This is a genomic window from Modicisalibacter ilicicola DSM 19980, from assembly GCF_900128925.1.
GTDB lineage: Bacteria > Pseudomonadota > Gammaproteobacteria > Pseudomonadales > Halomonadaceae > Modicisalibacter > Modicisalibacter ilicicola.
Genome location: NZ_FQUJ01000012.1, coordinates 1 through 57671, shown reverse-complemented (window position 1 = coordinate 57671; position 57671 = coordinate 1). Strand labels below are relative to the sequence as shown.

At 64.2% G+C, this 57671-nt stretch carries 51 protein-coding genes (1 of these 51 running past the window's edge); 43 read left to right on the top strand and 8 right to left on the bottom strand.

Annotated elements, in window-relative coordinates:
* Together BUA41_RS13455 and BUA41_RS13450 are read right to left on the bottom strand one after the other, a co-directional pair.
* A protein-coding gene (locus BUA41_RS13455; protein ID WP_084671582.1) for a diguanylate cyclase domain-containing protein crosses the window boundary here: on the bottom strand, positions 1-802 show its 5' portion. Its footprint begins 146 nt before the window's first position; only the first 802 of its 948 coding nucleotides appear in the window; the start codon lies at positions 800-802; its stop codon lies off the left edge, out of view.
* Positions 802-1662, bottom strand: a complete 861-nt coding sequence (locus BUA41_RS13450; protein ID WP_072823737.1) for a hypothetical protein — start codon at positions 1660-1662, stop codon at positions 802-804. Before BUA41_RS13450 ends, BUA41_RS13455 begins: the two co-directional genes overlap by 1 nt.
* A 141-nt stretch (positions 1663-1803) precedes the next feature.
* Here BUA41_RS13450 and BUA41_RS13445 point away from each other — a divergent pair, with 141 nt between their 5' ends.
* The 15 genes from BUA41_RS13445 (at position 1804) to BUA41_RS13375 (ending at position 16866) form a co-directional block, all read left to right on the top strand.
* Entirely contained in the window at positions 1804-3087 is a 1284-nt protein-coding gene (locus tag BUA41_RS13445; protein WP_084671579.1) for a glutamate-5-semialdehyde dehydrogenase, read from the top strand.
* Positions 3068-3733 carry a nicotinate-nucleotide adenylyltransferase gene (nadD, locus tag BUA41_RS13440; RefSeq protein WP_072823733.1) on the top strand — a complete coding sequence of 222 codons (666 nt, stop codon included), beginning with the start codon at positions 3068-3070 and terminating at the stop codon, positions 3731-3733. Before BUA41_RS13445 ends, nadD begins: the two co-directional genes overlap by 20 nt.
* A gap of 57 nt (positions 3734-3790) precedes the next feature.
* A complete protein-coding gene (gene rsfS / locus BUA41_RS13435; RefSeq protein WP_072823731.1) occupies positions 3791-4153 on the top strand; it encodes a ribosome silencing factor in 363 nt (120 codons plus the stop codon).
* On the top strand, positions 4150-4617 hold the full coding sequence (rlmH, locus tag BUA41_RS13430; protein ID WP_072823729.1) for a 23S rRNA (pseudouridine(1915)-N(3))-methyltransferase RlmH: 468 nt from the start codon (positions 4150-4152) through the stop codon (positions 4615-4617). The genes rsfS and rlmH overlap by 4 nt, the downstream gene beginning before the upstream one ends.
* 55 nt (positions 4618-4672) lie before the next feature.
* Entirely contained in the window at positions 4673-6550 is a 1878-nt protein-coding gene (mrdA, locus tag BUA41_RS13425) for a penicillin-binding protein 2 (RefSeq protein ID WP_072823727.1), read from the top strand.
* A 4-nt stretch (positions 6551-6554) separates the two neighbouring features.
* Positions 6555-7697, top strand: a complete 1143-nt coding sequence (rodA, locus tag BUA41_RS13420) for a rod shape-determining protein RodA (protein ID WP_072823725.1) — start codon at positions 6555-6557, stop codon at positions 7695-7697.
* Between the two features lie 63 nt (positions 7698-7760).
* Positions 7761-8804: a lytic murein transglycosylase B gene (gene mltB / locus BUA41_RS13415; protein ID WP_072823723.1), complete on the top strand. Its 1044-nt coding sequence runs from the start codon at positions 7761-7763 to the stop codon at positions 8802-8804.
* The gene (locus tag BUA41_RS13410; RefSeq protein WP_072823721.1) at positions 8801-9766 is read left to right on the top strand and encodes a septal ring lytic transglycosylase RlpA family protein; all 966 of its coding nucleotides are present in this window, start codon (positions 8801-8803) and stop codon (positions 9764-9766) included. Before mltB ends, BUA41_RS13410 begins: the two co-directional genes overlap by 4 nt.
* 44 nt (positions 9767-9810) lie before the next feature.
* Positions 9811-11004 carry a D-alanyl-D-alanine carboxypeptidase family protein gene (locus BUA41_RS13405; RefSeq protein ID WP_072823719.1) on the top strand — a complete coding sequence of 398 codons (1194 nt, stop codon included), beginning with the start codon at positions 9811-9813 and terminating at the stop codon, positions 11002-11004.
* 111 nt (positions 11005-11115) lie between these two features.
* Positions 11116-11418, top strand: coding sequence for an HP0495 family protein (locus tag BUA41_RS13400; RefSeq protein ID WP_072823717.1), 303 nt, complete (start codon positions 11116-11118; stop codon positions 11416-11418).
* Positions 11419-12114, top strand: coding sequence for a lipoyl(octanoyl) transferase LipB (gene lipB, locus BUA41_RS13395; protein WP_072823715.1), 696 nt, complete (start codon positions 11419-11421; stop codon positions 12112-12114).
* A 5-nt stretch (positions 12115-12119) separates the two neighbouring features.
* Positions 12120-13118 carry a lipoyl synthase gene (gene lipA, locus BUA41_RS13390; RefSeq protein ID WP_072823713.1) on the top strand — a complete coding sequence of 333 codons (999 nt, stop codon included), beginning with the start codon at positions 12120-12122 and terminating at the stop codon, positions 13116-13118.
* A gap of 135 nt (positions 13119-13253) precedes the next feature.
* Positions 13254-13919 (top strand): tellurite resistance TerB family protein, encoded by a 666-nt coding sequence (locus tag BUA41_RS13385; RefSeq protein ID WP_072823711.1) that lies wholly within the window; start codon positions 13254-13256, stop codon positions 13917-13919.
* A gap of 51 nt (positions 13920-13970) precedes the next feature.
* Positions 13971-14306, top strand: a complete 336-nt coding sequence (locus tag BUA41_RS13380) for a DUF533 domain-containing protein (RefSeq protein WP_072823709.1) — start codon at positions 13971-13973, stop codon at positions 14304-14306.
* Between the two features lie 238 nt (positions 14307-14544).
* Positions 14545-16866, top strand: coding sequence for a DUF3141 domain-containing protein (locus BUA41_RS13375; protein WP_072823707.1), 2322 nt, complete (start codon positions 14545-14547; stop codon positions 16864-16866).
* 53 nt (positions 16867-16919) lie between these two features.
* Here the strand turns inward: BUA41_RS13375 and BUA41_RS13370 are convergent, their stop codons facing one another.
* Positions 16920-17393 (bottom strand): methylglyoxal synthase, encoded by a 474-nt coding sequence (locus BUA41_RS13370; RefSeq protein WP_072823705.1) that lies wholly within the window; start codon positions 17391-17393, stop codon positions 16920-16922.
* Between the two features lie 388 nt (positions 17394-17781).
* Here BUA41_RS13370 and topA point away from each other — a divergent pair, with 388 nt between their 5' ends.
* From topA to BUA41_RS13350, 4 genes are all read left to right on the top strand, one after another.
* On the top strand, positions 17782-20412 hold the full coding sequence (topA, locus tag BUA41_RS13365) for a type I DNA topoisomerase (RefSeq protein ID WP_072823703.1): 2631 nt from the start codon (positions 17782-17784) through the stop codon (positions 20410-20412).
* The gene (locus BUA41_RS13360) at positions 20409-20867 is read left to right on the top strand and encodes a DUF6586 family protein (protein WP_072823701.1); all 459 of its coding nucleotides are present in this window, start codon (positions 20409-20411) and stop codon (positions 20865-20867) included. Before topA ends, BUA41_RS13360 begins: the two co-directional genes overlap by 4 nt.
* Before the next feature lie 127 nt (positions 20868-20994).
* Positions 20995-21237 carry a hypothetical protein gene (locus tag BUA41_RS13355; protein WP_072823699.1) on the top strand — a complete coding sequence of 81 codons (243 nt, stop codon included), beginning with the start codon at positions 20995-20997 and terminating at the stop codon, positions 21235-21237.
* A gap of 26 nt (positions 21238-21263) precedes the next feature.
* A complete protein-coding gene (locus tag BUA41_RS13350) occupies positions 21264-21764 on the top strand; it encodes a LabA-like NYN domain-containing protein (protein ID WP_072823697.1) in 501 nt (166 codons plus the stop codon).
* On the opposite strand, the gene BUA41_RS13345 is transcribed toward BUA41_RS13350, so the two are convergent.
* A complete protein-coding gene (locus BUA41_RS13345; RefSeq protein WP_072823695.1) occupies positions 21749-23683 on the bottom strand; it encodes an aconitate hydratase in 1935 nt (644 codons plus the stop codon). The genes BUA41_RS13350 and BUA41_RS13345 overlap by 16 nt on opposite strands.
* Positions 23684-23955: 272 nt before the next feature.
* Here BUA41_RS13345 and BUA41_RS13340 point away from each other — a divergent pair, with 272 nt between their 5' ends.
* The 14 genes from BUA41_RS13340 to BUA41_RS13275 all read left to right on the top strand — a co-directional run bounded on the left by BUA41_RS13340 (position 23956) and on the right by BUA41_RS13275 (position 39897).
* Entirely contained in the window at positions 23956-25173 is a 1218-nt protein-coding gene (locus tag BUA41_RS13340; RefSeq protein ID WP_072823693.1) for a thiamine pyrophosphate-dependent dehydrogenase E1 component subunit alpha, read from the top strand.
* Entirely contained in the window at positions 25166-26143 is a 978-nt protein-coding gene (locus BUA41_RS13335; RefSeq protein WP_072823859.1) for an alpha-ketoacid dehydrogenase subunit beta, read from the top strand. The genes BUA41_RS13340 and BUA41_RS13335 overlap by 8 nt, the downstream gene beginning before the upstream one ends.
* A gap of 33 nt (positions 26144-26176) precedes the next feature.
* On the top strand, positions 26177-27475 hold the full coding sequence (locus tag BUA41_RS13330) for a 2-oxo acid dehydrogenase subunit E2 (RefSeq protein ID WP_072823691.1): 1299 nt from the start codon (positions 26177-26179) through the stop codon (positions 27473-27475).
* 156 nt (positions 27476-27631) lie between these two features.
* Positions 27632-29512, top strand: coding sequence for a protein kinase domain-containing protein (locus BUA41_RS13325; RefSeq protein ID WP_072823689.1), 1881 nt, complete (start codon positions 27632-27634; stop codon positions 29510-29512).
* Between the two features lie 154 nt (positions 29513-29666).
* On the top strand, positions 29667-30578 hold the full coding sequence (gene thpD, locus BUA41_RS13320; protein WP_072823687.1) for an ectoine hydroxylase: 912 nt from the start codon (positions 29667-29669) through the stop codon (positions 30576-30578).
* Between the two features lie 67 nt (positions 30579-30645).
* Positions 30646-31548, top strand: coding sequence for a DMT family transporter (locus BUA41_RS13315; protein ID WP_072823685.1), 903 nt, complete (start codon positions 30646-30648; stop codon positions 31546-31548).
* A 140-nt stretch (positions 31549-31688) separates the two neighbouring features.
* Complete coding sequence (locus tag BUA41_RS13310; protein WP_072823683.1) at positions 31689-33278, top strand: ABC-F family ATPase; 1590 nt, start codon at positions 31689-31691, stop codon at positions 33276-33278.
* Positions 33279-33340: 62 nt separating this feature from the next.
* Positions 33341-33937: a DUF4202 domain-containing protein gene (locus BUA41_RS13305; RefSeq protein WP_175546977.1), complete on the top strand. Its 597-nt coding sequence runs from the start codon at positions 33341-33343 to the stop codon at positions 33935-33937.
* A 99-nt stretch (positions 33938-34036) separates the two neighbouring features.
* Positions 34037-36625: a DNA ligase D gene (ligD, locus tag BUA41_RS13300; RefSeq protein WP_245791921.1), complete on the top strand. Its 2589-nt coding sequence runs from the start codon at positions 34037-34039 to the stop codon at positions 36623-36625.
* Positions 36626-36658: 33 nt separating this feature from the next.
* On the top strand, positions 36659-36865 hold the full coding sequence (locus BUA41_RS13295) for a hypothetical protein (protein ID WP_072823679.1): 207 nt from the start codon (positions 36659-36661) through the stop codon (positions 36863-36865).
* Positions 36862-37638 carry a non-homologous end joining protein Ku gene (ku, locus tag BUA41_RS13290; RefSeq protein WP_072823677.1) on the top strand — a complete coding sequence of 259 codons (777 nt, stop codon included), beginning with the start codon at positions 36862-36864 and terminating at the stop codon, positions 37636-37638. The genes BUA41_RS13295 and ku (BUA41_RS13290) overlap by 4 nt, the downstream gene beginning before the upstream one ends.
* Positions 37631-38788: a non-homologous end joining protein Ku gene (gene ku, locus BUA41_RS13285; protein WP_072823675.1), complete on the top strand. Its 1158-nt coding sequence runs from the start codon at positions 37631-37633 to the stop codon at positions 38786-38788. Before ku (BUA41_RS13290) ends, ku (BUA41_RS13285) begins: the two co-directional genes overlap by 8 nt.
* A 215-nt stretch (positions 38789-39003) precedes the next feature.
* Positions 39004-39555: a L,D-transpeptidase family protein gene (locus BUA41_RS13280; protein WP_072823855.1), complete on the top strand. Its 552-nt coding sequence runs from the start codon at positions 39004-39006 to the stop codon at positions 39553-39555.
* Between the two features lie 78 nt (positions 39556-39633).
* The gene (locus BUA41_RS13275) at positions 39634-39897 is read left to right on the top strand and encodes an Lpp/OprI family alanine-zipper lipoprotein (protein WP_072823673.1); all 264 of its coding nucleotides are present in this window, start codon (positions 39634-39636) and stop codon (positions 39895-39897) included.
* 135 nt (positions 39898-40032) lie between these two features.
* Here BUA41_RS13275 and BUA41_RS13270 read toward each other — a convergent pair whose 3' ends face one another.
* The gene (locus BUA41_RS13270; protein ID WP_072823671.1) at positions 40033-41112 is read right to left on the bottom strand and encodes a L,D-transpeptidase family protein; all 1080 of its coding nucleotides are present in this window, start codon (positions 41110-41112) and stop codon (positions 40033-40035) included.
* Between the two features lie 279 nt (positions 41113-41391).
* Complete coding sequence (gene mfd / locus BUA41_RS13265; protein ID WP_072823669.1) at positions 41392-44841, bottom strand: transcription-repair coupling factor; 3450 nt, start codon at positions 44839-44841, stop codon at positions 41392-41394.
* Positions 44842-45084: 243 nt separating this feature from the next.
* Between mfd and BUA41_RS13260 the strand changes: the two genes are divergently transcribed.
* From BUA41_RS13260 to sthA, 10 genes are all read left to right on the top strand, one after another.
* Entirely contained in the window at positions 45085-46536 is a 1452-nt protein-coding gene (locus tag BUA41_RS13260) for a glyceraldehyde-3-phosphate dehydrogenase (protein WP_072823667.1), read from the top strand.
* A 293-nt stretch (positions 46537-46829) separates the two neighbouring features.
* Positions 46830-48179, top strand: a complete 1350-nt coding sequence (locus tag BUA41_RS13255) for a Na(+)-translocating NADH-quinone reductase subunit A (protein WP_072823665.1) — start codon at positions 46830-46832, stop codon at positions 48177-48179.
* A gap of 4 nt (positions 48180-48183) precedes the next feature.
* Positions 48184-49419, top strand: a complete 1236-nt coding sequence (locus BUA41_RS13250) for an NADH:ubiquinone reductase (Na(+)-transporting) subunit B (protein WP_072823663.1) — start codon at positions 48184-48186, stop codon at positions 49417-49419.
* Entirely contained in the window at positions 49419-50192 is a 774-nt protein-coding gene (locus tag BUA41_RS13245; RefSeq protein WP_072823661.1) for a Na(+)-translocating NADH-quinone reductase subunit C, read from the top strand. The genes BUA41_RS13250 and BUA41_RS13245 overlap by 1 nt, the downstream gene beginning before the upstream one ends.
* Positions 50193-50194: 2 nt before the next feature.
* The gene (locus BUA41_RS13240) at positions 50195-50872 is read left to right on the top strand and encodes an NADH:ubiquinone reductase (Na(+)-transporting) subunit D (RefSeq protein WP_072823659.1); all 678 of its coding nucleotides are present in this window, start codon (positions 50195-50197) and stop codon (positions 50870-50872) included.
* Complete coding sequence (gene nqrE / locus BUA41_RS13235) at positions 50872-51492, top strand: NADH:ubiquinone reductase (Na(+)-transporting) subunit E (RefSeq protein WP_072823657.1); 621 nt, start codon at positions 50872-50874, stop codon at positions 51490-51492. The genes BUA41_RS13240 and nqrE overlap by 1 nt, the downstream gene beginning before the upstream one ends.
* A gap of 23 nt (positions 51493-51515) precedes the next feature.
* Positions 51516-52748, top strand: coding sequence for an NADH:ubiquinone reductase (Na(+)-transporting) subunit F (gene nqrF / locus BUA41_RS13230; protein WP_072823655.1), 1233 nt, complete (start codon positions 51516-51518; stop codon positions 52746-52748).
* Complete coding sequence (locus tag BUA41_RS13225) at positions 52745-53812, top strand: FAD:protein FMN transferase (protein ID WP_084671576.1); 1068 nt, start codon at positions 52745-52747, stop codon at positions 53810-53812. Before nqrF ends, BUA41_RS13225 begins: the two co-directional genes overlap by 4 nt.
* Positions 53809-54066 (top strand): (Na+)-NQR maturation NqrM, encoded by a 258-nt coding sequence (gene nqrM / locus BUA41_RS13220; RefSeq protein WP_072823653.1) that lies wholly within the window; start codon positions 53809-53811, stop codon positions 54064-54066. Before BUA41_RS13225 ends, nqrM begins: the two co-directional genes overlap by 4 nt.
* 93 nt (positions 54067-54159) lie before the next feature.
* Positions 54160-55551: a Si-specific NAD(P)(+) transhydrogenase gene (gene sthA, locus BUA41_RS13215; protein WP_072823651.1), complete on the top strand. Its 1392-nt coding sequence runs from the start codon at positions 54160-54162 to the stop codon at positions 55549-55551.
* Between the two features lie 16 nt (positions 55552-55567).
* Here the strand turns inward: sthA and BUA41_RS13210 are convergent, their stop codons facing one another.
* Together BUA41_RS13210 and trhO are read right to left on the bottom strand one after the other, a co-directional pair.
* Entirely contained in the window at positions 55568-56431 is an 864-nt protein-coding gene (locus BUA41_RS13210; RefSeq protein WP_072823649.1) for a DNA replication terminus site-binding protein, read from the bottom strand.
* 116 nt (positions 56432-56547) lie between these two features.
* Positions 56548-57492: an oxygen-dependent tRNA uridine(34) hydroxylase TrhO gene (trhO, locus tag BUA41_RS13205; protein WP_072823647.1), complete on the bottom strand. Its 945-nt coding sequence runs from the start codon at positions 57490-57492 to the stop codon at positions 56548-56550.
* Positions 57493-57671 lie beyond the last annotated feature (179 nt).

The window sequence follows — 57671 nt, the reverse complement described above, 5'->3', positions numbered from 1 at the left end:
TCAGCAGGCGCTCCCGGACGATCAGTGCGCCAGCCTCGCCGGTGTCGGGAAGCAGCAACCAGAACAGCGTGGTCTGGTGGCGTCCGAGTGGGTCGTGGTAACGACAGCAACTGCGCACCGTGCGACACAGACGCTCCAGAAGCGTGTGGAGCAGGGCCGTGCCGAATTGCTCGTCGGCCATCTCCAGCTGCGGCAGGTGAATGATCAGAGTCGCCAAGGGCCGCTTCATGACCCTGGCACGTTCGACCTCGGCCTTCAGGCGCTCCAGAAGGGCGTGGCGAGACAGGGCATCGCACTGCCCATCGCGGCTCTCCGTGGTGCTCGACAGCATCTCGCGGCGCTGGCGTAGCCACTGCGGAATCGCCGCCACACTCATCAAGGCCAGATAATAGAGGGCGGTATCGAGGAGGGAGAGGTCGTTGTTCGCCAGCGTGAGCCAGACCGGGGTCATCGTCAGGTTGAGCAGCAAAGCCGAACCCAGCGGGAGCAGCAGCAACGTCAGGGTCGGCGGCAACCCCAGCCAGAAAATCGTCTCGTCACCCAGGGCGGGTAGCTCGATCGCCACCAGCAGGTAGCAACTGATCAAGGCCAGGTAGGCGCAAAGATGGCGGTAATCCTTGTTGATCGAACGCAGGAACAGGGCGCCTGCCAGCAAGAGCGAGAGCAAAGTCGGGAGCAATATGCGGCCATAGGAACCCATCAGGTAGTTCCAGAGGGCATAGCCCGCCAGCAACAGGACGCCAGAGGCATAGGCGGCCATGGCCAGCCGCGAGGGCCAGGAGTTCATCTCGACTCGGGGCATCAGACCTCCCTTCCCTGCACGGCCACGACCTGTTCCTGCTGGGCGAGCGCCTTGAGCTGCGCGTCCAGGCACAAGGAGGGCGCCAGGCCGATGAAGCGGGCCTGGAAGGGCTCCGGCAGCGTGTCGAGCAGAGGGGCGCGTCGCTGAACGGCAGTCTCCTCATTCCGGCTGATCAGCAATGCCGCAAGCGTCTTGTTGTCGATCTGGAAACAGGTTTCGTAATGACAGGTACGGGCCATGAGAGCGTCGAGCATGGCTTGCTGATGGCGGGAAGGGCAACGCAGCAGCAGCAGTTCGCCGTGGCTGCCCTCCCGTGTGCAGCGCGTGGTTTCCAGCAGCATGTCCTGGGCCAGCTGACGCCGGGAATGAAGGGGCCGCTGGGCCAGCAGGCGCGTACGCAGGGCCAGCCCCTGTCGCAGGGGCAGCTCTTCCAAGCCGCGGGCGACGCCCAGCAGCATCAGGGCCGCCAGCAACCCGCCCATGAGCAGCCCCTGTTCGGTACCGACGAAAGGGTAGACCTGCCACCAGCAGAGGGCGGCCAGGAGGCCATGCAGCAACCATAGCCAAGGCGCCTGGGGCAGCACCAGCACGGCTGCCCAGGCCCATAGCCACAAGCCATGGCGCTGCGGGTCCAGCCACAGCAGCAGGGCCAAGGGGAGGCCAAGCAACAGCGGGGCCAGCGTGCCGGGCAGCGCCGGCAGCCGACGCTGCTCCAGAGCAACGGCCCCGAGGCCCAGGCCACCGAGACTCAGCACGAGACGTGACAGGGCGCCTTGAGGCGTCGTCGCCAGTATCAGCAGCATGGCTGCGGCGAACAGCAGGGTGAGGCGATAGTGCCTCTCTTTGAACTTACGCTCCATGGTGCCTTATGATGGGTTCCATTCCTTGTAGTGACAGATACTGTACGACACCTTCCCTCGTCCCGACGATACGTCTCCCTTGTTCGTCCCGACAATAGATCACGCCCGACCTGCGCATGCACCATGGAGAACTTGACCGGCATGTCACGACACCTATCGACCAGTGGCGCGGATATCGACGCCTACATGCACGAACTCGGCACCCAGGCCCGGCAGGCCAGCACAGTGCTTCGCAATCTGGACACGGCGCGCAAGAATGCTGCCCTGCTGGCCATCGCCAGGCACCTCGACACGGCTCGGGATGCGCTGATCGAGGCCAACGCCCAGGATCTCGAACGGGGACACCAGGCTGGGCTCGATGCAGCCTTGCTCGATCGACTGGCCCTCGACGAGACGCGCATCGATGGCATGATCGAGGGACTTGCCCAGGTTGCCGCCTTGCCCGACCCCGTGGGCGAGATCGACGGACTGCGGTCCCGGCCCAGCGGCATCCAGGTCGGCCACATGCGGGTGCCTCTCGGGGTCATCGGGATCATCTACGAGTCGCGTCCCAATGTCACCGTGGAAGCGGCCGGCCTGTGCCTGAAATCGGGCAATGCCTGTATCCTGCGTGGCGGCTCGGAGGCCCGCGACAGCAATGCCGCCATCGCCGCCTGTATCGCACGCGGCCTTGCCGAGGCCGGTCTTCCGGCAGCGGCGGCACAGGTCGTCGCGACCACGGACCGTGCCGCGGTGGGGCGTCTGATCAGTATGCCCGAGCATGTCGACGTGATCATCCCCCGGGGCGGCAAATCATTGATCGAGCGCATTTCCCGGGAAGCCCGGGTGCCGGTGATCAAGCACCTGGACGGTGTCTGTCACGTCTACGTCGATGCCACTGCCGACCTCGACAAGGCCCTGGCCATCGCGGTCAATGCCAAGACGCATCGCTATGGGACCTGCAACACCATGGAGACGCTGCTGCTCGATGCCCCGGTGGCTGCCGAGCTGCTGCCGCGCCTTGCCGAGGCCTACGCACGTCATGGCGTCGAGCTGCGAGGCTGCGAGCGGACCCGCGAGATCGTGGCCGATGCTGCCCCGGCGACCGAGGAAGACTGGCAGGCCGAATACCTGGCCCCGATTCTGGCGATCCGTATCGTCGATGGGATCGAGACGGCCATGGCGCATATCGATCGCTACGGCTCGCAGCACACCGATGCCATCGTCACCGAATCCTACACCCTGGCACGACGGTTCATGACCGAGGTGGATTCCAGCTCGGTGATGGTCAATGCCTCGACCCGTTTCGCCGACGGCTTCGAGTACGGTCTGGGAGCAGAAATCGGCATTTCCACCGACAAGCTCCACGTTCGCGGGCCGGTGGGGCTGGAGGGCCTCACGACGCGCAAGTATGTCGTGCTAGGTGATGGCCATGTCCGTGTCTGAGGACGCACCGGTGCGGGTCGCGATGCTTGGCGGTACCTTCGACCCCGTGCATATCGGACATCTGCGCAGCGCCGTCGAGTTGCACGAAACCCTCGAACTCGAGCGGGTGCACATGGTCCCCGCGCATGTGCCGCCGCATCGCGAGGCGCCGGGAGTGACTGCCGACGAGCGACTGAGGATGCTCGAGCTAGGGATAGGCGACACACCGGGTCTGGTCGCCGATGGGCGCGAACTCGCCCGCTCCGGGCCGTCCTATTCCGTGGACACCCTGACCTCGTTGCGCCGGGAGTTGGGGAGTCAGGCACGGCTGGTGATGGCGCTCGGCCAGGATGCCTTCCTGAAGCTTGCCAGCTGGCACGACCCTGAGCGGCTCTTCGAGCTGGCTCATCTGGTGGTGATCGAGCGCCCCGATCATCCGGCCTCGCCGGACCAGGAGCTCAGGGCTCTGATCGAAGGGCGCGAGGTGGTCGATCGTCGCGACCTGTTCGCCCGGCCGGCCGGGGGGCTCCTGCGCCTGCGCCTGCCCAGTCGCATGGCGATTTCCGCCACCGACCTGCGTCGGCGTCTTTACGCCGGTCGCAGCGTGCGCTATCTGTTGCCTTCATCGGTGGAATCCTACATCGTTTCGCGCAATCTTTATCGCTAAGCGGTGTCTCCAAGGTAGAATGGCAGCTTGGAACGATGGTCTTACTCTCGAGGAGCTATGCAAAACGAATCGCTGAAGACTTTGGCGGTAGAGGCCCTGGAAGAACTCAAGGGTCAGGATATTACCGAACTCGACGTCTCGACGCTGACCAGCGTCACCGACGTCATGGTGATCGCCAGTGGCACGTCGTCACGACACGTGGCCGCGCTGGCCGACAATGTGGTAGAGAAGGCCAAGGAAGCCGGCGTCAGGCCGCTGGGCGTCGAGGGAGAAGCCGGTGCCGATTGGGTGCTGGTGGACCTGGGCGACGTGGTGGTGCATGTCATGATGCCCGATGCGCGTCGCCTGTACGATCTCGAACGGCTGTGGGCCGACCTGCCGAGCGATACCGAGGAGGAGGTGCGCGGGGGCCGGGCGTGAAGGTTCGTGTGCTTGCCGTCGGCCAGCGCATGCCCGACTGGGTGGAGCAGGGCGTCAGCGAGTACCGCAAGCGGTTGCCTCGGGAATTCGCTCTCGAGATCGTCGAGATAGCGCCGGGTCCGCGTGGCAAGAATGCCGACGTGGCCCGAGCCGTGGCTCAGGAAGGCCAGCGTCTGCGTGAACGCTTGCGCGAGAGCGAGCATTGCGTCGCGCTGGAGGTCGGTGGCCAGCCCTGGAGTACCGAGCGATTGGCCCGGGAAGCCGATGCCTGGCGCCATCGCAAGGGTGACGTGGCGCTGCTGGTGGGTGGCCCGGACGGGCTCGATCCCCGACTGTCTGCCCAGGCCGATCAGCGCTGGTCGCTATCGCCGCTGACCCTGCCTCACCCGCTGGTGCGGCTGCTGCTCTGCGAACAGCTCTATCGTGCCTGGACCCTGTTGATCGGTCATCCCTACCATCGCTGATTCCGTGAACGCTTGTTTGCCTCAGTATTCCCCGAGTTCGAGATGAAGCCTTTGCATGCCTAAACGCCGCGATACCCTGAAGGATACCGAGCAGGAAGTTCGCGTCTTTCGCAATCGTTCACTGTTGGCCGTGCTGCTGGTCCTGCTGATGTCCGGCGGCCTGGCAGCCCGGCTTTTCTATCTGCAAGTGGTCCAGCACGACGTCTTCATCACTCGCTCCGACCAGAATCGGGTGCGTGTCGAACCGCTGCCGCCGAACCGCGGCCTGTTGATGGACCGCAATGGCGTGCTGCTGGCCGAGAACCGCCCGACCTACAACCTGACCATCGTGCCCGAGCGGGTCGACGACCTGGAGGCGACCCTCGGGCTGCTGGTCGATATCCTGGGGCTCCCGGAGTCCGATGTCGCCGCCCTCAAGGCGCGTTCGCGCCAGCGCCAGCGCCCCTTTCAGCCCGCATTGCTGCTGAGCGAGCTCGACGAGAGGCAGATCGCGCAACTCGCGGTCAATCGGTATCGCCTGCCCGGCATCGAGGTCGAGGCGCAACTGCTGCGTTACTACCCCGACACCGACATCATGTCCCACGTGCTCGGCTATGTGGGGCGCATCAATGCCGAGGAGGTCAAGACCCTCGACAAGGGCAACTACGCAGGCACCCACTTCATCGGCAAGACCGGTATCGAGCGCGAGTACGAGGCACTGCTGCATGGCACCGCGGGCCTGCGCAAGGTCGAGACCAATGCCCGGGGGCGCGTGCTGCGGGAGCTCGGGCGCACCGATCCGGTGCCGGGGCAGGACATCACCCTCACCATCGATAAGCAGTTGCAGCAGCTGGGCTACGAGTTGCTCGATGGCCGGCGTGGCTCCATCGTCGCCATTGAGCCCGCCACCGGCGAAATACTGGCCATGGTCTCCTCGCCCGGATTCGATGCCAACCTGTTCGTGACGGGTATCAGCCACCGCGACTATCAGGGGCTGCGCAGCAACCCCGACCTGCCGCTCTACAATCGAGCCATTCGCGGGCAATATCCGCCGGCCTCGACGATCAAGCCCTTCGAGGCCCTGGCCGGCCTGGAAAACGGAGTGATCACTCCGAAAAAGACCGTTTACGACCCGGGTTTCTACAAATTGCCCGAGCATTCGCGGCGCTATCATAACTGGCTGCGGTGGGGGCATGGCCGGGTCGACATGCGCCGCGCCATCGTGGTCTCCAACGACACCTATTTCTATAACCTTGCCCACGAGCTGGGCATCGACCGGCTGGCGGACTTCATGCATCGTTTCGGCTTCGGCGAGGTGACCAGTCATGATGTGCATGGCGCCGCCAGCGGCGTGATGCCCTCGAGCGAATGGAAACGGGAGCGCTATGGTCAGGTCTGGTTTCCCGGCGAGACGCTCTCCGTGGGCATCGGTCAAGGCTACTGGCTGTCCACCCCGTTGCAACTGGCCACCGCCACGGCGGTACTGGCCAATCGGGGCGAATGGGTCACGCCGCATCTGGCCAAGCGTATCGGCGATGAGCCGGTGGAACCGCCCCAGGTGAAGGACGACATCGAACTGGCCAACGAGGAGTGGTGGGATCTGGTCTATGGGGCGATGGAAGATGTGATGACAGGGAGCGAGGGCACCGCACGCCGCTCCGGCGAGGATCTCGACTATCGGATGGCCGGCAAGTCGGGCACCGCCCAGGTCTTCACCCTGGCCAACGACGAGCGCTACAACGCCGCGGAACTGGAGGAGCGCCTTCACGACCACGCGCTGTTCACCGCCTTCGCCCCCATCGAGAACCCCGGGATCGCCATTGCGGTGATCGTCGAGAATGCCGGGGGTGGCAGCAGCAATGCGGCCCCACTGGCCCGCAAGATGCTCGATGCCTGGCTTCTGAGAGAAGAGGCCGAGCTCGACGAGGCCCCGATCCGCAGCGAGGAATCATGAATTCATGAGGCTTCAGGAGTCCACGCTACTGCCGAACCGCGGGCGCAGTATCAAGCGGCGGCGCAGCCTGTGGTTGCGCATTCATCTCGACCCCTGGCTGCTGGGCCTGCTGTTCGTGCTGATGCTGGCAGGTCTGCTGGTGCTGTACAGTGCCAGCGGCCAGCGCATGCCGGTGGTCACGGCCCAGCTCACTCGGCTGGGTGTCGCCGTGGTCACCATGCTGGTACTGGCCCAGTTCACGCCGGGCACCCTCTATCGCTGGTCGCTGCCTCTCTATGCCGCCGGCTTTCTGATGCTGATCGCCGTGGAGGTGATGGGCGACGTCGGCATGGGCGCCCAGCGCTGGCTGGTCATCCCCGGGGTGATTCGCTTCCAGCCTTCGGAGCTGATGAAGCTGGTCATGCCCATGATGGTGGCGGCCTACCTGCATCGACGCCCCTTGCCGCCCCGCCTCAAGGACATTCTCGTCTGCGCGTTGATCATCGGCGCACCGGTGGTGCTCATCGCCAGACAGCCGGATCTGGGCACGTCGTTGCTGGTCGGCAGTGCCGCGGTCTTCGTGCTGCTGCTGGCCGGGCTCTCCTGGCGCCTCATCGGCTTTCTGGGGTTGCTGGCCGCTGCGGCCATGCCGCTGCTGTGGCTCAACATGCATGCCTATCAGCGCCAGCGGGTACTGACCTTTCTCAATCCGGAAAGCGACCCGCTGGGCGCGGGGTGGAACATCATCCAGTCCACGACCGCCATCGGCAGTGGCGGGGTGGAGGGCAAGGGCTGGACCCTGGGCACGCAATCCCAGTTGGAGTTTCTGCCCGAGCGTCATACCGACTTCATCGTGGCGGTGCTCGGGGAGGAGTTCGGCCTGATCGGCATGCTGCTGATCCTGATGCTTTATCTGTTGATCGTGGCCCGGGGCCTGGTCATCGCCAACAGCGCTCAGGACACCTTCGGGCGTCTGGTCGCGGGCAGCATCACGCTGACCTTCTTCATCTACGTGTTCGTCAATATCGGCATGGTGAGTGGCATCTTGCCGGTGGTCGGGGTGCCGTTGCCGCTGGTCAGTTTCGCCGGCACCTCCAGCGTGACCTTGCTGGCCGGTTTCGGTATTCTCATGTCCATTCAAAGCCATCGTCGCCTGCTGGCCCGCTAGCGGGAACGGCCCCATGGCGGCTGGCGCCGCCCGGCGCATCTGGCAACAGGGAGTCGCAAGACCATGAAGGGTATTCTTCATCACACCAAGCGGGGAGCGATCGCGCTGCTCGTCACCGGCCTGGTCGCCATTGTCCCTCTCTCTCAGGCGGCAGACCAGGCTGCTGAAACGTTCGATCCTGCCAGCAACGCGAAGACCCGCACGCTGGTCGACGAGCTCGCCGCCCGAGGGCTGGATCGCGACTGGCTGGATTTGGCGATGCGTCAGGCGGAATTCCGGCCCGGCGTGCTCGAGGCCATGACCGGTGCTGCCGAGCGACGCCTGCGCTGGGACGAATATCGCAACATCTTCATCAAGCCCGAACGCATCCGCGAAGGAGCGGCCTTCATCGAGGCGCATCGCGAGGCCTTCGACAGGGCCCAGGCCGAATACGGGGTCGCGCCCGAGATCATCGCCGCCATCATCGGTGTCGAAACCTTCTACGGTCGATATACCGGGAAGCACCGGGTCATCGACTCGCTGGCGACCCTGGCATTCCATCACCCCTCTCGGGGCGATTTCTTTCGCGGCGAACTGGCGGCATTTCTCGAGATCACCAGTCAGCAGAATGTCGATCCGCTGACGCTGGAGGGCTCCTATGCGGGGGCCATGGGCTTCCCGCAATTCATCCCGACCAGCTACCAGGCCTACGCCGTGGACTTCGACGGCGATGGCAAGCGAGATCTGTGGCATAACCCGGTCGATGCGATCGGCAGTGTCGGCAACTACTTCGCGCGCCATGGCTGGCGCGCGGGGGCGGCGATCGTCAGCGAGGCCCAGGGGCCGGCTGCACGTCCCGACGGCGTGGAGTTCAATCGTACCCGCAAGCCCTACGCGAGTGTCGCGGCACTGGCGGACAAGGGCATCCAGCCGGCCGGCGGGGAAGCCCTCGACGGGCAGGCGCAGGTGATTCCCCTGGCGCTGGACTTCGGCGACGGCAGCACACGCTACGCCCTGGGGCATGACAATTTCTACGTGATCACGCGCTACAACCACAGCCACCTGTACGCCATGGCCGTGACCACCCTGGCCGAACGCATCCATGACACCCTGGAGGCAGAAGCATGAGTCGACGCTTGCTCTGTGCGGCGCTCCTGCTCGCCCTGGTGGCGGGGTGCGCCGGCGGTGGGGGCTCCCGGCCCGACAGCGCCCAGGATGGGGGCGCGAAGAGTTCGGGGGGGCGATATGCCATGGAAAGCGATGCCTACCCGGACGAACCGCCGGACGTCTCCGATGTGCCGGATGCGGTGCCCCGGGTCGAGCCCCTGGCACCGAGCGGCAACCGACCTTCCTATCAGGTCTGGGGCGAGACCTATCACGTGATGTCGAGTGCCGAGGGCTACCAGCAGCAGGGCACGGCGTCCTGGTACGGCCAGAAGTTCCAGGGTTATGCCACGGCCAGTGGTGAAATCTACGACATGTACAAGATGTCGGCGGCACATCGCTCGCTGCCCCTGCCGACCTATGCGCGGGTCACCAACCTCGACAATGGCCGCTCGGTGATCGTCAAGGTCAACGATCGCGGCCCTTTCCACGGGGATCGCCTCATCGATCTCTCCTACGCGGCGGCGGCTCGTCTGGACATCCTGGGCAACGGTACCGGGCGGGTGAAGGTCCAGGCCATCGATCCGGTCGCCTGGCAGGCCAGACAGGCATCGCCTCGGTCCCAGGATCAGGCGAGGGGGGATGCATCCGCCACGGGCAGTGTGTCTCCATCGCAGTCCCAGCGCGGGGAGCAGGTTGCCCAGGCGGTGTCTTCACCGGCAACCGGGGTGTCGAGCGGGGCGGCAGGGGGCAACGATCCGCGTCTCTATCTGCAGGTAGCGGCGCTGGGCTCGGCCACCAGCGCCCAGGCGCTTCGCGCACGACTGCAAAGCTCGCTCGACAGTCCGGTGCGTATCGACAGCGACCAGCGCATGCACCGCGTGCAGGTCGGCCCCGTCAGCGATCCTCTCGCCCTGGAGGCCTTGCGCAAGGAACTCCAGCGGGCAGGCTATGCCCAGGCCTTTACGGTCAGAGCTCAAGAGTGAGCGCCGATCATTTTCCCTTGCTACGAACCACGAGAAACACCCTCATGAGATTGTCTGCTTTACCCGCCAAGTTCCGGCAGCTATTGCCTGCCACCCTGACCGCCTGTGTGCTGCTGATTCAACCTGCCCAGGCGCAGGATCAGGCACTGCCGGACTCGATGGTGCCATCGCCCCCTGCGTTGTCGGCGACCTCCTGGCTGTTGATGGATGCCAACAGTGGCGAGGTGCTGGTCGAGAACGACGCCGACAAGCCCCTGCCGCCGGCGAGCCTGACCAAGATGATGACCGCCTATATCGTCGAGCGTGAGATCGACGAGGATCGCGTCTCACCCGACGATCAGGTCAGCGTCAGCGAGAATGCCTGGCGTACCGGTGGCTCGCGCATGTTCATCAAGGAAGGCACCCAGGTCAGCATCGATGACCTGCTCAAGGGGGTCGTGATCCAGTCGGGCAACGATGCCAGTGTGGCCCTGGCCGAATACATCGCCGGTTCCGAATCCGCCTTCGCCGACCTGATGAATCAGCAGGCCAGGCGCTTGGGCATGGAGAATTCCCATTTCGTCAACGCCACCGGCCTGCCCCACGAGAATCATTACGCCTCGGCCAAGGATCTGGCGATCCTTGCCAAGCACATCATCAAGGACTATCCGGACCACTACGACACCTATTCCCAGAAGTACTTCACCTACAACGACATTCGACAGCCCAATCGCAACCGTCTGCTATGGCGCGACCCTTCCGTCGATGGCCTCAAGACCGGCCATACCGAAGCGGCCGGCTACTGTCTGGTGGCGTCGGCCAAGAAGGACGAGACACGCCTGATCGCGGTGGTCATGGGTACCGGTTCCGACGAGGCGCGTGCCCAGGAAACGCAGAAGCTCTTGAGCTACGGATTCCGCTTCTTCGAGACCTTCAAGCTCTACGATGCGGGTGCCGTGCTCAACGAGCCCCGGATCTGGGGGGGCGCCAAGGACACCTTGCGCCTGGGCGTGAGCGAGGACGTCTATCTGACCGCGCCTCAGGGCAAGCGCGAGGAGATGACCGCCAGACTGGATATCCAGGAGACCATCAAGGCGCCCATCGACGCCGGTCAGCGAGTCGGCACACTGAAGGTGCTGCTGCAGGACGACGTGGTCAAGGAGCAGCCACTGATCGCCCTGGAAAGCATCGAGGAAGGCGGCATCTTCAAGCGTATCTGGGACACCGTCCTGCTCTTCGTCACCGGGCTGTTCGACTGAGCAGGAGCCGGCTCGAGGAGGTGGGTTCGAGCCGCTGTTGCGGCGTGCCCCTTGGTCGGGACGCAGAGGTTGAGTAGAATACTCGGAAATAGTGTTCGCCGAGTGATCGTCATGAATGACAAATCCTTGCGGGATTTACGCACGGAGAGGCCTCAGGCGCCTCCTAAGGTCGAGTTTCCCTGCGACTATCCGATCAAGATCGTCGGTACCGCCGCTCCCGGGTTCCAGGCAGCGGTGATCGAGGTGGTCAAGGCCCACGCGCCGGATTTCGATGCCACCCGTGTCGTCGCGGTGGACAGTCGCAACGGGCGCTTCCAGTCGCTGCGAGTGACGATCACCGCGACCGGCAACGACCAGTTGCAGGCGCTGTTCGCATCACTCAAGGCGACCGGCCGCGTCCACATGGTGCTATGAATGGCCGAACTGGACGTCTATCGTCTGGGACGCCAGTCCTACGCGCCGGTATGGCGTGCCATGCGCACCTTTACCGACCAGCGGAGCTCGGCATCTCGGGACGCCCTCTGGCTCGTGGAGCACGAGCCGGTGTTCACCCAGGGCCAGGCGGGCCGCCCCGAGCACCTGCTGATGCCTGGCGACATTCCCGTGGTCGACACCGACCGCGGCGGGCAGGTGACCTATCATGGCCCGGGACAACTGATCCTGTACCCGTTGCTGGATGTGCGCCGGCGCAGGATGGGGGTGCGAGAGCTGGTCACTGCCCTGGAGAACAGCGTGATCGATGCGCTCGCCGAACATGCCATCGAGGGACGAGCCAGGCCCGAGGCGCCGGGTGTCTATGTCGGTGATACCAAGATCGCTTCACTGGGACTGCGTATACGCCGTGGGTGCAGTTTTCACGGCATTGCCTTCAATATCGATATGGACCTTTCTCCATTCGCACGCATCAACCCTTGCGGCTACGCTGGCATGACCATGACCCAGTTGCGTGACCTGTGCGGCGAACGTCCCCGATTCGACGAGGAGGCAACCCGTCTGGTGCGCTGCCTGGCCACGCGGCTGGGTGGCGACGACAATGTGAATGAGTGTCGCGGAATGCCCGTGGGCCTGGTGTCCGAGCTGACCGCCGAATCTTCCCGAACCGCAGGATAGGATCGATGACCGAGACCACCGTCGCAAGTCAGGAACGGGCCGCCCCGGCCCCGAAGAAGCCCCGCGCAGAGCGCGGGGTCAAGCTGCGTGGCGCCGACAAGGTGGCGCGCATTCCGGTCAAGGTGATTCCCACCGAGACCCTGCCCAAGAAGCCCGACTGGTTGCGCGTGCGCATGCCGGTATCCAAGGAAGTCACGCGCATCAAGCAGACGCTTCGCAAGCACGGCCTTCACACGGTGTGCGAGGAGGCCACCTGCCCCAATATCGGCGAGTGCTTCCATGGGGGCACGGCGACCTTCATGATCATGGGCGATATCTGCACCCGGCGCTGTCCATTCTGCGACGTGGCCCACGGACGCCCCAACGCCTTGAACGAGAACGAGCCCCGGGAACTCGCCGAGGCCATCGCCGAGATGCGCCTGAAGTACGTGGTGGTCACCTCGGTGGATCGCGACGATCTGCGCGACGGCGGCGCTCAGCACTTCGCCGACTGCATCCGCGAGATCCGTCGCGACAGCCCGTCGATCGAGATCGAGGTACTGGTGCCGGACTTTCGCGGTCGAATGCAGAAGGCGCTGGATATCCTCGAGCAGACGCCGCCGGATGTCTTCAACCACAACCTGGAGACCGTGCCATCGCTCTATCGTCGGGTGCGCCCCGGGGCCGACTATCAATGGTCCCTGGACCTGCTCGAGGGGTACAAGGCGCGTCGGGGCGATGTACTGACCAAGTCCGGATTGATGCTTGGCGTCGGAGAGACCGACGAGCAGGTGATCGAGGTGATGCGCGACCTGCGTGCCCACGATGTCGACATGCTGACCCTGGGGCAGTACATGCAGCCTTCGCGCAATCACTTGCCGGTGGACCGCTGGGTGCACCCCGACACCTTCGACTGGTTCGCCGAGCAGGGCAGGGCGCTGGGCTTCACCCATGTCGCCTCGGGCCCCCTGGTGCGCTCTTCCTATCATGCCGACCAGCAGGCTCACGGCATCGAAGTCAAGTAGGGGTGCCCCCGTCGAGATGGAACCTCGCGACGCACGGTCGCGAGGTTTTTTGATGGTGCGCCAGGCACGATTTCTCGTTCACGACGCGATCGCCTATGCTATCAGCATCTCTGCACGGCCCTGAGGAGGGACGCGATGAATGCCAAGGGTATCCTCGACCAGTTGATGAAACAGGCCGGCGGCTCGTCGAAAGAGGGCCTCGGTATCGGCAAGCTGGCCGGCGGTGGGGCGCTGGGCATGCTGCTGGGTACCAAGCGGGGGCGCAAGCTGGGGGCAACGGGCCTGAAGTACGGTGCCCTGGCCGGTGTGGGCGTGCTGGCCTGGAAGGCCTGGCAGCACTATCAGCAGAACCAGCAGACCGGACAGGACGAGGGGCAGGCAATGGGCAGCGGTGCCCCCGGCAGCTCGGAAAAGGAGGTGCCCCTGGAGCAGCTCGAGGGTGACGCCCAGGAGCAGCGCAGCCTGGCGATTCTCGAGGCGATGATCGCCGCTGCCCGCGCGGACGGACACATCGACGCCGATGAGCGTGCCCGGCTGGTCGACCAGATCGATGCCCTCGGGGCGGATGACGAGCTGCATGCCTGGATCGAGCAGTGCATGGACGCCCCTCTCGATGCGCAGAGGATCGCCCGCAAGGCCGATTCACCCCAGGCGGCGCGGGAAATGTATCTGGCCAGCCTTGCCATCATCGATGAACAGAACCCGATGGAGCGCGCCTGGCTCGATCAGCTGGCTGCGGCACTCGGGCTGGCCCCGGGTGTGGCCAGAGAACTGGAGTCCCAGGCCACCTCAATGGCCTAGACTTCGAAAGAGCGTGTCAACGTCAGTATTCGATCAACGGGAGAGGACATTATGGAAGATAGAGGTGCCTGGGATCATCTGGTCAAGGCTGCCGAGGAGCTTTGCGAGTCTTCGCAGGGGCGGGGAATCGACACGAGAAGCGCCCTGGCGGGTGGTCTGCTCGGGTTGCTGATCAGTACCCGAGGCGGTCGCAGCCTGCTGGGCAAGACACTCAAGTACGGCACCATCGCCGGCCTGGGGGCGCTGGCCTGGCAGGCGCGCCAGGGCGGCGTTCCTCGCAACGCTTCCGGAACTTCCGCAGCGGACGGTCACCCGGACCGTGGCGGGAACGGTGAGGGCAGTGCATCCGCGACATCCAGGGGCGACGAGCCGCCGACGCCGCTCTGAGCCGAGGAACACACGGCCAAGCCAAGAGGGAGGTGTCTGCGATCGGGCACCTCCTTTTCTTGGAATGAAGCATCATTCATGTATTAAAAAAACAATACTAATAGCGTCTTTTAAGCATCAAGAGCTTCATTGTTTAGTGTGTTGTAATCGTCGGTAACTGACTTGGATTGGTAAGCCCGCTACACTGGCGCTACTCTTGTTTTGCGGTGCAGCAATTTTTTTGCGAATGGAGCCACCCATGTTTCCTATCTATGCCCCCCTTGCTGTGGAAATCACGCGCCCCTTCTGGGACCCGCTGGGGCTTGGCAAGGCCGCTGCCGAGTACTGGCGCGATGCCTGCGAACGCAGTGTGCTCTATCTCGATGTCATGCGTCAGCGCGGTAACCAGTATCTCGAGCATATGGAGGAGACCAAGCCCAATGTGCTGGGCTTCGACACGGAGGTGCTGCTGGATGGGCGCACGCTTCCCAACCCGGTCAACTACGAGCTGATGCGCATCCTGCCGACGGAAGGCATCGAGATCGACGAGAGCATGCGTCCGTTCGTCGTCGTCGACCCACGCGCCGGCCACGGCCCGGGGATCGGCGGATTCAAGCCCGACAGCGAGATCGGCGTGGCACTGCGGGCCGGCCACCCCTGCTACTTCATCGGCTTCCTGCCGTATCCCGTGCCGGGCCAGACCGTCGAGGACGTCGTCGAGGCAGAAGTGCAGTTCCTGCGCCATGTCATCGAACGTCACCCGGACGTCGCCGAGCAACCCATGGTGGTGGGCAACTGCCAGGCCGGCTGGCAGATCATGATGGCCGCGGCCCTGGAGCCGGATTGCTTCGGCCCCATCCTGATCGCCGGCGCCCCGCTTTCCTACTGGGCCGGCGAACGGGGCAAGAACCCCATGCGCTACTCTGCGGGCATGCTGGGTGGCAGCTGGCTGACCACCCTGGTGAGCGATCTCGGCCACGGCCAGTTCGACGGCGCCTGGCTGGTGCAGAACTTCGAGAAGCTCAACCCCGCCAATACCTTCTGGAGCAAGCAGTACAACCTCTATGCCAACGTGGACAGCGAGGCCCAGCGCTACCTGCGCTTCGAACGCTGGTGGGGCGGGCACGTGGTTCTTAACAGCGACGAGATCCAGTACATCGTCGATAACCTGTTCATCGGCAACCGTCTGAGCACCTCTCAGCTGCTTACCCGGGATGGACGGCGCATCGATCTGCGTAACATCCGCTCGCCGATCGTGGTGTTCTGCTCCCAGGGGGACGACATCACGCCACCTCCCCAGGCCCTGGGCTGGATCGACGACCTGTACGAGAGCGTCGACGATATCCAGGCCCACGATCAGACCATCGTCTACTGCGTGCACGACACGACCGGGCACCTGGGCATCTTCGTCTCGGGCAGCGTGTCCCGCAAGGAGCACGCCGAATTCACGGCGAACATGGATTACATCGATATCCTGCCGCCAGGGCTCTACGAGTCCAAGGTGACCGAGCGCGATGCCTCCCAGGCCAACCCGGACCTGATCGACGGGGACTACCTGCTCGAGTTTGCGCCACGCGACTTCGAGGACATCGATGCCATCGTCAAGACCGACATCGAGGACGAGCGGCGTTTCGCCACGGTCTCTCGCATATCGAACATCAACCTCGGCCTCTACCGGCGCTACCTGCAACCGCTGATCCAGGCGGTGATGACGCCGGAGGCGGCGAGCTGGATGCGCCGTTCCCATCCGCTCAAGATGGGCTACAAGCTCCTTTCGGACCGCAATCCGGCCACGGTGCCGCTACCGGTCATGGCCGATGCCATCAAGGCAAGCCGCCACCCGGTCGACGACAGCAATCCGTTCAAGGTGCTCGAGGGCATGATCTCGGACCAGATCGTGCAGGGCCTGAACGCCTATCGGGACCTGCGCGACCAGGCAACCGAGCAGTTGTTCATGCAGGTCTACGGCCAGCCGCTGTTGCAGACCCTGATGGGGCTCAGGGCCGACGATCAACGGCCGTTGCCGTTGCCCGGTGCCTCGCCGGAGCATCACCGCTTCGTCGAGCAGCGCAAGCAGGCACTGCTCGACTCCATCGACGAGGGCACCATCGTCCAGGCTTCGGTACGCGCCCTGATCTTCGTGCTTGGCGGTTCGACCACCACGGACGAGCGCAACTTCCAGCGTCTGAAGGCGACCCGGGACGAGATGGGTGCCGACGTCGACCTGACCACCTTCAAGACCTGGGTGCGCGACGAGTTCGAGATCCTCAATCTGGATGGCCATGCGGCCATACAGGCCTTGCCGACCATGCTGCAGGGCGAGGACGCCGCCACCATCGATGCCTACATGGCGCATATCGAACAGGTGGTGCGAGCCAGCGAGCCCCTGGAAGAGAAGACCCAGACCCGGCTGGCCATCGTCAAGAAGCTCTTCGAACGGGCCAAGCCCGTGCAGGAAGCGCCGGCGCAGCCCGAGGCAAGCAGCGGCGAGAGCACGAGACGCTCCAACGCGGGGCGCAAGAGAAGAGCGACGCGCAAGAAGGGCGCCCCAGGCCCCACCCGCGATTCGTCGTCGTCATGACGGTTCGCGGGTTCCCGTGACACCATCGCCGCCTTCCGGGCGGCGATGTCGTCTCAGCGGCGAGCCGCCACCCAGTCGCCGGCGTCGGGGATGTTCATGGTGTAGCTCTCGCCCATGCAGGGCGAGCTGAGCATGAAATCCGCGCTGGCGGCATTGCAGGCCACGGGGATGTTCCAGAGTGCCGCCAGACGCAGCAATGCCTTGACATCCGGGTCGTGGGGCATGGGCGCGAACGGGTCCCAGAAGAAGATCAGCACATCCAGGCGCTGTTCGGCGATGCAGGCGCCGATCTGCTGATCGCCGCCGAGCGGCCCGCTCATCAGTCCTTCGACGTCCAGCCCCAGGGTGGCCGCCACCCGGCTGGCGGTGGTGCCGGTGCCCAGCAACTGGTGCTGCGCGAGGGTATCGCGCCAGCGCCCCGCCCACTCCAGCAGTTCCTCCTTCTTGCCGTCATGGGCGATCAACGCGACGCGCTTGCGGGGAGAAAGACTGCGCTGGACCTGTCGGGCGGGGCGTGGATGGGTCATCGGAAGACTTCCAGGGTCGATGGGTAGACAGTGTGAGTATGGCCCGAGCCGACATCTGTGGCTGGACGTTTTTTTATTCTAGCGCATCTGGGTCGCCGGCCTGGAATTCGCGTCGACCGGTCGGTGGCCTTCAAGGCAGACGTGCCAGTGACGATAGATAAGCAAGGCCTGGGCTCGACACCCGGCTTGCATGGAAGCGTTCAGGCCGGCTAGCCTCATGAAGCCCTGGATGTGCCCCGACATCCAAAATCTGCCTAGGCTGGCGCGATACGCATGGCTGGGGTAGGGTAGGCGCATTTTTCCGCCGGAATCACACGCCGGCACGACGCACAAGCTGCCAAGGTCGACGGAACCTCCCCGGACCTGGGCTCGAAGGAACTGGAGTGCTATGGGCAAGTCACTGGTCATCGTCGAGTCGCCGGCCAAGGCCAAGACGATCAACAAGTATCTCGGCAACGATTTCATCGTGAAGTCGAGCGTTGGCCATATTCGCGACCTGCCGACCAGTGGTTCGGGCAAGAGTGCCACCGATCCCAAGGAGCGAGCTCGCCAGGCGGCGGCCACGCGCAAGATGTCTCCCGAGGAGAAGGCGACCTACAAGAAGCAGAAGGCCTGGTCGCAGCTCGTGCGGCGCATGGGGATCGACCCGGAGCATGGCTGGGAGGCGCATTACGAGATCTTGCCCGGCAAGGAAAAGGTCGTGGCGGAGCTTGCCAGGCTCGCCGAGAAGGCCGATGCCATCTATCTTGCCACCGACCTGGATCGCGAGGGAGAGGCCATCGCCTGGCACCTCAAGGAGACCATCGGCGGCGACGCGACGCGCTACAAGCGGGTGGTGTTCAACGAGATCACCGAGAACGCCATCCAGGAGGCCTTCAAGGCGCCGGGCACGCTCAACGTGCCCCGGGTCGAGGCGCAACAGACCCGACGCTTCCTCGATCGGGTGGTGGGCTTCATGCTCTCGCCGCTGCTGTGGGCCAAGGTCGCCCGCGGGCTCTCCGCCGGGCGGGTGCAGTCGGTGGCGGTGCGGTTGATCGTCGAGCGCGAGCGCGAGATTCGCGCCTTCGTGCCGGAAGAGTTCTGGGACGTGCACGCCGACCTGGTGAGCCCGCAGGGGGAACCGATCCGCTTCGAGCTGGTGCGCCAGGACGGCAAGCCGTTCCGCCCGACCTCGGAGAAGGAGACCCTCGAGCGCATCGCCAAGCTTGAACAGGCCAGCCTGGCGATCACCGCCCGGGAAGAGAAGCCCACGCGTTCCAAGCCCAACGCGCCGTTCATCACCTCGACGCTGCAGCAGGCCGCCAGCGGTCGTCTGGGTTTCTCGGTGAAGAAGACCATGACCCTCGCCCAGCGGCTCTACGAGGCGGGCTACATCACCTACATGCGCACCGATTCCACCAACCTCTCCCAGGATGCGGTGAGCGGGGTGCGTGACTATATCCTGGACGAGTTCGGCAAGCGCTACCTGCCCGAGGCGCCCAATCGCTACTCCAGCAAGGAAGGCGCCCAGGAGGCCCACGAGGCGATCCGTCCGTCGGACGTGACGCGCACCGCAGGCAACCTGGCGAACATGGAACGCGACGCCGAGCGTCTCTACGAATTGATCTGGCGCCAGTTCGTGGCCTGCCAGATGCCCCCGGCGGAGTACCTTTCCACCACCCTGACTGTCGAGAGCGAAGGCTATGAGCTGCGCGCCAAGGGGCGCGTGCTCAGGTTCGACGGCTATACGCGCGTCATGAAGCCCGCCGGCAAGAAGGACGAGGATCAGACGCTGCCCGACATTGCCGAGGGCACGCCCCTGAGCCTGGAGCGACTCGATCCGCAGCAGCACTTCACCAAGCCGCCGGCACGCTACACCGAGGCCAGCCTGGTCAAGGAGCTCGAGAAGCGCGGCATCGGCCGGCCCTCCACCTATGCCTCGATCATTTCGACCATCCAGGATCGTGGCTACGTCAAGCTCGAGAGCCGACGCTTCTATGCCGAGAAACTCGGCGACATCGTCACCGACCGGCTCACCGAATCCTTCAACGACCTGATGGACTACGGCTTCACCGCCCGCATGGAAGACAGCCTCGACGAGGTGGCCGAGGGGGAGCGCAACTGGCAGGCGTTGCTCGACGACTTCTATGCTGGATTCCGCGCCAAGCTCGAGCGAGCCGAGGGCGAGCAGGGCATGCGCCCCAACCAGCCGGTGCCCACGGACATCGACTGCCCGACCTGCGGTCGCAAGATGCAGATCCGTACCGCCTCCACCGGCGTGTTCCTGGGCTGTTCCGGCTACAACCTGCCGCCCAAGGAGCGCTGCAAGACCACCATCGATCTGATCCCGGGGGACGAGGCGGTCGCCGCGGACGCGGACGAGGATGCCGAAACCCAGGCGCTGCGCGCCAAGCGCCGTTGCCCCAAGTGCGGCACCGCCATGGACAGTTACCTGATCGACGAGACCCGCAAGCTGCACATCTGCGGCAACAGCCCGGACTGCGAGGGCTACGAGATCGAGAAAGGGCGTTTCAAGCTCAAGGGCTACGAAGGGCCCACCATCGAATGCGACAAGTGCGGCAGCGACATGCAACTGAAGTCGGGCCGCTTCGGCAAGTACTTCGGCTGCACCAACGAGAACTGCAAGAACACCCGCAAGCTGCTCAAGAGCGGCGAGGTGGCGCCACCCAAGATGGACCCGATCCCGATGCCGGAGCTGGCCTGCCAGAAGGTCGACGATCACTACGTGCTACGCGACGGCGCCAGCGGCCTGTTCCTGGCGGCCAGCCAGTTTCCCAAGAACCGCGAGACCCGACCGCCCCTGGTCGAGGAGCTCAAGGCCCACGCCGAGGAACTGCCGGAGAAATACCACTTCCTGCTCAAGGCGCCGAGCAGGGACCCGGACGGGCGACCGGCGCAGATCCGTTTCTCGCGCAAGACCAAGAGCCAGTACGTGATGACCGACGAGGAGGGCAAGGCCACCGGCTGGAAGGCGGTCTTCGACAAGGGCAAGTGGCAGGTCGAGGACAAGCGCAAATGACCCCCCGCGGGCGTACCAACCAGCTGCTCTACCAGGCCGAGCTGCTTCTGGCGACGCCGAGCGGGGAGGACGAACATGCGGCCTCGCGGCGCATGGCGCTGGAGGAGGGGACGCTGGCCCTGCTCGAGCTGGCCCTCGAGGCCGCCCTGCGTGAAGTCACCGAGCATGCGTACCTGGCACGGCACGACTGGCGCGAACTGCTTCAGGAAGATGACGAGCCTATCGCCGAGCTCGAGCGGCTACGCGAGCTGGCCGGTCGCCCCGGCAGCTGGCTGGCCGTGTTGATCGCCCGCCTCGAGGCCCTGCGGGGTGTCGAGGGCGCCGCTCGGCGAGATGCCGGCCAGGCGTTGATCGCCTCGGCCGACCGCGTGGCGCTTGCCGACGAGCTGCGCTGGTGCCTCGGGGAGTTCAAGGAGCTGCTCTTTGAGCTGCGCGAGACCAGTGCCGAGTGGTGACCCGGCAGCGCCGGAAGTGATACCATGCCTTCAGTTTGCTAACGACCATGGCACCGTGCCTTGGTCGTTTTTTGTTGTGTCGTTGCTCGTAGAGCCGTTGCAAGCGTTCTCTCAAGCGGAGGTAAGCATGTCCGAAACAGCCGTACTGGAAATCGTCGAACTCGCCGATGGCGAGATCGTGCTGCGTTCCGCCGAAGAGGAAGGGGAGCCCCTGGTGCGCATCCGCTTTTCCGAAGAGGCCGCCGACCTGTTGCGCAGGAGCCGCTTCGAGATGGCCCAGGAGATGATCGACCACGCCATTGCCCGTACCCAGCTATGGGATGGCGAGGCCGACGCGGAAGACGCCGTTCTGAAGGGAACGCTTCACTGAGTCGGTCAGCCATGCAGGACAGGACAATGGGTGAGCGCGTGGCGATTCTGGTCGACGTGCAGAACATCTACTACACCACCCGGCAGGCCTTCGGTCGACCCTTCGATTACAGGGCCTTCTGGGCCCGGGCCACGGCGAACCGCGAGGTGGTCGCGGCCATCGCCTACGCGGTGGACCGGGGCGACGAGAAACAGCGCCAATTTCAGGATATCCTGCGCGGCATCGGCTTCGAGGTGAAGCTGAAACCCTATATTCAGCGTCGTGACGGCACCAGCAAGGGCGACTGGGACGTCGGCATCGCCCTCGACGGCATCGAACTCGCCGCACGAGTCGACCGGATCGTGCTCCTTTCCGGCGACGGCGATTTCGATCTGCTGCTGCAGCGGGTTCGCCAGCGTCATGCCACGTCATCCGAGGTGTATGGCGTGGCCAGGCTGACCGCCGAGGCCCTGCGGCGCTCGGCGTCGCGCTTCATCGCCATCGACGAGACGCTGCTGATGCCCCCTGCGCCTCAGTCGTCGCGCTGACGCTTCATCCAGTTGGTCAGCCCGCCCTCGAGCAGCACCTCGACCTGGTGTGCCGTCAGATCGTGACGAAGCGAGATCTTTCTGTCACCGGCCTGGGCAGTGATCTCATGACCGTCTCGCAGCGCCTCGTGCAGGCCTTCGAAGGAAAGCGTCTGCCCGGTGTCCAGAGCCTCGTGGTCCTTCTCGTTCTCGAAGCGCAGCGGCAATACACCGAAATTGACCAGGTTCTGCCAGTGAATGCGCGCGAAGCCCTTGGCGACGACCAGGCGCAGTCCCAGGTAGCGGGGGGCGATGGCGGCGTGTTCGCGACTCGATCCCTGTCCGTAGTTGCCACCCGCGATCACGCAGTGATCGCCGGTCTCCTCGGCACGCTGAACGTATTCCTCGTCGATGCCACGGAAGCAGAACTCCGCGATCCGCGGAATGTTGCTGCGATAGGGCAATACCTCGTTGCCGGCGGGCATGATCTCGTCGGTGGAGACGTCATCTTCCATCTTCAGCAGTATCGTCAGTTCCGGGGCATCCTCGATCGCCTCGAATTCAGGCAGCGAGGCGATGTTGGGCCCCTTGATCAACGTGACCTTGCGGGCCTCGGCAACCTCGAGGGGGGCAATGAGGTTGCGGGTATTGACGACGGGATCGTCGGGTTCCTCGACCCGGGGGTAGTCGAAGTCGAGATCACGGGGATCGGTGATCTTGCCGCGCAGCGCCGAGGCGGTCGCGGTCTCGGGGCTGCACAGGAAGACCCGGTCTTCCGGGGTGCCCGAACGTCCCGGGAAGTTGCGCGGGGTGGTGCGCAGGCTGTTGCTGTCGTTCGCCGGCGCCTGGCCCATGCCGATGCAGCCGTTGCAGCCGGCCTGGTGAAGGCGTGCTCCGGCGGCGAGCAGGCTCGATACATGGCCATCGCGTACCAGGGTTTCGAGGATCGAGCGCGAGGTGGGGTTGATGTCGAAGGAGACCCAGTCGCTGATCTGGCGCCCCTTGACCATCTCGGCGGCAATGGCGAAGTCGCGATAGCCGGGATTGGCGGACGAGCCGATGTAGGCCTGGGAGAGGGGTTCGCCCGCGACCTCGCGCACCGGCACCACGTTGCCCGGGCTCGAAGGCTTGGCGATCAGTGGCTCGAGGCCTGAAAGGTCGATCTCGTCCTCGACGTCGTAATCGCAGGCTTCGTCGGCAGCGAGAGATTCCCAGTCGTCGCCGCGTCCCTCGGCCTCGAGGAAACGCCTGACCGCCTCGTCCGACGGAAAGACGCTGCTGGTGGCGCCGAGCTCGGCCCCCATGTTGGCGATCACGTGCCGGTCCATGGCCGAAAGGCAGTCCAGCCCCGGGCCGTGGTATTCGATGATGCGTCCGACGCCGCCATCGACACCGTGACGGCGCAGCATCTCCAGGATAACGTCCTTGGCGCTGACCCAGTCGGGCAGTTCGCCGGTCAGCTTCACGCCCCATATCTTCGGCATCTTGAGACGAAACGGTTCGCCGGCCATGGCCATGGCCACGTCGATGCCGCCGGCACCGATGGCCAGCATGCCGATGGCCCCGGCGGCGGGGGTATGGCTATCCGAGCCCAGCAGGGTCTTGCCCGGCTTGCCGAAGCGTTGCTGGTGGGTGGGGTGACTGACGCCATTGCCGGCCCGGGAGAACCAGATGCCCAGGCGCTCCGCCGAACTCTGCAGAAACAGGTGGTCGTCGGGATTCTTGTTGTCTTCCTGTATCAGGTTGTGGTCGACGTACTGGGCGGAAAGCTCGGTCTTGACCCGATCGAGCCCCATGGCCTCCAGTTCGAGCATCACCATGGTGCCGGTCGCGTCCTGGGTCAGGGTCTGGTCGATGCGCAGGGCAATCTCCTCGCCCGGCGTCATGCTGCCCTCCAGCAGATGAGCATCGATCAGTTTCTGCGCCACGTTCATGGCCATGGTAGTACCTCCCTGTCGTTGCGACTGTGCCTGTCCCTCAGTGTAGAGAATATGGCGGCCTAGACTAACGTTGCACTCCTTCCTGCTGACAGCAGGCCGTCCAATGCTCTATCTTACGTCAACGTAAAGCAACCGCCGCGCCGCCGTCATTACCCCCCGACGGCAACACTGACTACAGTCTTAGTGTGTGGTGAGTTGACGAAGACCCGGGCCCACAAGGCCATGTACTTCCTCGACCCACATCCCGGGAAGAGAACAAGGAAGCCCAACCCATGAGTACAACAAGCAAGGCGACCATCGTTCATACGCCGAGCTTCATGAACGGTGACGAGTTTCGCGTACCCGTCTTCAAGCTGCTCAAGCAGGACGGCTCGCCCTACAAGAATGCCAAGCTGCCCGAAATCGACCGCGACAAGGCACTGCGTATCTACCGCGCCATGCTGTTCACCCGGGTGCTGGACGAACGCATGCTGGCGGCCCAGCGCCAGGGGCGGTTGAGCTTCTACATGCAGTGCACCGGTGAGGAGGCCTCGGTCATCGGCAGCACGGCGGCACTGGACGATCAGGACATGATCATGGCCCAGTACCGCGAGCAGGGGGCGCTGGCCTACCGCGGCTTCACGGTCGACGAGTTCATGAACCAGTTGTTCGGCAACGACCGCGACTATGGCAAGGGCCGCCAGATGCCGGTGCACTACGGCTCGAAGAAGCTCCACTACATGACCATCTCGTCGCCCCTGGCGACCCAGATCCCCCAGGCCACCGGCTATGCCTACGGCCAGAAGATGGCGGGCGAAGGGCACTGCACGATCACCATCTTCGGCGAGGGGGCGGCCTCGGAGGGCGATTTTCATGCCGCTCTGAACATGGCCTCGGTGCATCAGGTGCCGGTGATCTTCCTGTGCCGCAACAACGGCTACGCCATCTCAACCCCGGCTCACGAGCAGTTCTCCGCGGACGGCATCGCCCCCCGGGCCTTCGGCTATCACATGAAGGTGATCCGGGTCGACGGCAACGACATCCTGGCGGTCTACCAGGCCACCACCGAGGCACGCCAGTGGGCGGTGGAAAACAACAAGCCGGTGCTCATCGAGGCGATGACCTACCGCCTGGCGGCACACTCCTCCTCGGACGACCCCTCCGGGTATCGCAGCAAGAAGGAGGAGGAAGCCTGGCGCGAGAAGGATCCGGTGCGGCGCATGCGGCTATGGCTCGAAAGCAAGGGCTGGTGGAGCGAAGAGGATGAGAAGAGCGAGCAGGAGACGCGCCGCCGCGAGGTGCTGGAGGCGATGAAGCGCGCCGAGAAGCGTCCGGCGCCGGACCTCGAGACGCTGATCACCGACGTCTATGACGACACGACCCCGCAGCTCGTCGAGCAGCTCGAGCAGCTCAAGACCCATATCCGCAAGTACCCGGACGCCTATCCGAAAGGTGCCAAGCTCTTGGATAAGCCCCTCGATGACGCCGATGGAGGTGCCCGGCATGCCTGAAATGAACATGCTCAAGGCCATCAATGCCGCCCTCGACACGGCCATGGCCACCGACGACAAGGTGATCTGCTTCGGCGAGGACGTCGGGGTGTTCGGCGGGGTATTTCGCGCCACCAGCCATCTTCAGGAGAAGTACGGCCGCGATCGCTGCTTCAACACGCCCCTGGTGGAGCAGGGCATCATCGGCTTCGCCAATGGCCTGGCGGCTCAGGGCTCCAGGCCGGTGGCGGAGATCCAGTTCGCCGACTACATCTTTCCGGCCTTCGACCAGATCGTCAACGAGACCGCCAAGTTCCGCTACCGCTCGGGAGACCTGTTCAACGTCGGCGGACTGACCATCCGGGCGCCCTACGGCGGCGGTATCTCCGGCGGGCTCTACCATTCGCAATCGCCTGAAGCCTATTTTGCCCACACCCCGGGTCTCAAGGTCGTCGTGCCGCGCAACCCCCATCAGGCCAAGGGGCTTTTGCTGGGTGCGATTCGCGACCCGAATCCGGTACTGTTCTTCGAGCCCAAGCGGCTGTACCGCGCCTCCGTGGGCGAGGTGCCGGAGGAGGATTACCAGCTGCCCCTGGGCGAGGCGGAGGTGATCAAGGAGGGCGACGACATCACCCTGCTGGCCTGGGGCGCCCAGATGGAGATGGTCGAGAAGGCCGCCGAGCTTGCCGAGAAGGAAGGCATCTCCTGCGAGATCATCGACCTGCGTACCATCGTGCCCTGGGACGTGGACACCGTCGCCGAGTCGGTGTTGAAGACCGGGCGTCTTCTGGTGACCCACGAGGCGCCCCTGACCGGCGGCTTCGCCGGCGAAATCGCCGCCACCATCCAGCAGCGCTGCTTTCTTTACCTGGAATCGCCCATCGCCCGGGTGACCGGCCTGGATACCCCCTTCCCGCTGACCCTGGAGAAGGAGTACATGCCGGATCACCTCAAGATCTTCGAGGCGATCAAGCAGAGCATCGACTACTAGCAGGCGCCCAGGCGACGATTTCAGGAGAGCACCATGAGCGATTTTATTCTGCCGGACATCGGGGAAGGCATCGTCGAATGCGAGCTGGTCAAGTGGCTGATCAGCGAGGGCGACGAGATCGAGGAAGACCAGCCGGTCGTCGAGGTCATGACCGACAAGGCATTGGTCGAGATTACCGCGCCGGAAGCGGGTCGCGTGACCCGGCTCTATTACAAGCAGCAGGAAAATGCCCGGGTGCACGAGCCGCTGTTTGCCTATACGCCGCTGGATCAGGCGGATGATACCACCGAGCAGGCGGAGGAGCCGGCCGACGATCAGGTGGAGGAGCAACGGGAAGGCGAGGCGGCTCCCGCACCCGCCGAGACGCCAACGCCCGCGGCGGCCAAACCACGGTCACCCGCGGGCACCGGCCCGCACGGGCGAATCCCCGCCAGCCCGGCGGTACGGCGGCTGATACGCGAGCTGGGCGTGCGCCTCGAGGATGTTCCCGGGTCGGGCAAGGAGGGCCGCGTGCTCAAGGAGGACGTGCTCGCCTTCGAGAAGCGCGGTGGCAAGAGTCCGGACACCGCCTCCACCGGCGGCGAAACGCAAGCGGCGCCCACCGGGGAGGGCCGAGCGCCGGCAGGCGAGGCTCGGGTCGAGCCGATCAAGGGCATGCGCGCGGTGATGGCCAAGCGCATGGTCGAGTCCGCCACGACCATTCCCCATTTCAGCTATGGCGACGAGATCGACGTCACGGAATTGCTGGCCCTGCGCGAGCGCCTGAAACCCCTGGCCGAGGGGCAGGGCACCCGCCTGACGCTGATGGCCCTGATCATGAAGGCCATGGCGCTGGCGGTGCAGGAGTACCCGATCCTCAACAGCCGGATCAGCGAGGACGGCAGCGAGATTCACTACCAGCCCCATTGCAACATCGGCATGGCGGTGGACAGCCAGGCGGGACTGATCGTGCCCAACGTCAAGCGGGTCGAGGAACTCAGCCTCCTGGCGATTGCCGCCGAGGTCGAGCGGCTGACCCAGGCCGCCCGGGAAGGTCGGGTCAGTCAGGTGGATCTCAAGGAGGGCACCATCAGCATCTCCAACATCGGCGCGCTGGGAGGCACCTATGCCGCACCGATCATCAACCTGCCGGAAGTCGCCATCGTCGCCCTGGGGCGCACCCAGCAGCTGCCACGTTTCGATGCCGACGGCAACGTCGTCTCCCGGGCGATCATGACCATCACCTGGTCCGGCGATCATCGCATCATCGATGGCGGCACCATCGCCCGCTTCTGCAATCTATGGAAGGAGTATCTGCAGACGCCGCAGAACATGCTGCTCAGGATGGCCTAGGGAATTGCTGAATAAATCGCCGAGCGAAATGAAGTGCAAGGCGCACGGAGCGCAGAAAACGAGACATAACATGGGGTTAGGCGAGTGTTCGAGCACCGCGCAACGCAGCAATTCGTTCGTGTAGGCATTTATGCAGTGATTCCCTAGGCAGATGTCATGACCCAGGACGCCCTGCAGCAGTTCTACATTCCCGAAGAGCAGTCGATCTACCTGCTCAGCCACGACGATGCCAAGAAGCTCCGGGACTGGGTGGCGTTGTGCCGGGAGCAGCTCGAGCAGCTCGGCTATCGGCACATCGAACTGATCGGCAAGGGCGCCTACGGCTTCGTGTTCGCCGGCCTGGCCACCCGGCAGGGTGCCGCCGAGGTGGAGTACGTGTTCAAGTTCACGCGCATCACCTTGCCGGAGGCGCTGCAGGATCGTCTCGAGGAGGAGGCGTTCATGCTCGAGCAGGTGGAGCATCCTCGGGTGCCCCGCCTGATCGCCTTCCAGCGCATCCGCAAGCAGTCGATCCTGGTAATGGAGCGCGCCCCGGGGATCAACCTCGAGGAGTATTCGCTGCGTCACGGGCGTCTCGTGCCGCGGCTGGTGGTCAAGGTCGCCGCCCAGCTGGCGGACATCCTGCGCGTCCTGCGCCGCGAGGCCGGCCCGGCAGGCAAGCCCATCGTGCATGGCGACATCAAGCCCTCCAACCTGGTCTTCGATCCCGCGACCGAGCGCATCGCCCTGATCGACTGGGGCTCCTCGGTGTTCGCCCAGCTCGACGCCAACCAGCAGTTCGTCTCGACCAGCGTCATGGAGCTGATGTCCGACAACCTGCAGCAGACCAATGCCCGCCTGGGCGACGTCTACTTCATCGGCGAGGAGCAGCTGAACGGCGCCCTGTCGTCGCCGCGCTTCGACGAGCAGGGCACGGCCGGCACCCTCTACGCCCTGGCCTCGGCGCAATCCTGCCGTTTCGGCCATCGTGCCATACCCGCCACCTCCCTCGGCCTGCCCATGGAGTTCGCCCGCATGCTCGACGGCATGCTCGACCCCGACCCCCAGACGCGGGCCCGGGCCGGCGACTACTTCCTCGAACACATGCCGCGTATGGCGCGCACGGTGATGCTCGACCTGCCAGAGAAAGCGGAAAGTCCCACGGTGCCGGTATGGGTCCGCCCCAGCCATCGTGAGATCGATACCGTGGTCTATAGCTCGCGCAAGTCGTTCCTGCGCGAGGAGGATGGGCGGGACGCGCTGAATGCGGTCAACGACGTGCAACTCGATCGCTACTACAAGAACTTCATGCAGGGCATGGGCGAGACCGAGAAGGCCTTTCTCGCCGCGGTCAGCCGGCTGGGCAAGTATCCGGTGGTGGGAGGGCTGGCGGTGCGCTGGGAAGCCGATGGGGTCTACATCGACAGCGTGCTCAACCTGCACGACCTCGAACTCAAGACCGCCTTCGTCGCGGCGGTCAACAACATGGTCAGCCTGGCCCGGGCCATCTATCGCCAGGGCGTGTTCAAGAGCTGCCTGTTCAACGCGCGCGACACCCTGCACATCGACCGCGACGGGCCTCAGGAGCCTTTCATCCCCGTGCCGGGCATGGCACTGCCCTACGAGGTGAGCGCCGCACCGGATCTGGAGGATCGTTCCCGGGTGCACTCCTATTTCGAGGATGGCCCGGACCCGGAGGAATTCCTGCAACTGCCCGTCGAGATCATCCGGCGTCTGGAGGATCTCAACACCATTCACCATACCGGACTGATCATCTTCGAGGCGTTGCCGACCCATCTCAAGATTCACAGCTATTATCGCCTACTGGACCCGGGGCGGGAGAGCGAGTTTCGCGAATGCCTGGACGCCATGCTGGCGGCAGTCCCCCTGATCCGCGGCCTGGGAGTCTCGGGGTACATGAAGATGCCCTACAAGGACACCAAGGTGTTCGCCCACATCGAACGCCTTCCCGATCGCTACTATCCCCGGGACCCACGGGCGCACCGCAACGACGCGACCGGGAAGCCTTCCGGCTCGACATCTAGAATTAACCTCTGATAGATACAACCTGACAGGAGTGGCTTAGGCTGGTGGTCACTCGAGCGCGAGCCAAGCAACGATGAACGCCTCGGCCATTTCGCTGTCCTTCGGATGCGGTTTGCCCGAAGGCGCCATGTCGCAATGTACAAGCAGACTAACGGAGGAGTTTGCCATGAAAGAGACCCAAGATCTTTTTCCGACCCGCCTGGAACGCAAGCTGGGGATGTTCGAGCGCATCGACCCGGTGGTGCACAGTGAAGGCGAGCAACGCAGCAACGGACCCTTGAGTGAAGAACAGGTCGACGAGTTCGAGAGAAAGGGCTTCATTTCCTTCGAGAGCTTCTTCGACAAGGAGGAGATGGAGGCCTTCATCCAAGAGCTTCGCGATTACGAGGATGACGAGGATCTGAAGCTCTCCGAGGGCACCATCCTCGAGCCGGGCCATCAGGAGATTCGCTCGATCTTCGGCATCCACGAGGTGTCCGAGCGTTTCAGCCGGCTGACCCGGGACCCGCGCCTGCTGGCCATGGTCCAGCAACTGCTGGGCAGCGATGTCTACATCCACCAGTCGCGCATCAACTACAAGCCCGGCTTCAAGGGCAAGGGCTTCGACTGGCATTCGGACTTCGAGACCTGGCACAGCGAGGACGGCATGCCGCGCATGCGCTCGTTGAGCTGCTCGATCGTGTTGACCGACAACGGCGAGTTCAACGGCCCATTGATGCTGATCCCCGGGTCGCACAACTACTTCATTCCCTGCGTGGGGCGGACCCCGGAGAATAACTACAAGGAGTCGCTGAAGAGCCAGGAAGTCGGCGTGCCGGATGCCGCCAGCCTCAAGACGCTGATGCTCGAAGGCGAGATCGAGGCGCCCAAGGGCCCGGCAGGCTCGCTGATCATGTTCGAGTGCAATACGATGCACGGCTCGAACATCAACATGTCCTGCTGGCCGCGCAGCAACCTGTTCTTCGTCTACAACAGCGTCGAGAACACCCTGCACGACCCGTACTGCGGCAACAAGCCGAGGCCCGAGTTCCTGGCCAATCGCTCCGACTGGGAGCCGTTGAAGCCCGTGGACCGGTGAGGCAGCAGGCTCGAAGGCACTTCAGGAGGCACCCCGGCGGTGCCTCTTCTCGTTGCAATGGAGTTCCATGCAGAACGAACGGACCACGCTTCTCGCCACCTTGATCGTCATCGGGACCGGCGCGCTCTGGGGCTTCTACTGGCTGCCGGTGCGTCGTCTCGAAGAACTTGCCCTGCCCGGGGCCTGGGGAACGCTGGCCATCGTGACCGCCGCGGCGCTTTTCCTGGCCCCCCTGGCGATCAGGCGGCGTCGGCGACTGGCAAGCGCCGACCCGCTGGCCCTTGCCTCCTTCGCCCTCGGCGGGGCCGCGTTCGTCCTCTATTCGGTGGGCCTGGTCTACGGGCGCGTTGCCATCGTCATCCTGCTCTTCTTCCTGACGCCGGTCTGGAGCACGCTGATCGGTCGATACGTGATGGGGTGGCATACGCCCCGTCTGCGTGTCGTCGCCATCGTCGTCGGCCTTGCCGGCCTGGCCGTGATGCTGGGCTCGGACGGCGACATGCCCCTGCCTCGGGGGAGCGGGGAGTGGCTGGCCCTGATTTCGGGCCTGCTCTGGTCGGTGGCCACGACCGGCATCCGCACGAAGTCGAATCCGGGGCCGGGAGAAGCGGCCTTCGTCTTCGCGCTGGGCGCCTGCGCCGGTGCGCTCGCGCTGGCACCGCTTCTCGACCCCTGGCCCGATGAGATCGCTACCGACAGCCTCGGCAAGTTTATCGGCTGGACGGTTGCGGCCGGTGGCCTGTGGTGGGGGGTGTCCATGGCAGGCCTGATGTGGGCCACGGCACGCCTGGAGCCGGCACGCGTGGGCCTTCTGCTGATGACGGAAGTGCTGGTCGGCACGCTGTCGGCCGCGCTGCTCGCGGGCGAATACCTGGGGCGCCTCGAGATCCTCGGCGGTGCCCTGGTCCTGGCTGCCGGTCTTCTCGAAGTCTGGCCGATCAAGCGACAGGACGGTGCGAGGCCGGCCTGATCCGTGGTGGTGTGCCAGTCCGCGAGATCAGCGGTCTCCTCTCGGATTTTCTCTTGGGATGAAGAGGGGAGGGGGAAGCGGTACAATCGCCCACTTTTGCACGCTCGGGCACGCCCCGAGCCCTGTCGACTGGACCCTTCGTGATCTCCACCGCCAACATCACCATGCAGTTCGGGGCCAGGCCCCTGTTCGAGAATGTCTCGGTCAAGTTCAACAACGGCAACCGCTACGGCCTGATCGGCGCCAACGGCAGCGGCAAGTCGACCTTCATGAGGATCCTCGGCGGCGATCTCGAGCCCTCGGCCGGGCAGGTGATGCGCGAACCCGGCACCCGCCTGGGCAAGCTGCGCCAGGATCAGTTCGCTTTTGAGCAACACCGGGTCATCGACACCGTGATCATGGGCCATGACGAGCTATGGCAGGTGGCGGCCGAACGCGAGCGTATCTACGCCCAGACGGAAATGAGCGAAGAGGACGGCATGCGCGTCGCCGACCTGGAAACCCAGTTCGCCGAGCTCGATGGCTACACCGCCGAGGCCCGCGCCGGCGAACTGCTGCTGGGGCTGGGCATTCCCGAGGCGCAGCACTTCGGTCCCATGAGCGAGGTGTCGCCGGGCTGGAAGCTGCGTGTACTCCTGGCTCAGGCACTGTTTTCCGACCCGGACGTGTTGCTGCTCGACGAGCCCACCAACCACCTGGATATCAATACCATTCGCTGGCTCGAGGGGGTGCTCACGGCGCGCAACAGCACCATGGTGATCATTTCCCACGATCGCCACTTCCTCAACAGTGTCTGCACTCACATGGCGGATCTGGATTACGGCGAACTGCGGCTGTTCCCCGGCAATTACGATGAGTACATGACCGCGGCGACCCAGGCACGGGAACGCCTGCATGCCGACAACGCCAAGAAGAAGGCCGAGATCGCCGAACTGCAGGCCTTCGTCAGCCGTTTCTCCGCCAACGCCTCCAAGGCCAAGCAGGCCACCTCCCGCCAACGCAAGATCGACAGGATCAAGCTCGATGAGGTCAAGCCGTCGAGTCGGGTCAGCCCCTTCATTCGCTTCGAGCAGAACCGCAAGATTCACCGTGGCGCGGTCAATGTCGAGGCATTGACCAAGGGGTTTGGAGGCACACCGCTTTTCGAGCGCCTGGGGCTGCAGATCGAGGCCGGCGAGCGTGTCGCGATCATCGGCCCCAACGGCGTCGGCAAGACCACGCTGTTGCGTTGCCTGGTGGGCGAGCTGGCCCCCGATGGGGGCGCGGTGAAATGGACCGACAGCGCCGAGCCGGGCTATTTCGCCCAGGAGCATGGCGACGATTTCGCCAATGAGGCGTCGCTCTACGAGTGGATGGCGCAATGGACCGATGGCGGCGAACAGGCGATTCGTGGCGCCCTGGGGCGCATGCTGTTCTCCAACGACGACATCGGCAAGTCGGTGAAGGTGATCTCCGGTGGCGAGCAGGGGCGCATGCTGTTCGGCAAGCTGGCGTTGCGAAAGCCCAACGTGCTGCTCATGGACGAGCCCACCAACCACCTCGACATGGAATCCATCGAGGCGCTCAACCTGGCACTCGCACACTATCCGGGCACGCTGATCTTCGTCAGTCACGATCGGGAGTTCGTCTCATCCCTGGCCACGCGCATTCTGGACATGAGCGGCGAAGGTGTGGTCGATTTCAGCGGCAGTTACGATGAGTATCTGCGTAGCCAGGGTGTCTTTGGTTAGGGACACGCGCGGCGCTTACCGCATTCTGGTCAATGGAACAAAGCTCGAGGGGAAATCTCATCATGAACATACCTGATGCACGCTTTGACAGCGCTATCGAACGCCTGGATGCCCTGCACGCCGAAGATCCTCGCCAGGAACGGGTCGAGGGTCAGGACGTCCCCCATGAACTGCTCTATGCCCGACGCATGAGCGCCTGGCTGGCCCAGGTGGCGCCCGACGCCTCGGACGCCCTGCGTCTGGCGGTGCGCGCCCAGCACCTGCAGCGCTGGCGTATTCCGCGCACTGATTACCCTCAGGATCGTCCCGGCTATCTGACCTGGCGTCGCGATCTGGGACGTGTTCAGGCCGAGCAGGCCGCCCGGGTACTGAGCGAGGTGGGGTACGAGGCAGCCTTCTGCGAGCGAGTCGCCGGGATGATCCGCAAGGAGCAGCTTCGCCGCGATCCTGAAGCCCAGGCACTGGAGGACACGGCCTGCCTGGTTTTTCTCGAGCACTACTTCGCCGACTTCGCCGGCGAACACGATGAGGCGAAGCTGATTCGCATCGTGCGCAAGACCTGGAACAAGATGTCCCCTCGCGGGCACGAGCTCGCCGCCACCATTCCGATGTCGAGACAGGCGCGGCAACTGGTGCAACAGGCGCTGGCCGACGGCTGACGAGGGAGTCGCTTCATTGGAGTTGTCGATGCCTGGCGTGTTGAGCCGTCCTGGAGTGTTGAGCTGCCCTGCCATGATTGACTAGTCTGAAGAGAAGCCATGTCAGGGACGAGGGCGATGGGACGACTCGAGGAGTACCGTCGCAAGCGCGACTTCAAGCGAACGTCGGAACCCGCCGGAGACGAGACGAAGGGCACGAGCGGCCGACGGCGTTTCGTCATTCACAAGCACGCGGCGAGTCACGATCACTTCGACTTGCGACTCGAGCAGGATGGCGTGCTGCGAAGCTGGGCCTTGCCCAAGGGGCCAAGCCTCGAATCCGGCGAGAAGCGTCTGGCTATCGAGGTCGAGGATCACCCCCTGTCCTATGCCGACTTCGAAGGGGTGATCCCGAAGGAGGCCTACGGGGGCGGCACGGTCATGCTCTGGGATCGTGGCCACTGGGAACCCACGGGCAAGCACGGCAAGGGGCGCATCGACTTCGAACTCCACGGCGAGAAGCTCAAGGGCGCCTGGACGCTCACGCGTCTGCAGGGTCGCGGCAACAAGAAGGGCAGCGACAAGGACGACAGGCAGTGGTTGCTGATCAAGCGCAGCGACGACGAGGGGGCCACGGGGCCCAGGCAGGGCGTGGACGACGATCGCAGCGTGGCCAGCGGGCGCAGCATGCGCCAGATAGCCGAGCAGGGTGAGAGGAAGGCCGAAGCGCCGGGCGCAGAGCCATCTGGCGCCTTGCCCGACCCCGAAAGGCTCGAAGGGGGCCGCAGGCACGCGCTGCCGAAAGAGGTTCGCCCCCAGCTTGCCACCCTGAGCAGCGAGGTTCCCGAGGGCGACGACTGGATCCACGAGATCAAGTTCGACGGCTACCGGGTGCTGGCGCGGGTGGAAGACGGCGACGTGCGATTGACCACCCGCAATGCCAAGGACTGGACGCATCGCTTCCCCGAACTGGCCGAGTGCCTGGCCCGCCTTCCCGTGAAGCGAGCACTTCTCGACGGCGAGGTGGTGTCCCTGGGCCGGGATGGCACCAGCAGCTTTCGCCGCCTGCAGGAGGCGCTGAGCCGCGGTCGCACGGATCGGCTCGTCTACCAGGTCTTCGACCTGCTGCACCTCGAGAACCGCGATTTGCGCCAGGTCGCCTTGGTCGAACGCAAGCAGGCCCTGGCGCAGCTGCTCGAGGCTGCCGGCTTGGACGACGCCGACAAGCTGCGCTATTCGGACCATGTCGACTCCCGGGGCGAGGCCTTCTTCGACAAGGCGTGTCGGCTGGGGCTCGAGGGTATCGTCAGCAAGCGTGCCTCGAGCCATTACCAGGCGACGCGCAGCAAGCAGTGGCGCAAGGTGAAGTGTGCCAATCACGAGGAGTTCGTGATCGGCGGCTATACCGATCCCGGAGGCTCGCGCCAGGGATTCGGGGCCTTGCTGATGGGCGCCTTCGACGACGAGGGGCGCCTCGCCTACGCCGGTCGCGTTGGCACCGGCTTCACTACGCGCCAGCTCGACGAGCTCGCTGGAATCCTCGAGAAGCTCGACGTCGAGGAGTCTCCCTTCAATGGCCCCGTTCCCGATACCCGTTCGGTGCACTGGGTTCGTCCCGAACGCGTGATCGAGGTGGAATTCACCGAGCGGACCCGGGACGGGCGCCTGCGCCACCCCGCCTTCCGTGGCCTGCGCGAGGATCGTGATCCCGAGGAGATTCGTGTGTCAAGGTCTCAGGACAAGCGTGACCGGAACGCGGTCGGCAAGCGTTCCGACCCCTCCGCCGGGAGTGGCTCGGACCCTTCGAAGGCAGAGGGCGATCAGCTGCTCGGGGTGCGCCTGACCCATGCCGATCGTGTCCTCTATCCGGATCAGGGGCTGACCAAGGGTGATCTGGCGCGCTTCTACCTGGACATCCAGGAGTGGATACTGCCTCACCTGGTCGACCGGCCGCTTTCCCTGGTGCGTTGCCCCGAGGGGCGTACCGGCGAATGCTTCTTTCAGAAACACCCGAATGCCGCCATCGACAAGCGCGTGCCACGGATCAGCCTGGCCGAGAAGCAGGGCGAGGCGGAATACCTCTACGTGCAGTCCGCCGCGGACCTGGTGGCACTGGTCCAGGCCGGTACCCTCGAGATTCACCCCTGGGGCAGTCGTGTCGACGACCTGGAACGCCCCGACAACCTGGTGTTCGACCTGGACCCGGCCCCGAATGTCGCCTGGCAAAAGGTCCTGCATGCCGCCGCCACGCTGCGCGACCGGCTGGCATCCCTGGAGCTTGCCAGCTTCGTGCGCACCACCGGGGGCAAGGGGCTGCATCTGGTCGTGCCCCTGACCCCCGAGGCGCAGTGGGAAGAGGCCAAGGCCTTCGCCGAGGCCGTTGCTCGCCAGCATGCCCAAGACGATCCCGGGCGACTGACGGCGAACATGGCCAAGACCCAGCGCCGTGGCCGCGTATTCATCGACTACCTGCGCAACGCCCGGGGCGCCACCGCGGTGGCTTCCTACTCGGTGCGGGCGAAGAAGGGCGCCCCCGTCTGCGTGCCACTGCGCTGGGATGAGCTCAATGCCGCCCTGCACTCCGATCGCTATACCACCGAGAACCTGCGTCGCCGTCTGGCGGCCCTGAAGGAGGACCCCTGGTCGGGATTCGAAGAGGCCCGGCGGCCGATCACCGCGAAGATGCGCAAGGCCGTCGGGCTCGAGTGAGCCTTTTCCCGGGCATCGGAAGGAGGAAAACCCTTGAACAGTGTCGAGACCGGCAGCGATGTTCCCTGGTGGCTGGAAGCCGGCCCCGAGACCTGCCCATTCTGTCAGCGCCGCTTTCACGCCGAGGCGGGGTATTACTGCGTGTCCTGCGATCGTCCGCTCTGCTGCTTCTGCGTGCTGGAACAGTGGGAGACCCGCAGTGCCATCTGTCCCGATTGCCGGGAGGAGGTTCAGCCATGAGCGCCCGGGCGATATGGAAGGGGGTTCTCTGCATCGACAAGGCCCGGGTGCCGGTCAAGCTCCACTCCGCGGTGCAGGATCGCAGCCTCCATTTTCGGCTGTTGCACCGCAAGGACCGCTCCCCGGTCAGGCAGGCGATGGTCAACCCGCAGACGAACGCGGTCATTCCCCACGCCGAGACGCGACGTGGCTACATGACCGACGCGGGGCGCCTGGTGGTACTCGATCGCGAGGAGCTCGACGCCCTGGCCCCCGAGCCGGGCCGGGACATCGAGGTGCGCCGTTTCCTGCCTGTCGGCACGATCGACCATCGCTGGTACAGCCGTCCCTACTATCTGACGCCGGATGGCTCGGAGCAGGAGTATCGCGCCCTGGTCCAGGCACTCGAAAAGGCCGACAGGGAAGGGCTGGTGCACTGGGTAATGCGTCGCAAGGCTTACCAGGGGGTGTTGCGCCCGTACCAGGGGTGCCTGTTGCTGGTGTCGCTGCGCCACGCCGAGGAAGTGGTGCCCACCGAGGCATTGAAGCCGCCCGAGGGAGACGCGCTCGACGACAAGGAGCTCGACATGGCACGCCAGCTGATCGGCATGCTCGATGCCCCCTTCGAGCCCGAGGAATACCGAGACGACTACCGGCAGCGGGTCATGGACCTGATCGACGCCAAGCAGCGCGGCGAGAGCGTCAAGGTCACGCCCATCCGGCGTCCCAAGGCCTCGAAGGATCTTGCCAGGGCCCTGGAGGCCAGCCTGAAGAGAGAGCGCAAGCGTGCCTGACAAGCAGCGAAGCAGAGCCTCCCGGAAGACGAGCGCCAAGGACGGGAAGAGCGCTCAGTCGAGATCGGCCATCCGGGGGCCGCGACCCTTCTGGTCCGGGAACGTCGCCTTCGGCCTGGTCAATCTGCCGGTCGGGCTCTATCCGGCCCAACGCGCCAAGCCGCTGTCGCTGCGCATGGTGGACGAAGAGGGCACGCCATTGACCCGGCGTTACTTCTGCGAGCGGGAGGAACGGGCCCTCTCCGCCGATGACCTGGTGCGCGGCTACGAGGTCGAGAAGGACGAGTTCGTGCTGGTCGAGGACGAAGAGCTGCGTTCCCTGGCACCGGAAAAGAGCCAGGAAATCGACCTGAAGCGCTTCGTCGCCCTGGCAGACATCGATCCCCTCTATTTCGAGAGGGCCTATTTTCTCACGCCCGAGAAGGGTGCCACCAAGGCCTACCGACTGCTGGCCAGGAGCATGGAGGAGTCCGCCCGGGCCGGCATCGCGACCTTCGTGATGCGCGACAGGGAATATCTGGTGGCGATCATCGCCGAAGACGGCATCCTGCGGGCGGAGACATTGCGCTTCGCCGACGAGGTGCGCTCCCCCGCGGACGTTGGCCTCGATCTTTCGAACGTCGAGGCGGAGAGCAAGCGCGTCCGGGCGCTCGAGAAAGCCATCGACTCGCTGAGCACCGAACGCTTCGATCGCGAGGAACTCGAGGATCGTCAGAGCCAGCGCACCCTCGAACGCATCGACGAGAAGCTCGAGGCGAACGACGACGTGATCGAGCTACGCGGCGAGGGCGAGGTCGAGGAGCAGGAAGAGGGAGGCGAGGTGGTCGATCTGATGCAGGTGCTCAAGCAGAGCCTCGAGGAGGGGCGCTCGCCGGTGGCAGAGCGTGAGACCAGGGCAGCGAGCGGTGACGCCGACAAGCGAAAGCAGGGCCGAGCCTCCGGTTCGCCCCGCAAGCAAGGCAAAAAGGCGGCTTCCAGAGGAAAGCGCAAGGAAGGAAACACATCCTCTTCCCGTCGCGAGCAGGAGAAGCACGATCTCTCGGCGCTCTCTCGCGATGAATTGTACGCTCGTGCTCAGGAGCTGGAACTGCCCGGCCGCAGTCGCATGACCAAGAAGGAGCTTGTCGAGGCGATCGCCGGTGCTGCATAGTCACGATCTAGCCGAGCAAGTCCTGGCAATACGCTGTATGCTGCGGTGGCGGGACGTGGGGCCTGGGTGCTCCTGGCGTTGTCCTCGATGTTCGTTCGGGCTGCAGGGGGATCGTGGTCCCGAAAGTGAAATCTTTCGACAAGATGATGCAAGGCTCCGACAATGGACACCTTGAGGAAGTATGCTTGGCAAGCGAGGCCCGAGAGAGTCGAGTGATGCGAAAGTTGTTGCTGTTTTTATTATGGATGTTGCCTCTCGGAGGGCTTCAGGCGAGTTCGGATGATCAGGACGTCTGGTTGCTGGTGGACGATGAAACCGCCACATTGCACGTCTATCGTGGGGAGCAGGAAGTCGAACGTTTCTCGCCGGTTTCCCTGGGGCGTGGTGGCGCCAAAAGGCTGCGCTTCGATGGTGATAGGGCGACTCCCACGGGGGAGTTTCGCATCAATTGGATCAACCTTGATAGCCGCTTCAACATTTTCCTGGGGCTCGACTATCCTACCCTTGGACATGCACGCGAGGCACGCGACGCGGGCATATTGAGTGACGACCAATTCTATGATTACCTATCGTACTATCGACGGCACGGTGCACCTCCCCAGGATACGGTGCTGGGCGGTAACATCGGTATTCACGGTCTGGGGGAGAGCGATCCGACCGTGCATCGACGTTTTCACTGGACCGATGGTTGCGTGGCGGTAACCAACAAGCAAATAGAGCGTCTGGTAGACCTGGTGGAACTTGGCACAAAAGTCATCATCCGCTAGGTTAGGAAAGAGCAGTTGCAAGAAGACCTGCCTGCGCAGGAATCGTTAGTAACCCAAGGAAGACTCAAGGAGAACAGCATGAAAAATACCCGCACTACGCTCAAAATCGCTGCTGCCGGTCTCGCCATGGCTGTCATGGCTGGCTGTGCGTCCCAGGCCAGTGAAGAGCAAAGCGGTCAGATGAGCCAGTCTGAAATGCAGTCTCAGGAAACCCGCAGCATGGCGCGTGAAGCACTGAACACCGCTCAGCAGGCTCAGCGCACCGCGGAACAGGCTCTGCAGCAAAGCCAGCAGAACAAGCAAGAAATGGATCGGATGTTCCAGCGCTCCATGCAGAAGTAATCTTTCGTGATGGCATCCTTTCATGGATGCCTGATCGGTGATTGCCTCGCAAGAAAACCCTGCTCAAGCAGGGTTTTCTTCGTTTCATTTCGCGGCCGCGGATAGGGAGTGGGCTGGAGCGACAGGCGTTATCTCTCAGGCATCGTCGTTTGACACCTGCGCCTCGAGTTGGCTGTAAAGGGTCTCGAAGAGTTCCAGACGGTCATAAAACGGATCGACTCTCCTTGGCCTTTCCACGATCTCGAAGGGCTGTTCGACCAGTATCAGCGGTTCGGCCATTCCACTGGCATTCTCCACCGCGCCCCGCAGACGAGCAAAATCGACAGGGTATCGATGCCCCTCGACGCTGTTCGAAACCGTCTCGAATACCTCGTCGAGCCGCCTTGTCGGCGTGTCCTCCGCTTCCTCCAGGGCGGGGTAGACCTGCACATGCAGGATGCCGCTGGAGGACCAGCCCACCTTGAGAGGCGAGTTGATCAGGCGCACCTTCGTGCCGACGGGCAACCTGGAAAAGAGGTTCTCGATATCCTCGGGCAGCATGCGAATGCAGCCATGGGTCACGCGCATGCCGACCCCATCGGGCCGGTTGGTGCCATGAATCAGGTAGCCGGCGATGTCCAGCCGCATCGCGTATCGCCCCAGGGGGTTGTCGGGGCCGGGAGGCACGACGCGGGGAAGCGATCGCCCGTCTTCCGCATGCTCCTTGATGATCGACTCGGGCGGATACCAGGCCGGGTCCTTGGCCTTGGCGATGATGGTGGTCTCGCCCAGCGGTGTCTTCCAGTCCATGCGCCCGACACTCACCGGATAGGTTTCCACCTGGCGAACTTCGCCCTCCTGCACCGGCGGGTAGTAGTAGAGCCGCATCTCGGCAACGTTGACCACGACCCCCTCCCGAGGGCCCGGAGGCAGGATGAAGCGGGTGGGAACGAGCACCTCGGTGCCCTTGCCGGGCATCCAGACGCTGACCCCGGGATTGGCGCGGCGCATCTGTTCGTAACCGATGCCGTAACGCCGGCCGATGTCGATCAGGGTATCGTCCTGGCTTGCCTCGACCGTCTGAACCTGCCCGACGACATCGCTGCCCTCCTGGAGCGGGTAGCGTTCGACGCCCGGCTGCTGCCTGACGTCCCCTTCCTCGGCCGGCAGCGAGAAGGGCAGCGCCAGCAGGCACAGGGCCAGCCATAGCCGCGGCGTTGTTCGTGTTGGGCGCATGTAAGGTGACCTGTCCAAGCTACGGAAACACTGAATGAATGGCTGCACGTAGGGATCGCTGCGTTGCGTGGTACTGGTGCGCCAGCCCGGTCGAAGACTCGTCTAACGGCATGTTATGTCTCGTCTTCTGCGTGCCGTGCGCCTTGCGCTTCATCACGTTCGCCGAGCTGTTCAGCGCTTCCCGAATGATCGAGCGAGGGTTGCTGTTTCGCTGAGTATATTCCGACGAATGGGCTCCGATACAGCAAAGGCTGTGAAAAGATCGAGCAAGTGGGTATCTCAGGCGGCCTGTGCCTTGCGGTTCAGCCTCTCGAGCAACCCCTCGACCGCCTGGAAGCGTGCTTCCTCGGTCTCCATGTCGATCTCGAAGCGCAGCGTGTCGGCACCGTCCAGGCGATAATGGACCGGATCCCGTTGAATGAGGTCGACCAGGGTCATCGGGTCGACGGCCGGGTTGGCACCGAAGATCACCCGTCCCCGCTCGGGTCCGGCTTCCAGGCGGATGATGCCCAGCCGCTCGGCACGCTGGCGCAGTCGGGTCTGGCGGAACAGCGTCTTGACCGGCGACGGCAACAGCCCGAAACGGTCGATCATCTCCACCTGCAGCTCTCTGAGGTCGGCCTCGTTCTCCGCGTTGCTGATGCGCTTGTACATGATCAGCCGCTGCTGCACATCGTGCAGATAGTCATCGGGGATCAGCGCGGGCAGGTTGAGGCCGACTTCCACGCCCTCGTCCAGCGGTGCCTCGATGTTGGGCGTCTTGCCGGCACGAATCGCCTTCACCGCGCGGTCGAGCATCTGCATGTAGAGGCTGTAGCCGATGGTTTCCATCTGGCCGCTCTGCTCGTCCCCGAGCAGCTCGCCGGCGCCGCGGATCTCCATGTCGTGGCTGGCCAGGGTGAAACCGGCACCCAGGTCCTCCGCCTGGCCGATGGCTTCCAGGCGCTTGAGGGCATCCTTGGTGATCGCCTTGGGTGGCGGCGTGAGCAGGTAGGCGTAGGCCTGGTGGTGGCTGCGTCCGACCCGGCCGCGCAGCTGATGAAGCTGGGCCAGGCCGAACTTGTCGGCACGTTCGATGAGGATGGTGTTGGCGCTGGGGACGTCGATGCCCGTCTCGATGATCGTCGAGCACACCAGCACGTTGAAGCGCTTGTGGTAGAAGTCCGACATGATGCGTTCCAGGGAGCGCTCCGGCAGCTGGCCGTGGGCCACGCCGACCCGGGCTTCTGGGACCAGCTCGCGCACCTTCTCGGCGGTCTGCTCGATGGTCCTGACCTCGTTGTGCAGGAGATAGACCTGGCCGCCGCGCAGGATCTCGCGCAGGATGGCCTCCTTGATCACCGGTTCGTTGCGTTGCTGGACGAAGGTCTTCACGGAGAGGCGTCGCGCCGGCGGGGTGGCGATGATCGAGAGGTCCCGCATGCCGCTCATGGCCATGTTGAGGGTGCGCGGGATCGGTGTGGCGGTCAGCGTCAGGATGTCGACCTCGGCCCGCAGGCTCTTCAGGCGCTCCTTCTGGGCCACGCCGAAGCGGTGCTCCTCGTCGATGATCAGTAGCCCCATGTTGGGGAATTTCATCGATTTCGAGAGCAGCTTGTGGGTGCCGATGACGATATCGGCCCGCCCGTCCTCGATGCGCTTCAGTGACTCCGCCTGGCCCTTGCCGCCGGTGAAGCGGGAGACCAGTTCGATCTGTACCGCGGTATCGGCGAAGCGGTCGCGGAAGTTATCAAAATGCTGCTGGGCGAGCAGGGTGGTGGGCACCAGCACCACCACCTGGCGTTCGGAGTGCACGGCGAGAAAGGCCGCACGCATGGCGACCTCGGTCTTGCCGAAGCCGACATCGCCGCAGACCACGCGATCCATGGGGCGCGGTGCCACCATGTCCCCGATCACGGCGTGAATGGCGGCTCGTTGGTCCGGGGTCTCCTCGAAGGGGAAGCTGGCGGCGAAGCGCTGATACTCCTCGCCGGGTTCCGCGCAGGCGAAGCCCTCCCGGGCCTCCCGGCGCGCATAGACATCCAGCAGTTCCGCGGCGGTGTCGCGGATCTTCTCGGCGGCCTTCTTCTTGGCCTTGTCCCAGCTGTCCGAGCCGAGCCGGTGCAGCGGGGCCAGCTCCTCCGAGGCGCCGGCGTAGCGTGAGATGAGGTGCAGGTTGTCCACCGGCACATAGAGCTTGGCGCCTCCGGCATACTCCAGCGCGACGAATTCCGCCGCCTGCCCGCCGGCCTCCAGCGCCTCGAGCCCCTGGTAACGCCCCACGCCGTGAGTCTGGTGCACCACCGGCGCGCCGGGGCGCAACTCGGAGAGATGGCGCACCGCGAGCTCGTTGTCGTCGGTGGCCTTCTCGCGGCGCCGGGTCTGGCGCACCACCTCGCCGAACAGCTCCGTCTCGGTGACGACGGCAAGGGCCGGATCGGCCAGCCACAAGCCCTCGTCGAGTTCGCTCTCGGTGATGGCAAGCCGGCTCCCCGAGTCGAGGAACGCCTGCCAATCGCCGACATGCGGCATGTCCAGGTGCAATACTGCCAGGGTCTCTTCCAGCGCCTCGCGACGCCCGCGGGATTCGGCGACGAACAGGACGCGCAGTTCGCCATGGGCGGCCAGGAACTCGTCGAGGCGGGCCAGGGGCTTCTGGGCCCGGGCATTGATCGCCACCTGCGGGGGCGCCTGGGTCGAGGGATGATGGGCATGGGGGTGTGTTTCGTCTTCGACCAGGGCGACGCGGGGCTTGGCCTTGATCGCGGCGAACACTTCCGGCACCGGGACGAAGGCGCGGGCGGGGGGCAACAGTGGCCGGGTGGGGTCGACCCCGAGGTTCTCGTAGCGGCTCTGGATTGCCGCCCAGTGATGCTCGGCTGCCTCGTGCGCGCCGGGCAGCAGGGCCACGCGCGTGCCCTCGGCCAGATGATCGAACAGCGTCGCCGTCTCCTCGAAGAACAGCGGCAGGTACTGTTCGAGCCCCGGCGAGGGGATCCCCTTCAGGGCGTCGTTGTAGAGCGGGCACTGACGCGGGTCGACATCGAACAGCGTCTCGAAGCCCTCGCGAAAGCAGGCGATGGCCGAGCGAGACAGCGAGTATTCATGGGCGGGCAACAGTTCGACGCTGTCGACCTTGTCCTGGCTGCGCTGGGTGTCGGGATCGAAATGGCGCAGGGTGTCGATCTCGTCGTCGAACAGATCGATGCGCAACGGTGCCTCGGAACCCATGGGAAACAGGTCGATCAGGGCGCCACGCAGGGCGTATTCACCGGGCTCGTAGACGGTCTCGACGGCACGATAGCCGGCCCGGGAGAGCCTCTCGCGAAAGCCCTCGCGATCGATGGTCATGCCGACGCTCAAAGTCACCACGCGCCCCGCGATGTAGTCGCTGGGCGGCAGGCGCTGCATCAGGGTATTGATCGGCACCAGCACGATGCCCTCTCGGGCCTCCTGGAGGCGACGCAGCGTGCGCAGGCGCTCCGAGACGATGTCCTGGTGGGGCGAAAAGCTGTCGTAGGGGAGGGTCTCCCAGTCGGGGAACGGCAACACCGGCACGCTGGCGAAGAAGCGCAGTGCGCCTTCCAGGCGTTGGGCCGCGGCGGTATCCGGCGTGACGACCAGTAGGGGTGCACTGTCGGCCAGGCGGGCCAGGGCGAGGGCGCCCGCCGCGCCCTGCGGGGCCTGCCAGTAGAGCGTTTCCCGGGTCCCCTGGGGGGCGGGCGGTGCTAGCGGAGAAAAGTTCGGCATGGGGAGTGTGAACGCAATGCTTTGAGAGTGAGAGGATGATAACAGCCTCGCCGGAAGAACGAGAAAATCGCCGGCCTCCTGGTCCATGTCCCGAGGGTCATGCCCTGATGCTGGCTTGTAGTCAACCCCTTGTTTCTGTAGTGGGCTTACAGCGCCTGCGACCATACAGCGATTGCGGTCATCCACAAGAGGTACGGATAATAGCCCGACACATTCTTTTGCATGCCAGTGAGGAGCTACCCCGTGAGTCAGGAAAAACTCGACGCCTATTTCCAGGAATGGCAGGACACCGAAGCCCTTGCCGAGGAAATGATCCCTCTGCTTGGCGTGCTCTATCGCAAGTACAATGTCGTGCCGTCGCTCTACGGCCGTTCACTGATCAATCGCTCGGTCCTGCGCATCATCAAGAACCATCGCTACGTGAAGAAGATCGAGGGCACCGAGCTTTCTCTGCGCGACACCTTCCCCATGGTCAAGGCGATGACCGAGCTCGACCTGGGGCCGGCGCACATCGACCTGGGGCGGCTGGCGGTCGCCTTCAAGCACAGCGGCCGCGATGACGTCGAGGCCTACCTGAAGGAAGAGCTGGCCGACATCGTCGGGGCGCACGGTGCCAATGGCATGGGGGGCGAGCCCAAGGACGTGGTGCTCTACGGGTTCGGTCGTATCGGTCGTATCCTGGCGCGCATCCTGATCGAGAAGGCCGGCGGCGGCAACCTGCTGCGGTTGCGCGCCATCGTCGTGCGTGGCGCCGGAGACGATCTCGAGAAACGTGCCAGCCTGCTGCGTCGGGATTCGGTACATGGCCCGTTCGCCGGCTCGATCAGCGTCGACCACGAGAACAGCGCCCTGATCGCCAACGGCAACTACATCCAGGTGATCCATGCCGATTCGCCGAGCGAGATCGACTACACCGCGTACGGCATCGACAACGCCATCGTCGTGGACAACACCGGCAAGTGGCGCGACGAGGAGGGGCTGTCCCAGCATCTGCAGTGCAAGGGCGTCGCCAAGGCCCTGCTCACGGCCCCGGGCAAGGGGGACGTCAAGAACATCGTCTACGGCATCAATCACCACGACATCGGCGAGGATCGCATCATCTCCGCGGCCTCCTGCACCACCAACGCCATCGTGCCCGTGCTCAAGGCGATGAACGACGAGTATGGCATCGTGCATGGCCACGTGGAGACGGTGCACTCCTACACCAACGATCAGAACCTGATCGACAACTACCACAAGGGCGATCGTCGTGGCCGCAGCGCGCCGCTCAACATGGTGCTGACCGAGACCGGCGCGGCCAAGGCGGTGGCCAAGGCATTGCCGGAGTTGACGGGCAAGCTGACCGGCAACGCCATCCGCGTGCCGACGCCGAACGTCTCCATGGCGATCCTCAATCTCAACCTGGGCAAGAGCGTCGACGCCCAGAGGGTGAATGCCTACCTGCGCGAGATGGCCCTGCATTCGCCGATGCAGAAGCAGATCGACTATATCGACTCCCCCGAGGTGGTCTCTTCCGATTTCGTCGGCAACCGCCATGCCGGCATCGTCGATGCCAAGGCGACCATCGCCGACGGCTCCAACGCGGTGCTCTACGTCTGGTACGACAACGAGTTCGGCTACAGCTGCCAGGTGGTGCGCCTCATGCAGCAGATGTCCAACGTGCATTTCAAGTACCTGCCCCTCGCGCGGGATTGAACGCGCCCTCATCGCCCCGGCCGGTCCGGGGCGGTGACCTCTCGGCCATTTTCCTGGCACCCCCGACCTTCGATCAGGTGGCCTTTCGGTAGCCGTCTCTCTATAATAGTCGCGACTTTTTGCAGCGATCCGCTTGATCGCGGGTCGGCCAAGACAACCTTCTGATAAGAAAAGAATTCGAGCCGTCCGGCCCCGCTGGGCGGATGCATGGCGTTGTATCGCCCGCGAGCGGGAATCGACGCCCGCGCATTTCTCATCCTTTCTGACATCAGAGCCGATAACTGGGCGAGACTATGATCGAAGTCAAACGAGGCCTGGATCTCCCGATCGACGGGGCGCCTGAGCAGCGTATCCACGATGCCAAGCCCGTTCGTCATGTGGCGATTCTGGGACCCGACTACGTCGGCATGAAGCCGACCATGGAGGTCAAGGAAGGGGACAAGGTCAAGCTGGGACAGCTACTGTTCACCGACAAGAAGATCCCGGGGGTGCGCTTCACGTCCCCGGGGGCCGGCGAGGTGATCGCCATCAATCGCGGCGAGCGGCGCATGCTGCTGTCGGTGGTGATCAAGCTCGACGAGCAGGAGGAAGCCGTCGGTTTCACCGCTCACGGTGCCGAGGCGCTGGACAGGCTCGATCGCCAGGTGGTGGTCGATCAACTGGTGGAATCAGGACTCTGGACGGCGCTGCGCACGCGCCCCTTCTCCAGGACACCGGCCCTCGATGCCGTTCCGGCCGACATCTTCGTTACCGCCATGGACACCCACCCGCTTTCCGCGGACCCGGCGAAGATCATCGCCGAAAACCCCCAGGCCTTTGCCCATGGCCTGAAGGTGCTCAAGCAACTGACACCGGGCAAGGTGTTCCTGTGCCAGGCGCCTGAGGCGGATCTGCCGGGTGGCGACATCGAAGGCGTTCAGGTCGAGGCCTTCAAGGGGCTGCATCCGGCCGGCTTGCCGGGAACGCACATTCATTATTTGTCCCCCGTGGGCCTGAAGCGGCAGGTCTGGCATGTCGGCTACCAGGACGTGATCGCCATCGGCATCCTGTTCGCGGAAGGGCGTCTGGATCTGCGGCGTATCGTCGCAGTCGGCGGCCCGCGCGCCCAGCAACCGCGGCTGTTGCGTACCCGAGTGGGTGCCAGCACCGCGGAACTGCTCGAGAACGAAGTCGTCGAACCGGATGAGACCCGGGTGATTTCGGGATCGGTGTTCGGCGGCTTCACCGCGGAAGGCTCGCGACGCTTCCTCGGGCGTTTCCACTCCCAGATCTCGCTGATCGAGGAGAACAACAAGCGCGCTTTCCTGGGCTGGCTCTCGCCCGGTCGCAATCGTCACTCGATCATGGGAATCTACGTTTCCCAGTTCCTGGGGTTGCCGAAGTACGCGCCCGACACCTCCACCAACGGTTCCGAACGCGCCATGGTGCCCATCGGAGCCTACGAGAAGGTCATGCCACTGGATATCCTTCCGACGCAGCTGCTGCGCTCCCTCATCGTCGGCGATATCGAGAATGCCATGCAGCTCGGCTGCCTGGAGCTGGACGAAGAGGACCTGGCCCTTTGTACCTACGTCTGCCCCGGCAAGTACGAGTACGGTCCCATCCTGCGTGACAATCTCACCACGATCGAGAAAGAGGCCTAATCCGATGATGGGTATTCGCAAGACACTCGACAATCTCGAGCCGCACTTCCACAAGGGTGGCCGCTACGAGAAGTTCTATGCCCTCTACGAGGCCGTAGACACCATCTTCTACTCCCCGCCGGACGTCACCAAGGGCACGGCCCACGTGCGTGACGGCATCGATCTCAAGCGCATCATGATCACGGTGTGGCTGTGTACCTTTCCGGCCATGTTCTTCGGCATGTACAACGCCGGCTGGCAGGCCAACATGGCGATCGCCGACGGCTACGCCTCCATGGACGGTTGGCGGGAAGCGATCACCATGACCCTCTCCAGCGGTCATGATCCAGACAGCCTGTGGGCCAATTTTGTTCAGGGGGCCGCCTACTTCCTGCCGATCTACCTGGTCACCTTCGTGGTCGGCGGCTTCTGGGAAGTGCTGTTTGCCGTCAAGCGCGGCCACGAGGTCAACGAGGGCTTCTTCGTCACCTCCGTGCTCTACGCCCTGATCCTGCCCCCCACCATCCCGCTGTGGCAGGTGGCGCTCGGCATCACCTTCGGCGTGGTGATCGGCAAGGAGATCTTCGGTGGCACCGGCAAGAACTTCCTCAACCCGGCGCTGACCGGTCGCGCCTTCCTCTACTTCGCCTATCCCGCCCAGATCTCCGGCGACGCCGTCTGGGTCGCAGCCGACGGTTACACCGGCGCCACCGCGCTCTCCATGGTGGTGACCGATGGCATGTCGGGCATGAGCGAGCAGTACAGCTGGATGGACGCCTTCCTCGGTTTCGTGCCCGGTTCCGTGGGCGAGGTCTCCACGCTGATGATCCTGCTGGGAGCGGCGGTACTGCTGCTGACCCGGGTGGCGTCCTGGCGCATCATGCTGGGCGTCCTGCTGGGCGTGGTGGCGATGTCGCTGCTCCTCAATATCATCGGTTCCGATACCAATGCCATGTTCGCCATGCCCTGGTACTGGCACCTCGTCGTCGGCGGTCTCGCCTTCGGCCTGGTGTTCATGGCCACCGACCCGGTCTCGGCCTCGATGACCAACCCCGGCAAGCTGATCTTCGGCGCCTTGATCGGTGTCATGACGGTACTGATCCGGGTGGTCAACCCAGCCTTCCCCGAGGGCATCATGCTGGCGATCCTGTTCGCCAATCTGTTCGCCCCGTTGATCGATCACTTTGTCGTGCAGGCCAACATCAAGCGCCGTCAGAAGCGTGAGGCAGCCTTCAATCCGGTTAATAAGGAAGTCGCCTGATGGCAGCAAGCAACAATTCCATCAAGAAGACACTGACGGTCGCGCTGGCCCTGAGCATCGTCTGTTCGGTCATCGTCTCCACCGCGGCGGTGGTGCTGCGCCCGACCCAGCAGATGAATCAGGAGCTCGATCGCAAGAGCAACATTCTTCAGGTGGCGCAGCTCTACCAGCCCGGCGTCGACGTCAACGAGTTGTTCAAGGAGAAGATCACCCCGCGTGTGATCGATCTTGAAACCGGGGAGTACTCCGAAGAGCTCGATCCCGAAACCTACAACCAGTTCGAAGCGGCCAAGGACCCGGCGACTTCGCGGACGCTGTCGGGTCCCCACTCGCCCGGGCTGAGCCGTCTGGAGGAGTTCTCCACGGTCTACCTGGTCGGCGACCCAGAGAATCCCGACCAGATTATCCTGCCGATTCGCGGCCAGGGCCTGTGGGGCCTGATGCGCGGCTTCCTGGCGCTGGAAGGGGATGGCAACACCATCGTTGGCCTCTCCTACTATGACCACTCGGAGACGCCGGGGCTTGGCGGCGAGGTGGACAACCCGCGCTGGAAGGCCCAGTGGGATGGCAAGAAGGTCTACGACGACAGCCCGATGCAGCCCGAGATTCGCCTGGTGAAGGGCGGGGCCGACTCCGAGTACGAGGCGGATGCCCTGTCCGGTGCCTCCTTGACCAGTCGTGGCGTCACCAACATGCTGCAATTCTGGCTGAGTGAGGCCGGCTTCGCCGACTATCTCGCCCGGTTCCACGACAATGTCCAAGGAGGAGCGTGAGCATGGCCGCCTCTGATACTCCGAAAAGTGTTCTTCTATCGCCGATCTTCAAGAACAATCCGATCGCCCTGCAGGTGCTCGGTATCTGCAGCGCCCTGGCGGTGACCAACTCGTTGAGCGTCTCGCTGGTCATGGGCATTGCGGTAATTGCGGTGACGGCGTTTTCCAACCTCTTCGTCTCCCTGATTCGCCACCACATTCCCTCGTCGATCCGCATCATCGTGCAGATGACCATCATCGCTTCCCTGGTCATCGTGGTGGACCAGGTGCTCAAGGCGTATGCCTACGAGATGTCCAAGCAGCTCTCGGTGTTCGTGGGGCTGATCATCACCAACTGTATCGTCATGGGCCGTGCCGAGGGCTACGCCATGCAGAACGGTCCGGTGATGAGCTTCCTCGACGGGGTGGGCAACGGCCTCGGCTATACCGTGATCCTGCTGTTCGTCGGCTTCGTGCGCGAGCTGCTGGGCTCCGGCAGCCTGTTCGGCATCACCATCCTGCCGGCGGTGCAGAACGGCGGCTGGTACGTGCCCAACGGCCTGATGCTGCTGCCGCCCTCGGCATTCTTCGTCATCGGTCTGCTGATCTGGATCCTGCGCTCCTTCCACCCGGATCAGGTCGAGAAGACCGAATACCGCATCGTTGCCAACAGTAAAACCAAGATCAAGGAGACCGTGTGATGCTTGGCCACTATCTTAGCCTGTTCGTCCAGGCGGTCTTCGTCGAGAACATGGCCCTGGCGTTCTTCCTGGGCATGTGTACCTTCCTGGCCGTCTCCAAGAAGGTCTCGTCCGCGATCGGCCTGGGAATCGCGGTGGTCGTGGTGTTGACCATCACCGTACCGGTCAACAACCTGATCCTCCATTACCTGTTGCGCGAGGGCGCGCTGACCTGGACCGGGATCGAGGGGGCGGAGAACATCGATCTCTCCTTCCTCGGCTATCTCTCCTACATCGGGGTCATCGCCGCCATCGTGCAGATTCTCGAGATGTTCCTCGACAAGTTCGTGCCGGCGCTCTACAACACCCTGGGGGTCTTCCTGCCGCTGATCACGGTCAACTGCGCGATTCTCGGCGCGGTGCTGTTCATGGCGCAGCGCGACTATGCCTTCGGCGAGTCGATCGTCTACGGCGCCGGTGCCGGCATCGGCTGGGCCCTGGCCATCACGGCCCTGGCGGGTATCCGCGAAAAGCTCAAGTACAGTGACGTGCCGGCCGGGCTGCAGGGACTGGGTATCACCTTCATTACCGTCGGGCTGATGTCGCTAGGCTTCATGTCCTTCTCCGGTGTTCAGCTATAAGCCAACGGGAATAGGAAATCGACATGGTTGATACATCCATCATCTTGCTTGGTGTCGTCATGTTCACCGTGGTCGTGATCGGCCTGGTGCTGGTGATCCTCGCGGCACGCAGCCGGCTCGTGAGCAGCGGCGACGTGACAATCGAGATCAATGACGATCCCTCCAACACCATGACCACTCAAGCGGGTGGCAAGCTGCTGCAGACCCTGGCCTCGAATGGCATCTTCCTCTCTTCCGCCTGTGGTGGCGGTGGCTCCTGTGCCCAGTGCAAGTGCCGGGTGATGGAAGGGGGCGGCTCGATCCTGCCGACCGAGGAGTCCCATTTCACCATGCGCGAGAAGAAGGAGGGCTGGCGGCTCTCCTGCCAGGTGCCGGTGAAGCAGGACATGAAGATCGAGGTGCCGGAGGAGGTATTCGGCGTCAAGAAATGGGAGTGCGAGGTAACCGCCAACCCCAACGTCGCCACCTTCATCAAGGAGCTCAATCTCAAGCTGCCGGAAGGCGAGGAAGTGGACTTCCGGGCCGGCGGCTACGTTCAGCTGGTGGCGCCGCCCTACGACATCAAGTTCTCCGATTTCGACATCGAGGAGGAGTATCGCGGCGACTGGGAGAAGTTCGGCCTGTTCAACATCGCCCACAAGAACAGCGAAGAGGTCATCCGCGCCTACTCCATGGCCAACTACCCGGAGGAGAAGGGGCTGCTCAAGTTCAACATCCGCATCGCCACCCCGCCGCCCAACACCGACCATCCGCCGGGGTTGATGTCGACCTACGTGTTCTCGCTCAAGCCGGGCGACAAGGTCACGGTGATGGGGCCCTTCGGGGAGTTCTTCGCCAAGGAGACCGACGCCGAGATGGTCTTCATCGGTGGCGGTGCCGGCATGGCGCCGATGCGCAGCCACATCTTCGACCAGTTGAAGCGTCTGAAGTCGACTCGCAAGATGTCGTTCTGGTACGGCGCGCGCTCCTGGCGCGAGACCTTCTACAACGAGGAGTACGACCAGCTGGCCGAGGAGTTCGACAACTTCGACTGGCACCTGGCCCTCTCCGATCCGCAACCGGAGGACAACTGGGAAGGTCCCACCGGCTTCATCCACAACGTGCTGTACGACCTGTATCTCAAGGATCATCCGGCGCCGGAGGATTGCGAGTACTACATGTGCGGACCGCCCATGATGAACGCTTCGGTCATCAAGATGCTCACCGACATGGGGGTCGAGCCGGAGAACATCATGCTGGATGACTTCGGCGGATGATGCACGCAGGTTGTCGCAAGCAGACAGGGCCGGCCTCGAGGGGGCTGGCCCTGTTGTTAATGGTGCTCGCGTCGGCGCTGCTGACGGGCTGTGACACGGCTCCCGCCGAGCACCGCTTCCAGGGACCGATCTTCGGCACCGGGTACCATGTCACCGTCTACGCCGAGCTGGCGGAGGACGACTATGCCAGGCTGGAATCGGGCATTCTCGCCGAGCTGGAACGCATCGACAGCCTGATGTCCACCTACCGTGACGACTCCGAGCTGTCGCGCTTCAATCGGCTGCCGGTCGGCGTGCCGTTCTTCGTGTCGCCGGCCACCGCGGAGGTGCTCCGTGAGTCGATGCGCATCGCCAGGCTCACCGAAGGTGCCTTCGACGTGACGGTCGGCCCGGTGGTCAATCTCTGGGGGTTCGGGCCCGAGGGACGGCCCGAGCAGGTGCCCGACGAGGCGACGTTGCGCGAAGCGCTGGCCCGGGTCGATGCCGAGGCCCTGCACCTGGAGGATGGCCGCCTTTCCAAGACCAAGCCGGTCTATGTCGACCTCTCGGGGATCGCCAAGGGGTATGCCACCGACCGGGTCGCCGACTATCTGGAGTCGCGGGGTATCGAGGACTATCTGGTCGAGGTGGGAGGCGAGATCCGCACCCACGGCACCAAGCCCGGTGGCGCCGCCTGGCGCATCGCCGTCGAGAAGCCGGTGTCCAGCGAGCGCAGCGTGCAGCGCATCATCGACCTGGGCGATGCCGCCGTGGCGACTTCCGGCGACTATCGCAACTATTTCGAGAGTGATGGGGTGCGCTACTCCCACACCATCGACCCGCGCAGCGGCCGGCCGATCGACAATCGCGTCGCCTCGGTGACGGTGATCACTGAGCGCTGCGCCACCGCGGATGCGCTGGCCACGGCCTTCACCGTCATGGGCGCCGAGGCCGGCCTCGATCTGGCAGAGGCCCAAAACATCGCCGTCTATTTCGTTGTCAGACAGGATGACGGCTTCGAGACGCGTATCAGCTCGTCCTTCGAGGTCTATCTGGACGAGTTCGCCGAGGAGGAAACGATATGACACTGTGGATGCTAGTACTGGGCTTCATGCTGCTGATGATCGCCGCCATGTCCATCGGCGTGCTTCTGGGACGCAAGCCCATCGCCGGTTCCTGTGGTGGCCTCAACAAGCTGGGGTTGAAGGAGGGGTGCGACATCTGTGGCGGCAAGGACGAGGTGTGCGAGGAAGAGAATCGCAAGCAGCAGGCGCTGGCTCAGCGGCGCGCCGACGAAAAGCGCGGTGCCGACCTGGGATACGATGCGACCAGGCGCTGAAAACTTGCAGGCAGTCCCTGATCGATACACCTCACGTTTCGTGTAACGCCAGAGTCGCAAACGGCAAATGGGCAAACAGGAGAGACGAGCGCAGTGGCAGTTCATAATTACGATGTCGTGGTGATCGGTACCGGGCCGGCGGGCGAGAGCGCCGCCATCAACATGGCCAAGCACGGGTTGCGCGTGGCTGCCGTGGAGAGGCAGTCCGCGGTCGGCGGCAACTGCACCCACTGGGGAACGATCCCCTCCAAGGCGTTGCGCCACCAGGTCAAGCAGATCATGCAGTTCAATACCAATCGCATGTTCCGCGACATCGGCGAACCTCGGCTGTTCTCGTTTCCCCGGGTGCTCAAGCGCTCGCTGACGACCATCGATCGCCAGGTCGAGATGCGCACCACCTTCTATGCGCGCAATCGCATCGACCTGTTCTTCGGTGTGGCACGCTTCAAGGACGAGCACACCCTGGTGGTGCGGGACAACAACGAGGTGTCGGAAGAGCTGACCGCGCACAAGTTCGTGATCGCCACCGGCTCGCGCCCCTACCGTCCCGGCGATATCGATTTTCGCCATTCGCGCATCTACTGCTCCGATACCGTGCTGGGCATGACACACACGCCGCGGACGCTGATCATCTATGGTGCCGGGGTCATCGGCTCCGAATACGCCTCGATCTTCTCGGGGCTGGGGGTCAAGGTCGATCTGATCGATACCCGGGACCGCCTGCTGTCGTTCCTGGACGACGAGATCAGCGACGCGCTTTCCTACCACCTGCGCCAGCATGGCGTGCTGGTGCGCCACAACGAGGAGTACGCGTCGGTCGAAGGAGACGATTCCGGGGTGGTGGTGCAGTTGAAATCCGGCAAGAAGCTGCGCGCCGATGCCTTCCTGTGGGCCAACGGACGCACCGGCAACACCGACGAACTGGGGCTCGAAACCGTCGGCCTGCAGGCCAACGGTCGTGGCCAGCTCCAGGTCGACGACCACTACCGCACCGAGCTGCCGCACATCTACGCGGTGGGCGACGTGATCGGCTGGCCGAGCCTGGCGAGTGCTGCCTACGATCAGGGCTACAATGCCAGTACCGACCTGCTCGACCGGGAGTTTCGTTTCGTCGAGGACATTCCCACGGGCATCTACACGATTCCCGAGATCAGTTCCGTGGGCAGAACCGAGCGAGAACTGACCGAGGCCAAGGTGCCCTACGAGGTGGCTCAGGCATTCTTCAAGGACACCGCCCGCGCCCAGATCACCGGCGACACCGTCGGCATGCTCAAGATCCTCTTCCACCGCGAGACGCTGGAGATCCTGGGCATTCACTGTTTCGGCGACCAGGCCTCGGAGATCATCCATATCGGCCAGGCCATCATGCAGCAGCAGGGTGCCGCGAACAGCCTCAAGTACTTCATTCATACCACGTTCAACTACCCGACCATGGCCGAAGCTTATCGTGTCGCCGCCCAGAACGGGCTGAACCGGTTGTTCTGACAATCACTCCCGGCGACTAGCCCCGGTAACGGTAGACGCGCAGGCTCGGCAAGAAGACGTCGTCTTCCAGTCGTTCGTCGCTGCGCTTGGCGCGGGTGCGGCCTTTCGGCGGGCGTGGCAGCGGCCTGTTGTGGTCCGGCAGGCGGCCATCCGCCGCGGGGATGAACAGCGGCAACGGCAGGTTCATGGCCCGCCGCAAGCGGCCATCGGCCAGCGGTTCCCGAAAGAACAGGTTGGCACGCATGACCGGTGCCTGGCGCTGCACCTGGGCCAGCGGCTCGCCACTGGGTATGCCTGCCAGGCGCTTGAGCTGAATGCGAACATGCGGGGCATCAGCATCGAGTTTCAGCAGCCTGCGTTCGGCGTCCTCTACCGAGAGCCGCTTGATCGAGCGCCCGCTGCTGTACCAGGCCAGCCGTACCCGCGACAGGGGGGCGTCCGCCACGGGCAGATGACGCCAGCACTGCTTGAGGTGCAAGCGCGCTAGCCCCTGGCCGCGCAGGTGGTCGTGCAGCACCGGATGGCGGAAGGGCAGAACCGCCTTGATCTCGGGAATCAGCGCGCCGGCCTGCTCGCGAATCCGCGTCAGGAGCGTGCCGAAACGGTCCTTGGCGGCATTGGCCCTTGCCACCGCCTCAAGTAGTGCCTCGTCGGCCGCGATCAAGCCGACATAACTGCGCGTGGCACGCCCGTCCTGGCCATCCTGATACCAGAAATCGAGCAGCGCTCGGCGCAACCACTCGGCATCTGGGCGCGGCGACTCGAGGGCCCAGGCCTCGCCGGGACTGGCGGCATAGACGGCAAGCACGGCCTCGATGCGCTCGATCAGATGGTCGAAGGCGGCCTCGAGCTCGGCGAGAAGGCGGTACTGAAGTTCCATCGGACCTTTCCTCGATAGTTTTTATACCGTTATCGTAACGGTGGGCGTGCCGATTGTCACCGCCATTCGCGTATGCCAGGCCGGGCGTCGATGACGGCGCCCGGCCTGGACGTCGCTCAGGCCTCGACACTCTCCCGAGACCGAGGGTCACGGCCGATGGGGTGGGGGTCCTGGCGGGCCTTGGCCAGTTCGATCTGCCGCTGGCGCTCCCGAGCCCCGGCACGGGTCTTTTCCGGAAGCGAATCCCAGCAGTGCGGACAGCTCACGCCAGGCGAATAGTGCGGTGAGGCGCGATCTTCACTGGACAGCGGGCGGCGGCACGCGTGGCACTGCTCGTATTCGCCCTCGCTCAGGTCGTGGCGCACGGTGACCCGGTTGTCGAACACGAAGCAGTCTCCTCGCCAGAGCGACCGCGACTCGGGCATCCGTTCGAGATAGTTGAGGATGCCGCCCTTGAGGTGATAGACCTCCTCGAACCCCTCGTCGAGCATGAAGCTCGAGGCCTTCTCGCAACGAATGCCCCCGGTGCAGAACATGGCGACCTTCTTGTGCCTGGCCGGGTCGTAATGGGCCTTGATGTAGTCGGGGAACTCGCGAAACGAGCGCGTCCCGGGATTGATCGCGCCCTTGAAGGAGCCGATTTCGACCTCGTAGTCGTTGCGGGTGTCGATCACCAGCACCTCGGGATCGTCGATCAGATCGTTCCACTCCTCGGGGGCGACGTAAGTGCCCACTGTTCTGTTGGGGTCCACGTCAGGCACGCCCAGGGTCACGATCTCCTTCTTGAGCTTGACCTTGGTGCGATAGAAGGGCTGCTCGTCGCAGTAGGACTCCTTGTGGTCGAGCTCCGCGAAGCGCGGATCGGCCTTCAGCCAGTCCAGCAGCGCGTCGATGCCTTCGCGGCGGCCCGAGACGGTGCCGTTGATGCCTTCCCGGGCCAGCAGCAGCGTGCCCTTGACGTCGTGGGCCTTGAGAATCTCGAGCAGGGGCTCGCGCAGGGCCACGTAGTCGGTCAGCGTGACGAACTTGTACAGCGCCGCCACGACAATCGGCTGATTCATGCAAATCTCTCCAGCGGGTCGTCCGCGTAAAGGACGGACCGGAACGTATTTTCAAGCGAACATATTCTACGCCAAGGGTGGCAGGGCTTTCGACCTCCAGGTGTGACAGGCGTGGTGCGCTTTGAGGTTTCATGCGGATTTGGCTTGGCCCATCGCCCGGTAAACCGGGCTCCTACAAA

What these genes read in the sequence shown, in the direction of transcription:
- rsfS (WP_072823731.1), top strand. Translation starts at nt 3,791, where the DNA reads ATGCAAAACGAATCGCTGAAGACTTTGGCGGTAGAGGCCCTGGAAGAA.
- BUA41_RS13345 (WP_072823695.1), bottom strand. Translation starts at nt 23,683, where the DNA reads ATGGCCATGAACGTGGCGCAGAAACTGATCGATGCTCATCTGCTGGAG.
- mltB (WP_072823723.1), top strand. Translation starts at nt 7,761, where the DNA reads ATGAAGGGTATTCTTCATCACACCAAGCGGGGAGCGATCGCGCTGCTC.
- BUA41_RS13380 (WP_072823709.1), top strand. Translation starts at nt 13,971, where the DNA reads ATGGAAGATAGAGGTGCCTGGGATCATCTGGTCAAGGCTGCCGAGGAG.
- BUA41_RS13225 (WP_084671576.1), top strand. Translation starts at nt 52,745, where the DNA reads ATGATGCACGCAGGTTGTCGCAAGCAGACAGGGCCGGCCTCGAGGGGG.
- BUA41_RS13370 (WP_072823705.1), bottom strand. Translation starts at nt 17,393, where the DNA reads ATGACCCATCCACGCCCCGCCCGACAGGTCCAGCGCAGTCTTTCTCCC.
- lipA (WP_072823713.1), top strand. Translation starts at nt 12,120, where the DNA reads ATGACCGAGACCACCGTCGCAAGTCAGGAACGGGCCGCCCCGGCCCCG.
- BUA41_RS13445 (WP_084671579.1), top strand. Translation starts at nt 1,804, where the DNA reads ATGTCACGACACCTATCGACCAGTGGCGCGGATATCGACGCCTACATG.
- BUA41_RS13305 (WP_175546977.1), top strand. Translation starts at nt 33,341, where the DNA reads ATGAACATACCTGATGCACGCTTTGACAGCGCTATCGAACGCCTGGAT.
- BUA41_RS13270 (WP_072823671.1), bottom strand. Translation starts at nt 41,112, where the DNA reads ATGCGCCCAACACGAACAACGCCGCGGCTATGGCTGGCCCTGTGCCTG.
- BUA41_RS13375 (WP_072823707.1), top strand. Translation starts at nt 14,545, where the DNA reads ATGTTTCCTATCTATGCCCCCCTTGCTGTGGAAATCACGCGCCCCTTC.
- ku (WP_072823677.1), top strand. Translation starts at nt 36,862, where the DNA reads ATGAGCGCCCGGGCGATATGGAAGGGGGTTCTCTGCATCGACAAGGCC.
- nadD (WP_072823733.1), top strand. Translation starts at nt 3,068, where the DNA reads ATGGCCATGTCCGTGTCTGAGGACGCACCGGTGCGGGTCGCGATGCTT.
- topA (WP_072823703.1), top strand. Translation starts at nt 17,782, where the DNA reads ATGGGCAAGTCACTGGTCATCGTCGAGTCGCCGGCCAAGGCCAAGACG.
- BUA41_RS13210 (WP_072823649.1), bottom strand. Translation starts at nt 56,431, where the DNA reads ATGGAACTTCAGTACCGCCTTCTCGCCGAGCTCGAGGCCGCCTTCGAC.
- BUA41_RS13240 (WP_072823659.1), top strand. Translation starts at nt 50,195, where the DNA reads ATGGCCGCCTCTGATACTCCGAAAAGTGTTCTTCTATCGCCGATCTTC.
- BUA41_RS13325 (WP_072823689.1), top strand. Translation starts at nt 27,632, where the DNA reads ATGACCCAGGACGCCCTGCAGCAGTTCTACATTCCCGAAGAGCAGTCG.
- BUA41_RS13275 (WP_072823673.1), top strand. Translation starts at nt 39,634, where the DNA reads ATGAAAAATACCCGCACTACGCTCAAAATCGCTGCTGCCGGTCTCGCC.
- BUA41_RS13350 (WP_072823697.1), top strand. Translation starts at nt 21,264, where the DNA reads ATGGGTGAGCGCGTGGCGATTCTGGTCGACGTGCAGAACATCTACTAC.
- nqrM (WP_072823653.1), top strand. Translation starts at nt 53,809, where the DNA reads ATGACACTGTGGATGCTAGTACTGGGCTTCATGCTGCTGATGATCGCC.
- thpD (WP_072823687.1), top strand. Translation starts at nt 29,667, where the DNA reads ATGAAAGAGACCCAAGATCTTTTTCCGACCCGCCTGGAACGCAAGCTG.
- mrdA (WP_072823727.1), top strand. Translation starts at nt 4,673, where the DNA reads ATGCCTAAACGCCGCGATACCCTGAAGGATACCGAGCAGGAAGTTCGC.
- BUA41_RS13400 (WP_072823717.1), top strand. Translation starts at nt 11,116, where the DNA reads ATGAATGACAAATCCTTGCGGGATTTACGCACGGAGAGGCCTCAGGCG.
- BUA41_RS13360 (WP_072823701.1), top strand. Translation starts at nt 20,409, where the DNA reads ATGACCCCCCGCGGGCGTACCAACCAGCTGCTCTACCAGGCCGAGCTG.
- nqrE (WP_072823657.1), top strand. Translation starts at nt 50,872, where the DNA reads ATGCTTGGCCACTATCTTAGCCTGTTCGTCCAGGCGGTCTTCGTCGAG.
- BUA41_RS13315 (WP_072823685.1), top strand. Translation starts at nt 30,646, where the DNA reads ATGCAGAACGAACGGACCACGCTTCTCGCCACCTTGATCGTCATCGGG.
- BUA41_RS13355 (WP_072823699.1), top strand. Translation starts at nt 20,995, where the DNA reads ATGTCCGAAACAGCCGTACTGGAAATCGTCGAACTCGCCGATGGCGAG.
- BUA41_RS13245 (WP_072823661.1), top strand. Translation starts at nt 49,419, where the DNA reads ATGGCAGCAAGCAACAATTCCATCAAGAAGACACTGACGGTCGCGCTG.
- mfd (WP_072823669.1), bottom strand. Translation starts at nt 44,841, where the DNA reads ATGCCGAACTTTTCTCCGCTAGCACCGCCCGCCCCCCAGGGGACCCGG.
- ligD (WP_245791921.1), top strand. Translation starts at nt 34,037, where the DNA reads ATGTCAGGGACGAGGGCGATGGGACGACTCGAGGAGTACCGTCGCAAG.
- BUA41_RS13250 (WP_072823663.1), top strand. Translation starts at nt 48,184, where the DNA reads ATGATGGGTATTCGCAAGACACTCGACAATCTCGAGCCGCACTTCCAC.
- lipB (WP_072823715.1), top strand. Translation starts at nt 11,419, where the DNA reads ATGGCCGAACTGGACGTCTATCGTCTGGGACGCCAGTCCTACGCGCCG.
- BUA41_RS13340 (WP_072823693.1), top strand. Translation starts at nt 23,956, where the DNA reads ATGAGTACAACAAGCAAGGCGACCATCGTTCATACGCCGAGCTTCATG.
- BUA41_RS13330 (WP_072823691.1), top strand. Translation starts at nt 26,177, where the DNA reads ATGAGCGATTTTATTCTGCCGGACATCGGGGAAGGCATCGTCGAATGC.
- BUA41_RS13335 (WP_072823859.1), top strand. Translation starts at nt 25,166, where the DNA reads ATGCCTGAAATGAACATGCTCAAGGCCATCAATGCCGCCCTCGACACG.
- BUA41_RS13385 (WP_072823711.1), top strand. Translation starts at nt 13,254, where the DNA reads ATGAATGCCAAGGGTATCCTCGACCAGTTGATGAAACAGGCCGGCGGC.
- BUA41_RS13280 (WP_072823855.1), top strand. Translation starts at nt 39,004, where the DNA reads ATGCGAAAGTTGTTGCTGTTTTTATTATGGATGTTGCCTCTCGGAGGG.
- BUA41_RS13450 (WP_072823737.1), bottom strand. Translation starts at nt 1,662, where the DNA reads ATGGAGCGTAAGTTCAAAGAGAGGCACTATCGCCTCACCCTGCTGTTC.
- nqrF (WP_072823655.1), top strand. Translation starts at nt 51,516, where the DNA reads ATGGTTGATACATCCATCATCTTGCTTGGTGTCGTCATGTTCACCGTG.
- BUA41_RS13255 (WP_072823665.1), top strand. Translation starts at nt 46,830, where the DNA reads ATGATCGAAGTCAAACGAGGCCTGGATCTCCCGATCGACGGGGCGCCT.
- trhO (WP_072823647.1), bottom strand. Translation starts at nt 57,492, where the DNA reads ATGAATCAGCCGATTGTCGTGGCGGCGCTGTACAAGTTCGTCACGCTG.
- BUA41_RS13410 (WP_072823721.1), top strand. Translation starts at nt 8,801, where the DNA reads ATGAGTCGACGCTTGCTCTGTGCGGCGCTCCTGCTCGCCCTGGTGGCG.
- BUA41_RS13405 (WP_072823719.1), top strand. Translation starts at nt 9,811, where the DNA reads ATGAGATTGTCTGCTTTACCCGCCAAGTTCCGGCAGCTATTGCCTGCC.
- rodA (WP_072823725.1), top strand. Translation starts at nt 6,555, where the DNA reads ATGAGGCTTCAGGAGTCCACGCTACTGCCGAACCGCGGGCGCAGTATC.